We start from the raw sequence: 54,536 nt of genomic DNA on the forward strand, positions 1-54,536 counted from the left end.
GGATCTCGTCGATGTTGGAGAAGTCGATCTGCGGGTCCACGCCGCGCGAGAACAGGTTCAGCCCCAGCGTCACCAGGCAGACGTTGCCGGTGCGTTCGCCGTTGCCGAACAGGCAGCCCTCGATGCGGTCGGCGCCCGCCTGGTAGCCCAATTCCGCTGCCGCAACGGCGGTTCCGCGGTCGTTGTGCGGATGAAGGCTCAGGATGACCGATTCCCGGTTGGCCAGGTTGCGGCTCATCCACTCGATGGAGTCGGCGTAGACGTTGGGGGTGGCCATCTCGACGGTGGCGGGCAGGTTGAAGATGATCGGGTTTTCCGGTGTGGGCCCGATGATCTCGCCGACGGCGTCGCACACCTGCTTGGCGTACTCCAGCTCGGTTCCGGTGTAGGACTCGGGCGAATATTCGAACCGCCAGCGCGTGCCGGGGTGCTTGGCGGCCTCTTCGACGCACTTGCGGGCACCTTCGGTCGCGATGGCCTGCACCGCGGCCTGCTCGGCGCGAAACACGACGCGGCGCTGCAGGATTGACGTCGAGTTGTAGAAGTGCACGATGGCCTGCGGCGCGCCGTGGCACGCCTCGAACGTGCGCTCGATCAGCTCCGGCCGGCACTGGGTCAGCACCTGGATGGTGACGTCGTCGGGGATGGCGCCGTCGGTGATGATCTCGCGGACGAAGTCGAAATCGGTTTGGCTGGCCGACGGGAAGCCGACCTCGATCTCCTTGTAACCCATGCGGACCAGCAGATCGAACATGCGGCGCTTGCGGGTGGGGCTCATGGGGTCGATCAGCGCCTGGTTGCCATCGCGCAGATCCACCGCGCACCACAGCGGCGCGCTGGTGATGACCCGATCGGGCCAACTGCGGTCGGCGAGCCGGATGGCTTCGACCTCGTCGGCGAAGGGCCGGTACCGGTTGACCGGCATCGACGAGCCGCGCTGGGGGTTCCACGCGGGCTGGCCGGGTCTCGGCGGGCCCGCCGGTTTGACGATGCTGCGTGTCGAGCTGAATGCGTCGGGATTGGAAGTCACGGTAATTGCTCCGGGGATATCAGAAGGAACCTCAGACCGGCGCATCGCGAACACCCGCGACGGGAAGCCGGTCTGGATCAGACCCCGTCGCGGCGTCCGAGGAGGAGCACCCGCTGCACGTCCTGCACTTTACCGCTTTTGGCGCCACGGTAAAAATGCCGCCGGGACCGCGGCGCATCCGCGCGCCGGGGCAGCGGGTATCGCGACGTAAATCACCATGCGGTGGCACGTATTCTGTTGTGGACTTATACCCGAAATGAAGTGCCCAGGGCCGGAGAGGCAGGGAAAAACGTGGCGCTCGTCGTGCAGAAGTACGGCGGATCCTCAGTGGCGAACGCCGATCGGATCCGGCGCGTGGCCGAGCGCATCGTCGCTACCAAGAAGCAGGGCAACGACGTCGTCGTCGTCGTCTCCGCCATGGGCGACACCACCGACGACCTGATGGATCTGGCCCAGCAGGTGTGTCCGGCCCCGCCGCCGCGCGAACTCGACATGCTGCTGACCGCCGGTGAGCGCATCTCCAACGCCCTGGTCGCGATGGCCATCGAATCGTTGGGTGCGCAGGCGCGCTCGTTCACCGGTTCGCAGGCCGGCGTGATCACCACCGGCACGCACGGCAACGCCAAGATCATCGACGTCACCCCGGGCCGGCTGCAGACCGCGCTCGACGAGGGACGCGTCGTGCTGGTGGCCGGATTCCAGGGCGTCAGCCAGGACACCCGGGACGTCACCACCCTGGGCCGCGGCGGTTCGGACACCACCGCGGTGGCCCTGGCCGCGGCGCTGCGCGCCGACGTCTGCGAGATCTACACCGACGTCGACGGCATCTTCAGCGCCGACCCGAGGATCGTGCACAACGCCCGCAAGCTGGACACGGTCACCTTCGAAGAAATGCTCGAGATGGCGGCTTGCGGCGCCAAGGTTTTGATGCTGCGCTGCGTGGAATACGCGCGCCGCTACAACATTCCGGTGCACGTCCGATCCTCGTATTCGGAAAACCCAGGCACCGTCGTCGTCGGATCGATCAAGGACATAGCCATGGAAGACCCCATCCTGACCGGAGTCGCGCACGACCGCAGCGAGGCCAAGGTCACCGTCGTCGGCATCCCCGACATTCCCGGATATGCCGCCCGCGTCTTCCGGGCGCTCGCCGATGCCGACGTGAACATCGACATGGTGTTGCAGAACGTCTCGAAGGTCGAGGACGGCAAGACCGACATCACCTTCACCTGCTCGCGCGACAGTGGGCCCACCGCGGTGGCCAAGCTCGACGCGCTCAAGGACGAGATCGGGTTCAGCCAGCTGCTCTACGACGACCACGTCGGCAAGGTGTCGCTGATCGGGGCGGGTATGCGCAGCCACCCCGGGGTCACCGCCACCTTCTGTGAGTCCCTGGCCGAGGTGGGCGTCAACATCGAGCTGATCTCCACCTCCGAGATCCGCATCTCGGTGCTGTGCCGCGACACCGAACTAGATAAGGCCGTCGTGGCGTTGCACGAGGCGTTCGGGCTCGGCGGCGAGGAGTCGGCGACGGTGTATGCGGGGACGGGTAGATAAATGGTCGCCATCGGTGTTGTGGGCGCCACCGGCCAGGTCGGCCAGGTGATGCGCAAGTTGCTCGACGAGCGGGACTTCCCCGCCACGTCGGTGCGGTTCTTCGCGTCGGCCCGCTCGCAGGGCCGCAAGCTGGAATTCCGCGGCCAGGAGATCGAGGTCGAAGACGCCGCGACGGCCGACCCCGCGGGGCTGGACATCGCCTTGTTCTCCGCCGGCAAGACGATGTCGCTGGTGCAGGCGCCGCGATTCGCCGCCGCCGGGGTGACCGTGATCGACAACTCGTCGGCCTGGCGCAAGGACCCCGACGTGCCGCTGGTGGTCTCCGAGGTGAACTTCGCGAGCGACGCCGCCAACCGGCCGAAAGGCATCATCGCCAACCCGAACTGCACGACCATGGCCGCCATGCCGGTGCTCAAGGTCCTGCACGACGAGGCCGGGCTGCAACGCCTGGTGGTGTCCAGCTATCAGGCGGTATCGGGCAGCGGGATCGCCGGGGTGGAGGAGCTGTCCACGCAGGCGCGCGCCGTGATCGACGGCGCCGAGCAGCTGGTGCAGGACGGCAGTGCGGTGCCGTTCCCGGCGCCCAAGACCTACGTGGCGCCCATCGCCTTCAACGTCGTGCCGCTGGCCGGATCGCTGGTGGACGACGGCTCGGGCGAGACCGACGAGGACCAGAAGCTGCGCCACGAGAGCCGCAAGATCCTCGGCATCCCCGACCTGGCGGTCAGCGGCACCTGCGTGCGGGTGCCGGTCTTCACCGGGCACTCGCTGTCGATCAATGCCGAGTTCGCGCGGCCGCTGTCCCCGCAGCGTGCCCGCGAGTTGCTCGACGGCGCGCCCGGCGTCAAGGTGGTCGCCGTGCCGACCCCGTTGGCGGCCGCCGGCGTCGACGAATCGCTCGTCGGGCGGATCCGGCAGGACCCGGGGGTGCCCGACGGCCGGGGTCTGGCCCTGTTCGTCTCGGGAGACAATTTGCGCAAGGGCGCGGCGCTGAACACGATCCAGATCGCCGAGCTGCTGGCCGCCCAGCGGTGATCAGCGGGTGAGCACCGCCCACACTCGCCTGGTCATGCGGTGCTCCCTGTTCGCCGCGTCGGCGGTGTGTTTGGTTGTGCCGCAATGGTTTTGGAGTGTCGCGCGCGCCGATCCCCCCGCTCCCGCCCCGGAGCCGATCCTGCAGCCGTTGGCGCCCGGTCAGGTGATGCGGATCGGACCCACCGCCGGAACCGGCACTCCCACAGGGGATTACGGCATCGGCGCGACCGACCTGTGTGAATTCGTCGAATTCCCCACCGAATTGCTGCAGGTCTGCGGTGACAGCTTCGCCGGCCAGGGCGTCGGGTTCGGCGGCTGGTATGCGCCCGTCGCGCTGCACGTGGACACCACGTCGGTCGACGACCCGGCCGGGGTGCGCTACACCGGCGTCACCGGGATCAGCCACCCGTTGCTGGCCGATCCCGCCCCGCCCGACGCCTCCCAGCTGCCGGCCGGAGTGGTGCAGATCAACCGGCGCAACTACCTGATGGTGACGACGACGAAGGACCTGGAGCCGCAGAGCTCCCGGCTGGTGACCGCCGAACCGGCGCGTGCGGGCTGGCAAACGATCCCGGATTCCCAGCGGCCCGCCTCGTATCAAGGCGGCTCACAGACGCAGATCAGCGGGTATTACGACCCGATCCCGACTCCGGAATCGCCGACCGGGTGGGTGTACATCGTGGCCGACAGCTTCACCCGCCGGGACCCGGTGGTCCTGTATCGCGCGACACCGCAGACGTTCACCGACCGGTCCCGCTGGCAGGGCTGGGCGGCCGGCCCGCACGGCGGCTGGGGCAAGCCGCCGACACCGCTGTGGCCGGACGCGGTGGGCGAGATGTGCATCAGGCAGATCGACGGCAAGGCCGTGTTGTCCTATTTCAATGCCGTCACGGGCAACATGGAGGTCCGCGTGGCCGACGACCCGACGGCGCTGGGCGACGCGCCGGTCACCACCGTCGTGCAGCACGACGAGTGGCCGGAGCCCGCGGAAAGCCTGCCGCCGCCCTACGACAACCGGCTCGCCCAACCGTATGGCGGCTACATCTCACCCGGTTCCACGCTCGATGAGATGCGAATCTTCGTGAGCCAGTGGGACACTCGCGCGCGGGTGGCCGCCCCGTACCGGGTCATCCAGTTCGCGGTCAATCCGTTCAAGCCCGAGTAGGCGACTTTTCGGCGTTTAACGGCGGATCGTCGGCAGTCTTCTTGGCTAGGCACTAGGGCACAAATCGACGATCGCATAGTTGACGACATCGTTAGCCTGTGCGGGGCCGACCCCTTCGGAGCCCTGGCCGGTGTCTGAGTTGTAAAGGACCTGCGCCCTGAGCTGCTCGAGCGAAGCGCCGTCAGAGAGCTGCCTACACAAATCCCAACCCACCTGCAGCAGTGCCGAGTCGCCGCTCGCATCAACGATCCCTGCGTTGTGCAGGTCATTGAGATAGGCGGTCTCGTCGGCGCGGGCAGGTGCCGCGAATCCGGTCCCTGCGATTGCCGCGGCTGCCACAGCGGCTCCGGCGATGAAAACATTGCGAAATAACATGCTTCCCAACCTCGCTGTTCAATGCCTTTGGTGTTTGACGACACCGCGATTGGTTGAGGGGAGCTTATGCGATTGGGCGGTTATTTATAGCGGCATTTGTGAAAATCCCCGTGGCCCGCTGAGCGGCGGCGATGGTTCACAGCTGCTACATAAGTAGCGCATAGCCGCCACTACTGTTAACGGCTTCATCATTTGTCTCATGAGCGAAACATCTGAAACCCCCACTGTGCGGACCTCCACCGCAACTGCACCGGCCGCAGCTGCAGCGGCCTACCGGGCCCCGCGGGTCTTCCAACTCGCCGCGTGGGTCGCCATCGTCGCCGGGATCGTGTTCATCGTCGCGGTCATCTTCTTCACCGGCTTCATCCTCGGCCACCGCGGCGGCCATCACGGCCACCACCACAAGCACCACCACCACCACGCGATGCTGCACCACCGCGGCCCCGGTGGCCCCGGTGGCCCCGGTGGCGTCGCCCCAGGTGGACCGAACGGGCCGGGTGCCACCACCTCGCCCGCGCCGTCGTCCGTGCGGCCCAGTGGCATGGCCCCGGGACAGCTCCCGGCGTCGGTGTTCCACTCGGCGGCCTCGCACGAGGTCCCGAGCGTCATCGTGCTGACCAACTAGAACCCCAACCCACGAGTGGCCCGGCGCTCTCATCGAGCGCCGGGCCACCTGTCATGCGCGGTAACCGCCGCGTCTCGATTCACAGCAATTTTGTCGCTGGGGCCTGTTACGGACCTCGCGTGCGGGGCAATATGGCATGGCATGAGCGAGACACCCGAACCCCAAGCCGAGCCGACCCCTGCCGCCGCAGCCACTGCGCCTCCGCCGCCACCCCCGCAGCGGGTGAAGCCGCCGCGGCTCTACACGGCGGCGGCTTGGGTGGTGATCGTCGCGGGCATCGTGTTCATCATCTCGTCGGTGTTCTTCGTCGGCGCCTTCATTTGGAAGCACCACTACCACTGCCACCACCATCACCACGGCATGTTCCACCCGGGCGGCCCCGGACCGGGCAACGGGCCGTGGCAGTACGGCAACCCTGGGCCGGGTAACGGGCCCTGGCAGAACGGGCCCGGCGGTCCCGGCCCGTGGTACGGCGGCCCCGGTGGTCCCGGACCCGACAACGGGCCGTGGGGACCGGGGCCCGGCGGTCCCGGTTTGATCGTTCCGATGCCCCCTGGCGGCCCGGGTGGTCCCGGCGGCCCGGTCTCCGGTCCCGGCATCAGCGGCCCCGGTCAGCCGACGGTGGTCAGTCCGGCTCCGGGCACGCCCGCGCCGCGCCCTTAACTCGCACCGGGCCGCACGCTGGCGTAAACCGTTGGCGCACAATAGCATTGACCACGGCTGCGCGCCCGTTCGAAGTGCCGCCGCCGCGGGGGCTGACCGAACGTCCGGGCGCCTGGCATGATCGCTGCATGACCATGCGGGCTACGCAGGTTCACCGGGCCGTCCTCGCCGTCGGCTTCGCCTTGGCGGGCACGATCGCGCCTGCGGTCGCCGCCGCGCACCCGTCGGAGCCGGGCGTGGTGAACTACGCCGTCCTCGGCAAGGGGTCGGTCGGCAACATCGTCGGCGGACCGATGGGCTGGGAATCGGTGTTCACCCAGCCGGGACAAGGCCTCTGGGTGGATCTGCCGGAGTGCAACAACTGGGCGGACGTCGGGCTGTCCGAGGTCTACGACGATCCCGATCTGGCGTCGTTCAACGGGGCCGTCACCCAGACGTCGGCGAGCGATCAAACGCATCTGGTCAAGCAGGCGGTCGGGGTGTTCGCCACCACCGACGCCGCGGCTCGGGCATTCCATCGGGTGGTGGATCGAACGGCCGGCTGTTCGGGACAGACGACCGCGATCCACCTGGACAACGGCAGCACCCAGGTGTGGTCCTTCGACGGGGGCCCGGCCGGGCCCGCCGACGAGAACTGGACCAAACAGGAGGCGGGCACCGACCGGCGTTGCTTCGATCAAACCAGGCTGCGCGAAAACGTGTTGCTGCAGGCGAAAGTGTGCCAATCCGGCAACGCCGGACCCGCCGTGAACGTGCTAGCTGGGGCGATGCAGAACGCGCTGGGTCAATAGTCGAGCGATTGGGTATCCGTCCTTGCCGTCTGGCCACTTAGCGCGGGAAGGGAATATGTCGGGGGCGTCTGATAGATGAAGCACTAGACGAAGTAGTGCCGGATATCGTTCGATTAGCTGCGCAGGGAAGTGGTCCGCAGGTGTGTTCAGCCTTCGCCGGGCCCGAAGGGATCGTGATATGACGTTCGCCCCGATCACTGCGGCGGATCCGCGGTCGACCGGCGCCGACCCTGCCCCGGAGCTGAAAGTCGCCGAACTGACCGATTCCGCGGCCGTCGCGCAATACATCGCCGAGGGTTGCCTGGTGGACGCCCCGCTAGGGCGGGTGGGCCTGGAACTCGAGGCCCACTGCCACGACCCGGCCGCCCCGCACCGCAGGCCCGGCTGGGGCGAAATCGCCGCGGTGCTCGACGCGCTGCCGCCCCTGCCGGGCGGCAGCAGGGTCACCGTGGAACCCGGGGGCGCGGTCGAACTTTCCGGACCCCCGGCCGACGGCGTCCTCCCCGCGATCGACGCGATGCAACGCGACCAGGCCGTGCTGCAGCCGGCGTTTGCCGAGGCCGGCCTGGGCCTGGTCTTCCTCGGCGCCGACCCGCTGCGATCGCCCCAGCGCATCAACCCCGGCCCCCGGTACCGCGCCATGGAACAGTTCTTCGCCACCAGCCGCTCCGGGGAGGCGGGCGCGGCGATGATGACGTCCACCGCGTCGATTCAGGTCAACATCGACGCCGGGCCGCGCGAGGGCTGGGCGGCGCGGGTTCGCCTGGCGCATGCCTTGGGGCCCACCATGATTGCGATCACAGCCAACTCGCCGATGCTGGCCGGCGACTTCACCGGGTGGGCCTCCAGCCGGCAGCGGGTGTGGGGACAGATGGATTCGGCGCGCTGCGGCCCCATCCTGGGTACCAGCGGCGACGACCCGGGCATCGACTGGGCGCGCTACGCCCTCAAGGCGCCGGTGATGCTGGTGCACACCCCCGACGCGGAGGCGGTCACGCATTGGGTGCCCTTTGCCGACTGGGTCGACGGCCGGGCGTTGCTCGGCGATCGCCGCCCCAGCGTCGCCGACCTGGAGTACCACCTGACCACCTTGTTCCCCCCGGTCCGCCCCCGCCAGTGGCTCGAGATCCGCTATCTGGACAGCGTCCCGGACGCGTTGTGGCCCGCGGTGGTGTTCACCCTGGTCGCCCTGCTCGATGACCCGGTCGCCGCCGACGCCGCGGCCGCGGCCGTCGAATCGGTGGCCACTGCCTGGGACGTCGCGGCCCGGGCAGGGTTGCGGGACCCGCGGCTCTACGCGGCCGCCAATGCGTGCGTGACCATCGCCGCCGAGAGGGCGCCCGCCGAACTCGGCGACGCGATGCAGCGGCTGATCCGCCTCGTCGAACAGGGCCGGTGTCCCGGCGACGACTTCGCCGACCAGGTGATCAAACACGGCGTCACCGCCGAGGTTTCGCGGCTGGCTCGATCGGCGCAAGGGGGACTGTGACGTCACGCGAGGCCCTTGCCGACCAGTTGGCGCGGACGCGGACGCGGACATTGCGGCTGGTCGACTTCGACGATGCCGAACTGTGCCGCCAATACGACCCGCTGATGAGCCCGCTGGTGTGGGATCTGGCGCACATCGGCCAGCAAGAAGAGCTGTGGCTGTTGCGGGGCGGTGATCCCGCCCGGCCCTCGATGCTGTCGCCGGACGTCGAGGGGCTCTACGACGCCTTCGTGCACTCGCGCGCCAGTCGGGTCGACCTGCCGCTGCTGCCGCCGGACCAGGCGCACGCGTACTGCCGGACGGTGCGGTCCGCCGTGCTCGACGCCCTGGACGCGCTGCCCGACAACCCCGCGGGCGACGAGGCCGCCTTCGCGTACGCGATGGTGGTCAGCCACGAAAACCAGCACGACGAAACCATGTTGCAGGCACTGAATCTGCGCAGCGGCGCGCCGCTGCTGCGCGACACCTCGGTGCTGCCGCCCGCCCGCCCGGGCCTGGCCGGCAGCTCGGTGCTGGTGCCCGGCGGCGAGTTTGTGCTGGGTGTGGACCCCGCCAGGGAGCCCTTCTCGCTGGACAACGAGCGCCCGGGCCATGTCGTCGACCTCCCGGCGTTCCGGATCGGCCGGGTGCCCGTGACCAACGGCGAATGGCGGCACTTCGTCGACGATGGGGGCTACGACCAGCCGCGGTGGTGGTCGGAGCGCGGCTGGCAGCATCGCCACGCCGCCGGCCTGAGGGCGCCACAGTCCTGGAATCCCGACGGCGCCACCCGCATCCGGTTCGGCCACGTCGAAGACATCCCCGCCGACGAACCCGTCCAGCACGTCAGCTATTTCGAGGCCGAGGCGTACGCGGCCTGGGCCGGCGCGCGACTGCCCACCGAGATGGAATGGGAGAAGGCGTGCGCGTGGGACCCGTCGACGGGCGCGCGGCGCCGGTACCCGTGGGGCGCCCAGGAGCCGAGCGACGCGCTGGCCAACCTCGGCGGCGCCGCGCTGCGTCCGGCTCCCGTCGGGGCCTATCCCGCCGGCGCCTCGGCGTACGGAGCCGAGCAGATGCTCGGCGATGTGTGGGAGTGGACGAGCAGTCCGCTGCGGCCCTGGCCCGGGTTCGTCCCGATGCTCTACGAGCGCTATTCGCAGCCGTTCTTCGACGGCGATTATCGGGTGCTGCGCGGCGGATCGTGGGCGGTGGAGCCGGGCATCCTGCGGCCGAGTTTCCGCAACTGGGATCACCCGTACCGGCGCCAGATCTTCTCGGGTGTCCGGTTGGCCTGGGACGTTTCCGACCACGGCGAGATCGCCTGATGTGCCGGCATCTGGGGTGGCTCGGGGCCGACGTCACGGTCTCCTCGCTGCTGCTCGATCCCCCGTTCGGGCTGCGGGTGCAGGCCTACGCGCCACGCCGCCAAAAGCATTGCCTGTTGAACGCGGACGGTTGGGGCGTCGGGTTTTTCGATGCCGCTTCGGATGGCGCCCCGCCCCGGCGCTGGCGTAGCCAGCTGCCGCTGTGGGGCGACGTGTCGTTCGAGTCCGTCGCGCCGGCGCTGCGCAGCCGCTGCGTGGTGGCCGCGGTGCGCTCGGCGACGGTCGGCATGCCGATCGAAACCAGCGCGACGGCGCCGTTCACCGACGGGCAGTGGTTGTTGTCGCACAACGGAATTGTTGACCGGGCCGTGCTGCCGGCGACGTCGCAGGCCGAATCGGTCTGCGACAGCGCGATGCTGGCGGCCGTCATCTTCGAGCGCGGCCTCGACGCGCTCGGCGACACCATCGCCGAGATCGCTGCGGCCGACCCCCAGGCTCGGCTGAACATACTGGCCGCCAACGGTTCTCGCATGCTGGCGACGGCCTGGGGGGACACGCTGTCCATCCTGCGCCGCCCGGACGGCGTGGTCCTGGCCAGCGAACCCTATGACAACGACTCCGACTGGGAGGACGTGCCGGACCACCACCTCGTCGAAGTCACCGAAAACGGTGTCACGATGACTCCGCTGGATCATCCGAAAGGCTCTCGATGACGCTGTCGCTGTCGAACCACCTCGCCGCCGACTCGGCTTACCATGCGTTACGCCGTGACGTGTTCGACGGCCTGCAGCAGACGCCGAAGTCGTTGCCGCCCAAGTGGTTCTACGACGCCGTGGGCAGCGACCTGTTCGACCAGATCACCCGGTTGCCGGAGTACTACCCTACCCGCGCCGAGGCCGAGATCCTGCGCGCGCGGGCGGCCGAAATCGCTTCGGCCAGCGAGGCTGACACCCTGGTGGAACTGGGCAGCGGAACATCGGAGAAGACGAGGCTGCTGCTCGACGCCCTGCGCGCCAGCGGGTCGCTGCGCCGGTTCGTCCCGTTCGACGTCGACGCCAGCATCCTGTCGACGGCCGCGGCGGCCATTCAGCAGGAGTACGAAGGCGTCGAAATCAAGGCCGTCTGTGGCGATTTCGAAGAACACCTGACCGAGATCCCGCGGGGCGGGCGGCGGCTGTTCGTGTTCTTGGGGTCGACGATCGGCAACCTCACGCCCGGACCGCGCTCGGACTTCCTCACCGCGCTGTCGGACCAGATGCGGCCCGGCGACAGCCTGCTGCTGGGCACCGACTTGGTCAAGGATATCGAGCGACTGGTGCGGGCCTACGACGATTCCGCCGGGGTGACGGCGGCGTTCAACCGCAACGTGCTGACGGTCGTAAACCGGGAACTGGACGCCGATTTCGATGTCGATGCCTTCCGGCACGTGGCGCGGTGGAACCCGTCCGAGGAACGCATCGAGATGTGGTTGCGGGCCGAACATCGCCAGCGGGTGCGTGTCGGTGCGCTCGAACTGACCGTGGACTTCGAGGCTGGCGAGGAGATGCTCACCGAGGTGTCGTGCAAGTTCCGCCCCGAAACGGTGAGTGCCGAACTGGCCGCCGTCGGATTGCGTCGCACGCGATGGTGGACCGACGGCGCCGGTGACTTCGGGTTGTCGTTGGCCGTGAAGTGACGGTCGGCGACTCGCTGGCCGACCGATGGCGGGCGGCCCGCCCGCCCATGGCCGGCCTGCACCTGGACAACGCCGCCTGTTCGCGGCAGAGCCTCGCGGTGATCGAGGCCACCGCGCAGCACGCCCGCAACGAGTCCGAAGTCGGCGGGTATGTCGCGGCCGAGGCGGCCGCGCCGGTACTCGACGCCGGACGTGTCGCGTTCGCCGCGCTGACCGGGATGACCGACGCCGAGGTGGTGTTCACCACCGGCTCGCTCAATGCCCTGGATCTGCTGTTGGGCGCCTGGCCGGCAGGAGCGGCGGGCCGAAAACGCCTGGCGTGCCTGCCCGGCGAATACGGGCCCAACCTGGCCGTGATGGCCGCCCACGGGTTCGACCGCCGGCTGCTGCCGGCCCTGGACGACGGTCGCGTCGCGCTCGACGACGCGGCGCTGGCCCTCGACGCCGACCGGCCGGACCTGGTGCATTTGACCACAGTGGCTAGCCATAGCGGTGTGGTGCAACCGGTTTCGATGGTCGCCCAGCTCTGTCGCGAGCTCGAGCTGCCGCTGGTCGTCGACGCGGCGCAGGCGCTGGGGCAGGTGGATTGCGCGGTTGACGCCGACGTGACCTATTCGTCGTCGCGCAAGTGGATCGCCGGGCCGCGCGGTGTCGGGATGCTCGGGGTGCGCCGGGAGCTGATGGAGAGCCTGCGCCCAAGGCTGGCGGCGCCGCAGTGGGCATCGGAGGTCACGGTGGCCCAGCAGCTGGAATTCGGTGAAGCCAATGTGGCCGCGCGCGTGGGGTTTTCGCTCGCGCTGGGGGAGAACCTGGCCTACGGGCCGGCGGCCGTCTGTGCGCGTTTGGCCGAGCTCGGCGGCCTGAGCCGCACGGTGCTTGCCGACGTGGCCGGGTGGGCGGTGGTCGAGGAGGTGGAAGAACCCAGCGCCATCACGACTTTGGCGCCGACCGACGGCGCCGAGCCGGAGTTGGTGCGCGACTGGTTGCTCGCCGAACGACGGATCCTGACCACCTTCGCCGGCGTGCAGCGGGCGCCGCTGGAGCTGGCGGGGCCGCTCCTGCGGATCTCGCCGCACCTGGATACCACGGCCGAGGACCTGGAGACCTTCGCCGAGGCGCTCATCGCAGCGACGGCGGCCACCGCGATCGGCTAGCCGGCCTTGTGCGCCGTCAGCAGGTAGGCCGGCATCTTGATCCGGCCCTTCTCGTCGCGATCGTGCGGCGGGAATTCGAAAGGCGCGTTGGGGATGTTGACGACGTTCGACAGGATGAAGGAGGGGCGAATTTCGTCGACCTCCCAGTACTTGCTGACCGCGGCGCGCAGTTCGTCTTCGTCGACCTCGTTGGGCTTGGTTTCCATCTCGGCGGGGAAGGCGCCCTTGGCGAACACCAGCACGAAGTAGCTGGCGCCCGGTGCCGCGGCGCGGTGGACCGCGCGCAGGTAGGCGTCGCGCCCCTCGACGGGCAGCGAGTGAAACAGCGTGCTGTCGACGACGGTGGCGAACCGTCCGTCGTAACCCTGCAGCGACGTGATGTCGGCCTGCACGAAGGTGGCCGTGGTCAAGCCGCGCTCGCGCGCAGTCTCGGTGGCCGCCGCGACGGCGGTCGGTGTGAGGTCGACACCGACCACGGTGTAGCCCTGCGCGGCCAGACTCAGGGACAGCTCGGCGACTCCGCAGCCCGCGTCCAGCACGTCGCTGCGGAACTTGCCGGCCGCGGCCAGCGCCGCCAGTTCGGGTTGCGGCTCACCGATATTCCACGGCGGCGGACCCTCGAAGTGGGCCTGCTCGCGGTAGGCGCTGTCCCAGTCCATCACTTGATCAGACGACATGGTTGCCAACCTACTCCCAGGTGTGCACTGGCTCGTTGGCGTGCATGTACTCGCAGTAGCGGCGCAGCATTTCGGCCAGCGCGGCGGGCCGGCTCATGCCGCCGTCCTGCAGGACCTGCACGGTGGAAACCTGCCAGGTGGCGCCGTTGCGGCCCGCCCGGGCGCGGCCCTCGATGACCCCCAGGAACCGGTCGCGCACCTCGGCGTCGACGCCCCAGCGCCGCAATCCGTCGTCGGCCAGTGGCAGCAAAGTGTCGAGCACCAGCTCGCGGGCCGCCACCTCCTTCAATCCCGAGCGCCGATCGGGCCAGTGCAGCCGGGCGTCGATGCCGTGGCGCGCCGCCGCCAGAAAATTGGCCTCCGCCACCGCGAAATCCATGCCCGCCCACAACGGCCTGTCCGCCTCGGACAAGCTGCGCAGCATGCCGTAGAAGAAGGACGAATTCGCCAGCATGTCAACGACTGTCGGGCCGGCCGGCAACACCCGGTTCTCCAGACGCAGATGCGGGCGCCCGTCGACCACGTCGTACACCGGACGGTTCCAGCGGTACACGGTGCCGTTGTGCAGCCGCAACTCGGACAGCTGGGGGGTGCGCCCCGCGGCCAGCTCGGCGACCGGGTCCTCCTCGGACACCTCGGGCAGCAGGGATCCAAAGTAGCGGATGTTCTCTTGGTACAGGTCGAGGACCGAGGTGATCCACTGTTCGCCGAACCAGACCCGCGGGCGCACGCCTTGGGTTTTCAGCTCCTCGGGTCTGGTGTCGGTGGACTGGGTGAACAGCTCGATGCGGGTTTCCGCCCAGAGGTGGTGGGAGAAGAAGTACGGCGAGTTGGCGCCCAGCGCCAGCTGCGGGCCGGCCACGATCTGCGCGGCGTTCCAGTTGGCGGCGAACGTCTCTGGGGCCAATTGCAGGTGCAATTGCATGCTGGTGCAAGCGGATTCGGGCGCAATTGTCGCGGCGTGCCAGTTCAGCGGTTCGGGGCCGTCGATGTCGATGGGGAGGTCTTCGCCGCGGGCGGTGAAGATCGAGTCGTTGAGGGCGGCATACCGCGTCGACTCGCTCATCCAGTCGTGATCCAGGTGTTCGGGCATCAGCGTGGGCAGGATGCCGATCATGACGATGTGCGCACCGCCGGCGGCGCCGGCCTTGATCTCGGCCTCGTTCAGGCTGGTCCGCACCTCAGCCTCCAGATCCAGCCCGGTGTGTCCCGGCAGCGCGTGCGGCGGGACGTTGAATTCGATGTTGTAGGCGCCCAATTCGGTCTGGTATGCGGGATCGCCGATGGCGTCCAGGACGTGGCGATTGGACATGGCCGGCTGGTAGTCGGCGTCGACCAGGTTGCACTCGATTTCCATGCCGGTGAGCGGCTGCTCCGAATCGAAGCACGACTGGGCGAGCATCGTCTCGAACACGTTCAGACACAGCTGAACCTTGCGCCGGTATTCGCGGCGGTGTGCGCTGTCGTACGTGGTGCGCTTGACCTCTTCGCCCACACCGCAGATGCAACAGGGTTCCCGCGCGTAACGCAAGCTCTCCGGCGTCGTGGTTCCGGCCGCGCACGCCGGGCGGGTAGACCATGATGGACTTTTGCCGCAAAAGTGTCAGAGCTCACGGGTGGAGGAGAGCAGTTGGCCGAGTTCGCCGAATTCGTGGCCGCGATCGACCAGGGAACGACCAGCACGCGCTGCATGATCTTCGATCACGAGGGTGCCGAGGTGGCCCGCCACCAACTCGAGCACGAACAGATCCTGCCTCAAGCGGGCTGGGTCGAGCACGATCCGGTCGAGATCTGGGAACGCACCTCCTCGGTGCTGACCTCGGTGCTCAACCGCGCCAACCTGACGTCGAAAAACATTGTCGCGCTGGGCATCACGAACCAGCGCGAGACGACGCTGGTCTGGAACCGTAAGACCGGACGGCCCTATTACAACGCGATCGTCTGGCAGGACACCCGCACCGACCGGATCGCGTCGGCACTGGATGGCGACGGCCGGGGGGAGGTGATCCGCCGCAAGGCCGGACTTCCCCCGGCGACCTACTTCTCCGGCGCGAAGCTGCAATGGATCTTGGAGAACGTCGACGGGGTGCGCGAGGCCGCCGAGCGGGGCGACGCGTTGTTCGGCACGGCCGACACCTGGGTGTTGTGGAATCTGACCGGGGGCCCGAGGGGCGGCGTGCACGTCACCGACGTGACCAACGCCAGCCGGACCATGCTGATGGACCTGGAGACCCTGGACTGGGACGACGAGTTGTTGTCGTTGTTCGCCATCCCCCGCGCGATGCTGCCGCGGATCGGGCCGTCGTCGTCGCGGCAGCCCTACGGGGTGACGACCGAGACCGGGCCCGCCGGGGGAGAGATTCCGATCACCGGCGTGCTCGGCGACCAGCACGCGGCGATGGTGGGACAGGTGTGTCTGGCCGAGGGGGAAGCGAAGAACACCTACGGCACCGGCAATTTCCTGCTACTCAACACCGGCGAGACGATAGTGCGGTCCGACAACGGGCTGCTGACCACCGTCTGCTATCAGTTCGGGGACGCCAAACCCGTTTACGCACTTGAGGGTTCGATCGCGGTAACGGGAGCGGCCGTGCAGTGGCTGCGCGATCAGCTGGGCATCATCAGCGGCGCTGCGCAAAGCGAGGCGCTGGCCCGCCAGGTCGACGACAACGGCGGGGTCTACTTCGTTCCGGCGTTTTCCGGTCTGTTTGCGCCCTACTGGCGATCCGACGCCAGGGGCGCGATCGTGGGGCTGTCCCGGTTCAACACCAACGCGCATCTGGCGCGGGCCACCCTGGAGGCGATCTGCTACCAGAGTCGCGACGTGGTGGACGCGATGGCGGCCGATTCCGGTGTGCGCCTTGAGGTTTTGAAGGTCGACGGCGGGATCACCGGCAACGACCTGTGCATGCAGATCCAGGCGGACGTGCTGGGCGTGGACGTGGTGCGTCCGGTCGTCGCCGAGACGACCGCGCTGGGCGCCGCGTACGCGGCCGGGCTGGCCGTGGGGTTCTGGTCCGATCCTGCGGATCTGCGTGCCAACTGGCAGGAAGGCAGGCGTTGGTCGCCGGCCTGGAACGACGAGCAGCGCGCCGAGGGGTATGCGGGCTGGCGCAAGGCCGTGCAGCGGACCCTGGATTGGGTCTCCATCACCTGAGGTGACCCGATCCAGGGTCCGCTGACCGGAGTCAGTCCTCGCCGAGAATGCCGTAGATCTCGCGTCGCGCGTTGTTGAGAATGTCGACGATGCGCTGCTGCTGCTCGGCCGAAGCGGTGTGGGCGGACTGCCCGACCGCGCCGAACAGCTGGCCGATGGCCGCCCTCAGGTTCAGGTGACCGGGGTCCGCGCCTTCGGTGATCTCGTCCCACGGCGGGGTCTCGATCTTCTCGGCCGCGCCGCGGCCCTGTTCGGTCAGTTCGAAGAGCTTCTTGCTGCCCGCGGTTTCGCTCGCGGTGATCAGGCCTTCGTCGTCGAGCAGCTGCAGGGTCGGGTACACCGAGCCAGGGCTCGGCTTCCACAGCCCGTTGCTGCGTTCGGCGATCTGCTGGATCATCTCGTAGCCGTGCATCGGCCGCTCGGCCAGCAGGGTCAGGATGGCGGCTCGCACGTCACCGCGCTTGCCGCGGCCCGGACCGCCACGGCGCCAACCGCCGCGCCGGCCGCCGGGACCGAAGCCGAAGCCGGGGCCAAAGCCCGGGCCGAAACCGGGGCCGAAGCCAAGTGGGCCGTCGTAGCCGCCGGGGTGGCCGCCGGCGTGATCGCGCAGGTGCTCGCGGAAGTCCCGCCGCGCCTGGCGCCGTGCCTCGTGCAGGGCGCGGCGGTCGACCGGGCCTGCGCCAAAGCCGAATCCGAAACCGGGCCGGCCGCCGAATGGACCCTCGGGAGGGGTGAATGGGTTGCTCATTTTCTGTCCTTACGTTCATGGGCTGCGCACCGGACGTGCGCTACGGAATATCACGATATATCGGAAACTAACGTGATGCAACGGGATATGTCCAGAAATACCGCTTCCTAGCGCTGAGCTGCGGAAATCCGCGGCCCGACTGCCCGGCCCGATCCCGTGGGCCGGTTTGCACAGGGCAGGCGGCGGGTAGGAACTGTTGGATGGACGCTGACAACGACGTGACGGTCGATCGCGGGGCCGCCGGGGCGGCGTCGTTGGGGGATGGTGCCCCGCGCCGGAACCCGTGGCCCTGGGTGAACTGGGGATTGGCGCTGTCGACGGTGCCCGCCGCCGCGATCGTGATGCTTTTTGCCCTCGGTGGCGTGATGAGCACCGCCGGTTGCAGCGACCGCAGTTGCCCCAACCTCGGCCACGGCGGCATCGACTTCGGTGTCGCGTTCTACGGCGCGCCCGCGGTCGCGGTCGTCGTCATCGTCATCTCGGTCTTCACCGCCAAACACCGCGGCGGCATCGCGGTCCCGCTGCTCGGGTGGGCACTGCTGATCGCCGACGTCGCCCTCATGGCGGCGAGCGTCGCCGGTTAGCGGCGGCCGTCAATGAGGCGGTGCGAATCCGCCCGGTGAACTTCCGTAGCCCGGCCCCGGGGCCGGCGGTCCTGGCTCCGGCCATGGCGCCGGGTATTGCGGCGCCGCCCCCGGCGGGACGCCCGGCCAGCCCGGCGCGGGCGCGGTCGGGCGCAGCCGCGCCAGTTCGCGGCGATGCCGCTCGGCGAGAACGGCGGCCAGCACCAGTTCCGGCGGTGCCCCGGGTGGCGGTGGCGGCGCAATGCGAGCCACGACGTCACCGGCGATGCGGTAAGCCATCTGCGTGCGTAGCTGGCGGTCGAGCTGCGGTGCCCGGGAAAGGAATTGGCGTGCGACTTCGGCTTGGCCGACGGAGAGCCCCGACAACTGCAGCGACGCCGCCCACCAGGCCAGCGCCGGAGGCATCACCGGCGGCGGCCCCAGCCGGGGTCCGCGCTCGTTGACCACCACCGTGCCGGCGAAGATGTCGCCGATCCGTTTGGCCTTGGGCGACAGGATGCTGCAGATGACGGCGGGGCTCCCGAAGAGCATCCAGATCTCCACCAGGGAGGCCAGGGCGCGAAACAGGGCCTGGCGGAAGCGTTCTGGGCCGCCGTCGTCGGACACCACGCGCAGGCCCAGGGCGATCTTGCCCACCGAGCGTCCCCGTGTGGCGGTCTCGAGGATCAACGGGTAGCCGACAATTACCAGCACCGTAAATATCAGCAGGATGGCGTTGCTCAGCGCGGTGTCGAACTGAGTCAGGGTGGCCGCCCACAGCATCAGCCCGAGCAGGTAGCCGATCACCATGACGGCAATATCGATCAGTGCGCTCACCGTCCGCACCGGCAGCTGGGCGATCTGCACGTCCAGCACCACGGCGTCCCCGGTCACCACCTCCGACATAACTTCGAACGGTACAGGCCGGGCGGGTGTGGCCGGCCGTACTTGGTTGTGCCCGCGGGGCGATTAGGCTGCCCAGGGTGGACGTCGACGCATTCGTGCTGGCCCATCGCGGCACATGGGACCGCCTCGATCGATTGATCGGGAAGCGGCGGTCGCTGTCCGGCGCGGAAATCGACGAACTTGTCGAGCTCTATCAGCGGGCGTCCACGCAACTGTCGATACTGCGTTCGGCGTCGTCGGATTCGATGCTGGTCGGCCGGCTCTCCAGCCTGGTCGCGCGGGCCCGTTCCGCGGTGACCGGCGCCCACGCGCCGCTGAGCAGCACATTCACCCGGTTCTGGACGGTGTCGTTCCCCGTTGTCGCGTACCGGACCTGGCGGTGGTGGCTGGCCACCGGTGCGGCGTTCTTAGCGGTGGTTGTGGTCATCGCGCTGTGGGTCGCCGGCAGTCCCGAGGTGCAGTCAGCGCTCGGAACGCCCAGTGACATCGAGCAATTGGTCAACCACGACGTGGAGTCGTACTACAGCGAGCATCCCGCCGCCGCGTTCGCGCTGCAGATCTGGGTGAACAACTCCTGGGTTTCCGCGCAATGCATCGCGCTGTCCGTGGTGCTGGGGCTGCCCATTCCCTTTGTGCTGTTTGAAAATGCCGCCAATCTGGGCGTGATCGCGGGCCTGATGTTCCCGGCCGGCAAGGGCGGCGTGCTGCTGGGATTGCTTGCCCCGCATGGGTTGTTGGAGCTGTCAGCGGTCTTCCTCTCGGGGGCGGCGGGAATGCGGCTGGGATGGTCGGTGATCTCGCCCGGCGACCGGCCCCGGGGGCAGGTGCTGGCCGAACAGGGCCGTGCCATCGTCTCGGTGGCCGTGGGCCTGGTGGCCGTGCTCGGTGTCTCCGGGTTGATCGAAGCGCTGGTGACACCGGCGCCGCTACCGACCGTCGTACGGGCCGGCATCGGCATCATCGCCGAGGCGGCGTTCTTGTCCTACATCGTCTACTTCGGCCGCCGGGGGGTCAAAGCCGGGGAAAGCGGCGACATCGAAGACGCGCCGGATGTGATCCCCACCGGCTGAGCGCGCCAAAGCTACAGGCGCCCGGTTGCTTTCATCGCCAGGTAGTGGTCGGCGAGGGCGGGCGCCAGTTCGGCGGGCGGAGCGTCGACGACTTCCACCCCGGAGCGGCGCAGCCGCGTGGCCATGGTGCCGCGATCGTTGCGGGATCGTTCGGCGGCGGCGGCGTCGTACACCGCCGCGGCGTCCGAGCGGCCGGCGGCCATCTGGTCGACCCGGGGGTCGGAGACCGCGGCCAGCAGCAGGTGGTGCTTGGCCGACAGCTGCGGCAGCACGGGTAGCAGCCCCTCGTCGAGGGCGGTTGGATTGAGGTCGGTCAGCAGCACCACCAGCGAGCGCCGGCGCGCCCGCAGCGCGATCGCGGAAGCCATTGCCCGCCAATCGGATTCGACGAGCGTGGGCTGCAGGGGCGCCATCGCGTCGACGAGCTGGGCGAGCAGTTCGGTGCGCGAGGCGCCGAAGACGCCGGCCCGGCTCACCCGGTCGTGGGCCAGGAAGTCGACATTGTCGCCCGCCCGCGACGCGAGCGCGGCCAGCAGCAGGGCGGCATCCATCGACCAGTCCAGCCGCGGCCAGCCCGCGGGATCGGAGGCGGTCGGGTCGACGCCCACCCGGCCCGCCGCGGTGCGGCCGGTGTCGAGCACGATCACCACGCGCCGGTCGCGTTCGGGGCGCCAGGTGCGCACCACCACGTCGGCGCGGCGCGCGGTGGCGCGCCAATCGATCGAGCGCACGTCGTCGCCGACGACATACTCTCGCAGCGAATCGAATTCGGTTCCCTGCCCGCGCACCAGGGTGGGCAGCAGGCCGTCGATCTCGCGCAGCCTGGCGAGGCGCGACGGCAGATGCTTGCGCGACAGAAATGGTGGCAGCACCCGTAGCTGGCCGGGCACCGATTGCGAACCTTGCCGTCCCGCCAGGCCCAGGGGCCCGATCGATCGCGCGGTGATCACCGTGGCGCGCTGGTCGCCGCGGCGCACCGGTTCGAGTCGGGTCGCGACGTGCTGATCGTGCCCGGCGGGGATGTCCACCGGGTGGGTGCGCGGGTGCGCTCGCGCGCTGGGCGGCCACGCGTCACGGATCTGGCCGCGGAACCGGCGCCGGCCGTCGTTGTGGATCGACAGCTCACAATCCACCTGCTGCCCCAGTCGGGCGGAGCGATCCGGAGAGCGGACGTAGCGCAGGCTGGTGGTGCGGGCCGCCAATCCGACGTCGACGGCGACGGCGACGGCCAGTGCCACCAGCAAGGCCACGAAAGCCGTTGCCGGCCAAGGTGAGACGGCGATGGGCAGGACGCAGATCAGCGCGACCAGCCCGGTGCGTCCGGTCAGGACCACTAGCGTGGCACCGGAACCGACGCCAGAATCCCGTCGAGCACGCCGTCGGGCGTGGCGCCCTCGAGTTCGGCTTCGGGTCGCAGCATCACCCGGTGCCGCAGCGTCGGGCGGGCCATGGCCTTCACGTCGTCGGGGGTGACGTAGTTGCGGCCCGACAGCCAGGACCAGGAGCGCGCCGTGGCCAACAAAGCCGTCGCCCCGCGGGGGGACGCGCCCAGCTGCAGCGCGGGGGAAGACCGGGTGGCCCCGACGATATCGACGATGTAGCCGAGCACCTCGTCGGCGACCAGCACGTGCCGTACGGCGTCGCGGCCGGCGGCCAGGTCGGAGGGCCCGGCCACCGGCTTGATCGCCGACAGGTCGCGGGGGTCGAAGCCGTGCGCATGCCGGTGCAGGATGGCGATCTCGGCGTCGCGCGGGGGCAGCGTCACATTCAGTTTGAGGAGAAAGCGATCCAGTTGGGCCTCAGGCAGCTGGTAGGTGCCCTCGTACTCGACCGGGTTCTGTGTCGCGGCGACGATGAAGGGGTCCGGCAGCGGCTGGGATTCGCCCTCGACGCTGACCTGACGCTCCTCCATCGCCTCGAGCAGCGCGGCCTGGGTCTTGGGTGGGGTGCGGTTGATCTCGTCGGCGAGCAGCAGGTTGGTGAACACCGGACCGGGCCGGAACACGAACGCGGCGGTGCGCGCGTCGTACACCAGGGAACCCGTCACGTCGCCGGGCATCAGGTCGGGGGTGAACTGCACCCGCTTGAACTCCAGTTGCAACGCCGCGGACAGGGCCCGGACCAGCAGTGTCTTCGCCACTCCCGGAACGCCTTCCAGCAGCACATGCCCGCGGCACAGCAGCGCGATCACCAGTCCGCTAACCACGCCCTCCTGCCCGACGACGGCCTTGGCGAGTTCGGCGCGCAACGCCAGCAGCGCCTCGCGTGCCGATTCGGCGGTGGGGGACTCGGCGGTTGACGGTTGTGTCACGGGCGTGCGACCTGCCTTTCGATGTCGTCGAGCGCACGGGCAAGTTGTAACAGGTCATGGTCGGTCGTCGGGGGCGGACCGAACAGATGGTAGGAGACGAACCCGGGATCGGAACCGGTGCGCTGGGCCACGGTGGACACCACCGCCGCCGGTGCGGCGCCCGCGCCCAGGCCGAGTCGCGGCAGCAGCCGCGCCACCGCGGCCGCGCGCAGCGCCGCGGCGGCGCGATCGCGTGCCCGCCGGGACCGATACAGTCGGCCGCGCCCCTCGACGGTCTCCGACGCGCGCACCACCACCGGCAACTCCTCGGCCACCAACGGGCCGGGCCGGCGACCCTTCCACGCGGCGACCAGCAGCACCACCAGCGCCAGTTGCCACACGATCCAGCTCACGTTGGGTGGAATCAGGTCGAAAAGTGATGCCTTGGCCGAGGATTCACCCTCGACGTGATGGGGTGTGTACCACACGAGCCGCGGCCGGTCCCCGGCCAGGTTCATCGCCAGCGCGGCGTTGCCCGCTTGCAACAGGCTGCCGTTGGTCATGAAGTCTGTGCTGCCGACCGCGGTGACGACCCGCCCGCCGTCCCGGAAGCGGATCAGCGCGCCTTCGTAGCAGCGGGCCATCGCCCGACCGTCCTTGGCCTTATAGGTGTTCGTCGGGCCGAACCGGACCGAACCGGACCGAACCGCTTCGCGCAGAGTGCAATTCGGCTCGCTGTCGAAACCGCTGGCGCCGGACACATCAATGCCCGGCAGCAGCGCCTCGCGGACCCTCGTCGTCGGTTCCACCAGCAGCAGATCCGAATGGATCTTGCCCAGCCGGTCGGCCACCGCGTCGCTCAGATACTGGCTCTGGGCCACCAGGATCAGCGCGTCGGGGCGCGCCGCGCGTTCGACGTCGGCGATGTTGTCGGCCACGACGACGTCGACGCCGGCGTTGCGGAGCAACTCCACCAGTGCATGCGCGCCGTCCGGGCCGGTCGACGCCGGATCCATCCGCGCGCCCGGGCGCGGCGCGGTCAGGTAGGCATCGACCCCGGCGATGACGGCGAGCACCAGCAGGATGACGACCACCCAGCGCCAGGAGCGCCGGCGCCGGGGCGCGGTTTGTTGGTGGGCATCGGTGATCGTGGCCATCACCGCACCTGCGCCCACGAGTCGGGGACGGCGGGGCTGCCGGCCCCCGCCGGGACCCCCTGCCAGCGGGACCGCAAGTGGTCGTCGAGGTCGGCGATCATCTGGTAGGCGTTCTGGGTTCCGGGCTGCTCGCCGTAGGTGACGTCGTTGAAAGCCGTTGCTGCTTGCGACAATTCGCCGGCAAGGTGGGGCAGCGCGGCGCCGGCGTCGCGAGCCAGCTCGTTGGCGGTGCGGCCGGGCGCGGCCGCCAGCACACCGGTCTCCTCGAGCTGGCGGGCGACGGCGCGTAGCCGGTGGCGTATCGCCGCCGCCCAATCGCCCTGGGCCGCATAGCCCTCGGCCGTCGCGCGATGCTGGGCGGCCGTCAGCTGCGCGGCCTCGAACAGCAGATGGTCACCGCCGCGGCGGGCGCGCATGGTGCGCCGCGCGACGTGGACGGCGACCACCACCGCGATCGCCAGCAGGATCAGAAGCACTGTCGCCGTGAACCATCCGCCCGGCACCGTCGACGCCTTGTGCAGCATCCGGTAGATCAGGTCGTTGAGCCAGTCGAGGAACTGGTCGCCGGCCGAACCCTTGGAATAGATCGGCTTGTCGAGTTCGTCCTGCGCGGCGCGGTGCGCGGCATCGCGGTCGATGTCGATGGAAGGCATGCTCAGCTAGTCCTCGCTCGGCCGTTACTGCGGCCGCGTGAGCCAGAGATGGTCGGTGGAAGCGGCCGCGTAGGGTCCCTGGGCGGCTCCGGTCTGCAATACCAGGTCGAACGCCTCGGCGCGCATCCGGCGGTCGGTGTAGAGCAGCACGATGACTCCGGCGTTGAACGGTGCGGTGATGATCTCGCCGATCGCCGCCCCCACGGACAGAATCGCGGTGCTGATCAAGAAAGCCGCGCCGGACGAGGTGATCTGGAAAAACTGGCCGGCGATGCTGAACGGTACCGCGACGGCGTTCGCGACGATGGAGGCCACCAGGAAAGTGAGCGTGCGGATGCCCAGCACCCGCCAGAAGCCGTTGCGGATCAGCTTGAACGATCGCGTGATCGCGTCGAGCACGGGGAGCCGCTCCAGCACGATCAGCACCGGGGCGAACAGCACCACCGTGTACAGGTACACCAGCGCCGCGACGACGGCCAGCACCAGCGGGATGCCGAACACCACGGCCGCCGCCGCGCTGCCGATGGCCGCCAGCACCCCGATGATCACCGCGACCAGTCCGGCGAGGGCGGCCACCACGACGGCCTCGACCAGCGCCAGGCCGAGCAGGGCCGGCAGCCGCCCGCGAATCCTGGCCCAGGTTTCGCCGATGGTGATCGGCGACCCGAACACCGCCCGCCCGACGATGACGGTGAGCATTCCGGACAACAGCATGCCGCCCAGCCAGCCGACGAGGAGGCCGGCACCCACCGACGCTGTCCAGGCGCCCAGGACCCCCGCGGTCAAGGTGTCGGACTCGCCGGTGGTGAACCGGTCGTGGGCGGCCAACGGCCCGAAGAAGGCGACCTTGGTGATGATCTGCATGACCACCACGACGATCGCGGTCAGGCCCAACGTCGCTTTCGGATTGGCGCGGACGTAGCCGACCGCGCCGTTGAAGATGTCGCCGAGGGTGAGCGGCCGCAGCGGGATGATGCCGGGTTTGACCGTGCCGTAGCCCGGCGGCGGCCCGAAGGGGGGCGGCGGCCCGTAGCCCGGCGACCCGTAGCCCGGCGGGGGTGGATAACCCGGCGGGGGCGCGTAGCCCGGCGGGGGACCATAGGTCGGGTAAGGCGGGGGCGGGCCGTATTGAGGTGGTGGGCCATACGCCGGCGGCGGGCCAACCGGATAACCAGGCGGCGGCGCGCTCACCGAACCCCGAGGCCTTGCAAACTCGCTCTGCAGCCGGGCGCGTCGTTCGTCATGGGCTCCATCCTGTCGGCGGTCGTGGCATTTCACAATGTTGAGCGCGTTCACCGCGCGTAGCGTCTCAGGCATGGCGGAACTCAAATCCCGGCTCCGGACGGACCTGACCGCGGCGATGAAGGCCCAGGACAAGCTCCGGACGGCCACCCTGCGCATGCTGCTGGCCGCGATCCAAACCGAGGAAGTGTCCGGTAAGCAGGCCAAAGAGCTGACCGACGACGAGGTCATCAAGGTGCTGGCCAAGGAATCGCGCAAACGCGGCGAATCCGCGGAGATCTACACCCAGAACGGGCGCGGAGACCTCGCCGCCAACGAGCACGCCGAGGCCCGGATCATCGACGAGTACCTGCCGACGCCCCTCACGGAGGCCGAGGTGGCCGACGTCGCCGACACCGCGATCGCGCAGGTGGCCGAGGAAATCGGCGAGCGCCCGAGCATGAAACAGATGGGGATGGTGATGAAGGCCGCCACCGCGATCGCGGCCGGCAAGGCCGACGGTGCCCGCTTGTCGGCCGCCGTCAAAGAGCGCCTTTAGCCGCACCGGTTCGGCGGTGTCGTTTGCCCTCGGGGCAGCCGGGTACCCAACTGCGCATGACCAATTTTGGCTACACTTTGATGACCGAACAGAGTGGACCCAAAGAGCTTGTCCAGTATGCCATTTCGGCCGAACAGCGCGGTTTCGACTTTCACGTCTGCAGTGATCACTTCTCACCGTGGCTCAGCTCGCAGGGACACGCGCCCAACGCCTGGACGGTTCTGGGGGCGGTGGCGCAGGCCACCGAACGGGTGGACCTCTACACCTATGTGACGTGTCCGACGATGCGGTATCACCCCGCCATCGTCGCCCAGCAGGCCGCGACCGTGCAGATCCTGTCCGACGGCCGGTTCACCCTGGGCCTGGGCAGTGGGGAAAACCTCAACGAGCACGTCGTCGGCAAGGGCTGGCCGGCCGTCACCCGTCGCCAGGACATGCTGCGTGAGGCCATCAAGATCATCCGGGAACTGTTCGGCGGGCAGCTGGTGGACTTCACCGGCGACTACTTCCAGGTCGACTCCGCGCGGCTGTGGGACGTGCCCGACGTCCCGGTCGGCATCGGGGTGGCCATCGGCGGCACCAAGGCGATCGACAAGTTCGCCAAGCTGGCCGACCACCTGATCGCCACCGAACCGAAGGCCGAGCTCGTCCACGGCTGGCACGGCGCCCGGCAGGCCGCCAACCTGGCCGGTGGCGGCCGGGTGATCGGCCAGATACCGGTGTGCTGGGACCCCGACCGCGACACGGCCGTCAAACGCGCGCACGATCAGTTCCGCTGGTTTGCCGGCGGCTGGAAGGTGAACGCCGACCTGCCGACCCCGGCCGGCTTTGCGGGCGCGACCCAGTTCGTCCGCCCCGAAGACGTCGCCGACACCATTCCCTGCGGCCCCGACCTCGACGCCATCGTCGAGGGCGTCCGGCCCTACTGGGAAGCCGGGTTCACCGACATCGCGCTCATCCAGATCGGCGGGGACACCCAGGAGCGGTTCCTCAAAGAGGCCGCCGAGCCGTTGCTCGCCGCGCTGCGTGAGGCAGCGAACTGATCGGCGGGAAGGCAACGATGAGCGCCCGATCAGACGGCACCACAGCCACATTGGTCAAGGCGCTCGGCGGTGTCAGCTTCGCCCTGGGCATCAGCGAACTGGTGGCACCGGGGAAAGTCGCGGCGATCGCGGGTGTGGACGACACGGCCCGGACGCGGCGGGTGATCCGCGCGCTCGGAGTGCGCGAATGCGGCCACGGCGCGGCGTTGCTGGGCGGTCCCGACAAGCTGGTGTGGACGCGCGTGGGCGGGGATGTCCTGGACATGGCCCTGTTGGTCGCGGGTGTTGCCGCCCGGGGCCCCGGGCGGCGGCGCCAGGGCATCATCTGTGCGGCCGTCCTTTCCGGGATCGGAGCCCTGGACCTCTATACGGCGTTGCGGACTCTTTGATCCGAGATGAATCGTCGATCGCAGGAAGGAAAACGGCGATGTCAAACGAACTGCAAGGAAAGAAAATAGCGTTTCTCGCGGCCGACGGTGTGGAAAAGGTTGAACTCGAACAACCGCGCGCGGCGCTGCAAGAGGCCGGCGCGCACATCGAAGTGCTGTCGCTCAAGGACGGCGAAATCCAGGCGCGCAACCATGATCTCGAGCCGGCCGGGACCTTCGCCGTCGATCGGAAAGTGTCGGAGGCCTCAGTGGACGAATTCGACGGCCTCGTGCTCCCGGGTGGCACCGTGAACCCGGACAAGCTGCGCATGGACGACGACGCCGTCTCGTTCGTCCGTGATTTCGTCAGGTCGGGGAAACCGGTGGCCGCCATCTGTCACGGACCCTGGACGCTGGTGGAAGCCGGTGTGGCAGTGGGCCGCAAGCTGACGTCCTACGCAAGCATCCGCACGGATCTGCGCAACGCGGGCGCCCACGTCGTCGACGAAGAGGTGGTCGTCGACGGCAATTTGATCACCAGTCGGTCGCCATCGGACCTCCCGGCCTTCTGCGCGGCGATCCTCAAGCAGTTTGCCCATGCGACGGCCGGTTAGCCATGGCCACTTTTCGGCCGGTCGGTTTGAATGCCTTGGTTTGCGGGCATTATCCCGCCAGGCCGTGATCAGCGGCGATCCGTATTGGGTTCTCGAAAGGCCAACAGTGACGACCACATATCCCGAGCCCGCCGTCTTGCCCACGCAGAACGTCTATCAGCCGCAGGAGGATTCCAGACTGCTGGTCGACGTGATGCACGACACCGGTCTGATTCCGGGACGGCGAGTTCTGGACCTGTGCACCGGGAGCGGCTTCGTCGCGATCGCGGCGGCGGCGATGGGCTGCACCGACGCGACGGCCTTCGACATCTGCCCGCAGGCGGTTCGCTGCGCCCGGAGCAACGCCGCGGTTGCCGGCGTCGATGTCGACGTGCGCGAGGGGTCGTGGATAGCAGCAGTCGAGTGTGCGCCGTTCGACGTCGTGGTGTCGAACCCGCCCTACGTGCCGACGCCGCCCGGTGCCGAGCTGCAAGAAATTTGCCCGGCCGCCGGACCGTCGTGGGCCTGGAATGCCGGCCGAGACGGACGGCTGATCCTCGACCCCCTGTGCGAGTCGGCGCCGAAGTTGTTGCGCGACGGCGGATCCCTGCTGCTGGTGCACTCGGCGCTCGCCGGTGTCCAGCAGTCGCTGGATTCCCTCAAGTGGGCCGGTATGGACGCGCAAGTGATTGCGTCGAAATGGATTCCCTTCGGCCCGGTGATGACCTCCCGGGCGCAGTGGCTGGAAGACGTCGGCCTGATCCCGCGCGGACGCCGGGAAGAGGAACTGATCGTGATCCGGGCCGAAAAGCGATGAGCCCCACCCGTGTTCAGGTGGTTCCCAACGGGCCGGTGCTGGTATCGGGCCCGGTGCGCATCGAGATGCCCGGCGGCGAGGTCGTCGAGTCCGACCGTTTCATGGTGGCCATCTGTACCTGCCGACGCAGCGGCAGGTACCCCTTGTGCGACACCAGCCACCGCAGATGCAAGCGCCTGAACAAGACGACCGCTACGGCAGCGGCTGCCGCAACGACGTCTGATCCCGCTTCCACGACGCCATAATCGTTTCCGCCAAGCGGTTTTCGACCGCGGCGTGCGCGCGAATCCCGAAGATGACGTCCTGCTCGAGCTGTGGCTCCCTGGCGACAAGATCGCCGACCACGTCGCCGCGCACCACGTGTTCGTGAACCGCGTCGGCCTCCACGTGCTCGCTGTAGAACGTGACGCAGGCCGCCGGTGCCTGCAAACGCTCCAAGGCCCGCACCATCCGCTGGGATCCCGGCGGCGACGTAATCTCGGTCGACGCGAAATGCCCGATCGCCGCGCCGCGCAACGCGCGGTGCAGTCCGAACAGCGACATCAAATTGACCACCGCCAGCGATTCGGCGGAAACCGCGTCGACGTAACCCCAATACGTCGCGTCCAGCCCGGCCGCCGCCAGCAGATCGGCGAACAGCTGCTGATGCAGGCGCGGGCCCTGCCCGGCGCCGTACTCGTCGAACTCCACCGCCACGAAGGCCGCCTTGGCGGTGCCCATCAGGCGGGGGATGGCCCAGGCGTGCGGATCGCCCTCTTTGAGGTGATACAGCGAGCGGTGCACGAAGTATTCGCGCATCTGCTGCCACGTTCCGGTGTCACGCAGGTAATACGACGGGCCGGTGCCGTCGACGGGTTCGACTGAAATCGCCTCCATTTCGGCCGCCGCCGTCCGATCGGGCTCGATGGGCCCGACGTCGCGGCGCACCCCCGCCAAGAACACGCGCTCCAGTTCGGCGCGCAGCGTCAGCAGCGCCGGATTCCACTCCCACGCGGGGTCGACGCCGGCGAAACCGCGGTAGTGCAGCTCGTAGCACACCGATAGCGCCAGCTGCAGATCCAGACCATAGGGGTCGGAATCGCGTACGGATGCGCCGATGCGTGCGAACTGGTCGACCGACGGCGGGCCCGCCAGCGCGCAACGAACGGCTGTCGACAGGGGCCCGTGCGCCGCCGGCAGGACGGGTTCAGTCATGGTCGATGTGCGGGTCACGCCGGTGACTACCCCTAACCGGGGCCCGGCAAACGGTGCCACAACACTTTTCGATGCCCCCTAGCCGGATTCCGTGGGCAATTGGAAGGTGATGTCGGCGGTGGTGCCGGTGGCCGCGGTGTCGAGTTGCGTCGACTGGCTGAGCGCCCTGATCAGCGGCAAACCGCGCCCGCCGTTGACCGGGTTGGCGGCCGGCGCCTTCCACGAACCGTAATCGGTGATCCGGGTGCGCACTTCGCCGTCGCCAAGGCTGGCCTCGACCACCATGGTGCCCGCGACGAAGCCCCGGTAGGCATGCTCGACGCAATTGGTGCAGGCCTCGTTGACGACCAGCACGATGTCGGCGGCCAGCTCATCTGTGATGTGGGCGGCGCGCAGCCAGTCCGCGAGGCGGTGTCTGATGCGAACCAATTGGTCTGCGGTGGCGTCACTTTCGATGCGCAGCGGCGTCTGGTGGTGGCGGTAGATCACCATCGCCACATCGTCGTCATAACCACCTTCGGGCGCCAGTTCACGAAGCACCTCGTCGGCGACGACGTCCAGCGGCAATGGCATCGTCTGCGCCAGAACGTCTGCCGCGCGCTCGATTCCGTCGTCGATCGACTCGTGTTTGCGTTCCACCAGCCCATCGGTGAACAACATCAAAGTCGAGCCGGGCGGCAGCATCCGGGTGGCCTGGGGGCGCGGTTGGTCTCGGCGGACCGCCAGCGGTACCGAAGCGGCGTCGGTCAGCAGGGTCGTCGTCCCCGGCGCGGGCCCGGTGAGCACGGCGGGCATGTGCCCGGCGTTGCTGTATTGCAGCACCCCGGTTTCGGTGTCCAGGATCGCGAGAAAGACGGTGGTGCAGTAGGCGTTCGGGATCAGCGATGCCGCCGAGTCGAGTTGATCGAGCAGCACCGCGGGCTCGGCGCCGTTGATCAACAGCGCCCGCGCCGAACTGCGTAGCTGTCCCATGATGGCCGCGGCCGGCAGGCCGCGACCCACGCAGTCGCCGACGACGATGCCGATGCGGTGATCGCCGATCGGCAGCACGTCGTACCAGTCACCGCCGATCTCCAACGGCGGCACCGCGGGTTCGTAGCGCACCGTGAAACCCGACGGGGGTTCCACCGGCGGGAGCATGGCGCGCTGCAACGTCAGCGACGTCTCGCGGGCGCTCTCGAACTGACGGACGTGCTGCATGGCCAGGCTGAGATGGCTGATCAGCACGGTGACCAGCAGGCGGTCTTCGCCGCTGACCCAGCGAGGTGTGCGCAGCTCCAGCCACAGCGCCAGGTCCCCGGTGCCGGAGAGCACCGCGACCAATCCCTGCGCCTTACCGGGATGATCGGGCGCCTCAACGGTTTTCGCCGTCAGCGGCAGCTGCTGACGCGCGTCGGTGAACGTGTGACGCAACCATGGATCCAGCTTGCGCCACGACGTTTCCGAGGGTTCGCCCGCGGCGTGGACCGTGGGGTCTCCCTCGCCGCCGGGCCACAAGACCGCGACCACGCGTTGCACATCGATTGCCGCGCGGCACTCGTCGAGCGTGATCGACAGCAACTCGTCCACGCTCTTGGCCACCGCCACGGCCGTGGCCAGGCGCAGCACCGCGCTCTCCCGCGCCGCGAAGGCGCGTTCCGCGGTGATATCTCGCACGGTCCCGACGTAGGCGTCGCGGTCGCTGCCGGATTCCTTGACCGCGTTGATGCTCACCTTCACCCAGGCCAGATGCCCGTCACCGTGGCGTATCGGCGTTTCGTAGTCGGCCCTGCCATGGTTCATCACCAGGCCTATTTGTTCGGCCGCCGTCTTGGTGTCGACCAGCCACGGGTGCGGCCACCGATACGGCAAACCCTCGGTGGGAAAGCCGATGATGTCGATGAAGGCGCTGTTCATTTCGATCACCGAGCCCTCGTGGTCGGCGACGAAGAATCCCTCCTGCAGCGAATTCACCAGCGCGTTGCGGAATTTGTCGCGGTCGGCCAGCCCCTCGGCGCGGGCCCGCTGTTCCGCGTAGCGCTTGTTGCCGTCGATGAACCCGCGCATGGCCACGTCGAGCGGAACCAGCAGCTGCAGCAGGAATTCCAGCGCGATCGGCCCATCGATGCGCACGTCCTTCGCGATCTCGAAAACCAGCCGGACGTGGTTCTCGACGATTTCGAGCAGGCTGACTTGATTCTGTAGGGCGGTGCGGCCCAGCTCGTATCCGATCGCCAGGCTGGCCTCGTCGCGAGCGTCCAGATAGGTCCGCAACGCGGTGGCGTACTGCGCGTGAAAGCCGTCCGTGGAGATGTCGTCGCTCACGTCGAGGCCCCCCTGTGCCGCGCCGTCAGCACCATCGCATCGTCGGTTTCCTTAGCGTCCTTCCCGAGGAGTTCTTCAGCGATGGCCACGGCGGCGGCCGAGAAGTCGATGTGGTCCAAGTAGTCTTCGGCGATTCCGTCGGTCCGCATCACGAGCAGGTCTCCGGGACGAATCGAAACCACCTGTGCGGGCCTGATTTCCGGGATGCGGTAGCCGACGATGCCCGAGGTGATGCGTGCACTGGATCGGACGTGGACACCGGTCGGTGCCTTGGCCACCAGATCCGCGGACACGTTGCCAACACCGGCCCACGTCAGCACATTGGTGCCAAAGTCGACCCGCGCCAACGTCATTGCGACCCCCCTGGTGCCGGCTAACACCCGGTGGCAGAGCTGAATCAAAACTTCTATCCGCTCGGAACTGGCGCGGTCGACCGTATCGATAGCACGCAGCGCGGCTTCGGCGGCAGCAGGCCCATGGCCGAGGCCGTCCACCACGCCGAAAAGCGCTGCCTCACCGTCGATGTCGACCGCGATACCGCGATCACCGGAGGTGTACTCGCTGGGCAGAGGGCGACCCGCCCTCGCCCACTCGATGGGTCCGAAACGGCCGTTTTCATGCACGAGGAGGGACCCATTTCCACATCTCGATAACGGTGCCCTGGCCGACCGTGGACTCGACGACCAACCGGTCCATCAGGCGGCGCGCGCCCGGCAACCCCATTCCCAGTCCGCGGCCGGTCGAATAGCCGTCTTCCATCGCGCGTTCGATGTCGGCGATCCCGGGCCCTTGATCCTCGGCGCGCACCACCAGGGCCTTGCGGCCGTCCCGGTCGGCCACCCCGACCCGGACGGAGCCGCGGCCCGCGTAGCTGGTGATGTTGCGCGCGATTTCGGAGATCGCGGTGGCGATCATCGTGACGTCGGTCAGCGAGAATCCCAGATCGAGGGCGAGCTGGTGTCCCGCCTTGCGGGCTTCGACGATGTCGTCGGGATTGTCGATGGCGACGACGATATCAGCCGCCACCATCGCGCCCGATCGTCGGTTTCCGTTGCGCCAGTTGGCGATTCAGAAGAGATAAGCCCTCTTCCAGGTCCAGCGCGGTGTTCATGTCGTCGAATGCCAGGCCGAGCTGGACCATCGCGAACGCCACTTCCGGCTGCAGGCCGACGATCACCGTGTCCGCGCCGCGCAGCCGGGTCATGTGCGCGATCGTGCGCAGCGACCGGGCCGCGAAGGAATCCATGACGTCGATGGCCGTGACGTCGACGATGATGCCCTGCGCGCGGAACCGGCTGACACGTTCCATGAGGTCATAACGCAGCCGTTCGGCGTCGGAGTCTGACAGCGCGGCCTGCACCGACGCGATGAGGATCGAACCCTGTTTCAGGATCGGTACTGGCATGCGGCGCTCGCGTTCCTAACTGTCAACCGGTCTGCTCGCCGGTACGAGTCACCTCGTAGCCCAGCAGTCGCTCGGCTTCCTCGATACCGCCCTGCAGGTCACCGACCGCGTTCATCTTCGACAGGTCCAGGCCGATCGTCACCAGCGTCAGCGCAATCTCGGAGGACAGGCCGGTGATGATCACGCTGGCGCCCATCAGCCCCGACGCGTCGACGGTCTGCACCAGGTGGTTGGCCACCGTCGAGTCGATGGTCGGCACACCCGTGATGTCGATGACCACCACCTTCGCGCGGTTGGCGCGGATGGCGCGCAGCAGCTGTTCGGTGACCTGGCGGGCGCGCTGGCTGTCCAACACTCCGATGATCGGCAGGATCAGCAACTGCTCACGCACCTGCAGCACCGGCGTCGAGAGCTCCCGGATCGCCTCCTGCTGCTGGCGGATGATGCGCTCACGTTCCTGCACGAAGCTGACCGCCACGGTGTTGGCGATCCGGTTGGCGGCGGGCTCGTAGGCGTCCAGCACCCGGTTGAGCATCTCGAATTCGGTCTGGTACTTCTCGAACAGCGAGCGCGCCAGCACGTCGCGCAACAGCAGCACGATGCCGACGACCTCGTCGGTTTCCACGCCACGCGGGATGATGCGTTCGGACAGGTCGCGGGCGTAGGCCTGCAGCGCCTCGACGCTACCGGTCTCGAGCACCTCGACGTAGTTGTCGTAGACGGCCGTCGCTTCGGAAAAGAGCTCCTCGGGCGTCATCGCGGTGAGCAACTCTGCCTCGGTGATGCGGCGGGCCCATTCCTCCCGCAAAACGGTCCGATTCTGCCGTAGATGCTGAACGAGCTGGGGCAACAACCCCTCGCTGGAAATGCCGACGACTTGCGCTGTGGTGCCGGTACTGTTGAAATCCGACGGCGAATCCGACATCTGGCCTCCCGAGTGCCCCGTCACGCCCTGCGATCTGGCAGTTCCTGTTGCGAGACTAGCCTGGGTTGTCGCGGGGCACGGGTAGAGGGCATATTCTTCTCGCAGTTCGTAACGCAGGCTAGGGTTGAACCACGCTTAAGGCACCCAAGGCCCAGGACAAAGGATTGCCATTGTCAGCTCCTGATTCGATTACCACGTTGGTTGAAGACCACGACGGCGTTTCTGTGGTCAGTGTCAGCGGCGAAATCGATTTGGTCACGGCTCCTGCCCTGGAACAGGCCATCGGCGCGGTCGTTGCGGAGAGTCCCACGGCACTGGTCATCGATCTCTCAGCGGTGGAATTCCTCGGCTCGGTCGGGCTGAAGATCCTGGCCGCGACGTACGAGAAGCTGGGCAAGGACACCGGGTTCGGTGTGGTCGCGCGCGGCCCGGCCACCCGACGGCCGATTCACCTGACCGGTCTGGACAAGACCTTCCCGCTGTACCCGACGCTTGACGACGCGCTGACCGCGGTGCGGGACGGCAAACTCAACGGCTAGTAACCGGGCCTCCGCCAGCCATGGGTGTCGATCATCCGGAAGACGACCAGCGATGGGACCGCAGCCAGCGCGGTGAAACCGAAATCGAACGCCTGGACCGCAATTGGAACAGCCTGTTGCAGGAGCTGCGCGTGGTGCAGACCGGCGTCCAGCTGCTCACCGGGTTCTTGTTGACACTGCCGTTCCAGCAGCGCTTCGACGTTCTCAGCGGACCGATGCGGATCGTGTATCTGGCGACGGTGGGTTGTTCGGTGGGCGCAACGGTGCTGCTGATCGCCCGGTCGCCATTCACAGGCTGCTGTTCAGGCGGCACCGCCTCCAGGCGCTCGTATCGGCCGCGCACCGGTGTGCCTACGCCGGGCTGACGTTGCTGGGAGCGGCGCTGACCGGGGTGACGGTCATCATCTTTGTCGCGGTGGCCGGGGCTACGGCGGGGTTCATCGCCGGAGCGTGCGCAGTGGTGCTGTTTGCGATCTTCTGGTGGGCGTTACCCCTGTCGCTGCGCACGCACGGAATGTAGTCAGCCGCCGGGCACCCATTCCGCGATTCGGGTGGTGTCCAGATGATCGAGCAGGTCTTGCGGGTCGGCGAAGATCGGGGCGGCCCCGGCCTCCTGCAACTCCGCGCGGGCGATGCCGCCGCTGAGCAGTCCGATGCACGGCACGTGCGCGCCCGCCGCGGCGTGCGCGTCCCACACGGCATCCCCGACGAACACGGCGTGCCCGGCGTCCACCCGGGCCCGGTCCAGCGCCACCTGCACGATGCCCGGTTCGGGTTTGGCGGTGTCGACGTCACGGGATGACGTGGTTTCGGAGATGACGTCGTCGCAATCGAGCACCTTTCGCAAGATCTCCAACTCGTCCTCGGGCGCCGAGCTGGCGAGCACGACCTGCAGTCCCAGGTCCGCGACGCGGCGCAGCAATGCGCGGGCCCCGGGCAACGGCTCCAGTAGCGCGGTGATCTCCCGGTAGTACTGGCTGTGCTTGTCGCTGAGGCGCTCCTGCACGTCGTCGGGGGCGTCGTCGGACAGCGCCCGCACCAGCCTCGAGCCGTCCATGCCGATGCAGCGGTGGATCTGCCACGACGCCACCACGATGCCTTCGGCGTCGAACGCGCGCCGCCACGCGTGGACATGCAGGTAGTTGGAATCCACCAGGGTGCCGTCGACGTCGAAGAGGACGGCGGGTGCGCCGCCCGCACCCGATCGCAACGTCATGTGGCGGGCATACCCACGCCGGGGCGGGCTGACACCAGCCGCTGGTGCGGCGTCGTGGTGGCCCGCGCACCGGCGTCGACGTCGATGCCGGTCCTGCGCGCGAATAACGTTGGCACCCAGCGGCTCTCACGAACGGGCGCTTAGGGTCGGCCCGCGGGCCGCCCGGTCGGTGGCACCGGGCCGGCGGGGGAGACCTCCTGGCGCGTAACTGGCGCGGAAGGGGATGCGGGCCGCGGCCGAAATTTCTTTTCCCAGAGTGGTGTAGGGCGTGCGCGAACGGGGTACTGCCTGCGCCACGGGTGAGTACAGGAAAGTGCGTCAGCCCGTTTGAGAGCAGGGAGGAACTCCGATGGCGACCACCACTGACTACGACGCACGCCGTGTATCCGACAACGACACCCAGGACAAGTCCCCGCTGCGCGAGCTGGCACCAACCCTGCACGGGGCCGCCACCACCGTGGCCGACGAGGACCCCAATGATGTCCACTTCTTCGAGCTGCCCGGCGCCGACCTGTCCGGGGAGGAGCTGACGGTGACCGTCATCCCCCAGCGGGCCGACGAGTTCACCTGCTCGAGTTGCTTTTTGGTGCAGCACCGCAGCCGGATGCGTCGCTCCAGCTCCGGCCTGCCGGTCTGTGCCGACTGCGCGTAACGCGCCGATAGCTCCGCTCGGCCGCGGCTAGGGCCACCACGCGCCTGCGCCGAAATGTCACAGGCTTGAACTACGTTCATCGGACAAGTCTGCGTCGGCGCGAACGGCACGTTGAGGAGTCATGGAGAAGATTCTCGGGTCGCTTCTCTTGCTGGGGTTTGCTCTCCCTTGGTATTTCACGCAAAAAGCCACCGGCAGCCCGTCGGCGGGATTCCTGGCCGGCCTGGGCGGGCTCGCGCTCGCGGTCGCCGTCCTGTGGTGGCTCTCAGTGCAGCGGGACCGCCGTCAGGCCGACGCACGCCGCCGGCGCGACCTCAAATGTGCGAAATCCGGGCTGCGCGCCATCGATCGAATGTCGGGCACCGACTTCGAGGAATTCGTTGCCGCGCAGTTGCGCGTCGCCGGCTACAGCGTCATGCCGACGGCGAGCACCGGCGACTACGGAGTAGATCTCATCGCCAAGAAGGACGGCGTCCGCATGGCGGTGCAATGCAAAAGGCTGGCCAAGGCCGTCGGCGTCGCCGCGGTGCAACAGGTCGTGTCCGGGTCGCGCCACCACGGCTGCAACCGGGCGGTCGTGGTGACCAACCAGACGTTCACGAAGGCGGCCCGCGCATTGGCGATCACCCACCACTGCCGCCTGGTGGGTCGCACGCAACTGCAGAACTGGACGCGGGTGGCGTCCCTTCCCGCGCGCGGTAGCTAGAATCCGCGAGATACCCTGAACCGCAGCGCATTCGGTTGGCTCGTCAGCGCCGGGTTGCGTCCTCGATGACCCGGCGCGCGATATCGCGCAACGGGGTGTTCATGCTCTGCGAGAGTTTGATCAGTGTGTTGAACGCCGTGTGGTCATCGAGGTCATAGCGCTCCATCAGGATGCCTTTGGCTTGCCCGATCGTGTCGCGGGTGCTCAGGGCCTCCATGAACTGCTGGGTGCGGACGACGTTGCTCCACGCCAGGGCGCCCAGCGTGGCGAAGACGGCGGCCACTCGGCGAGAGTCGTCGGAAAAGGCCTGCGGGCTTTCGGCATAAAAGTTCAGCGCTCCCATGCTCAGTTCGTCGGCGTACATCGGTAGTGACAGGATGCTGCGAACGGGCGTCTGGGCGAGCGCGTCGGCTTGGTATTTCGGCCAGCGCGAGTCGGTCTCGAGGTCGTTGATGATGACGACCTTGCGGGTCCACGCGGCGTGCACGCACGGCCCTTCGAGGTGGCGTTGCTGGAACTCGTCGAGCAACCTGGCGCAGTCGTCGGTGACCGACGGGCTGCTGACCTCGTTCTGCCGGCTGGTGACGGTGATCCCCGCCTCCTTCGCGCCGGGCACCCACCGCGCCGCCGCCCTGGTCAGCTCGTCCAGCACCTGCGGGAAGTCGGCCGCGTCCGCCGAATAGATGGCGCGCAGAACGTCGGTGAGCAGGGTGAAATCTTCAAAATTGGTCACTGAATGTCGCCTTCGTGCGTCGAGACCGGTTCCAGGCAAAATCCCGCGCCGTTTCAGCAGCCTGCGGTCTCGCGAGGCGATCATTTGTCAGTTATGACGGCGACGAATGTCAATGCTGTCTGCTCAGCATTACGGTGAGATCCACTATATCGGCCGGGTTTTGGGGGATTGCGCCCGACACCGACCCGGCCGGATGATCCCGCCGGCGGTCATCCGCCGAAGAGCGGATGAGCGATACCTGACTGGTCGGGGTGGCGGGATTCGAACCCACGGCCTCTTCGTCCCGAACGAAGCGCGCTACCAAGCTGCGCCACACCCCGCCTGAAGCTCCGACAGCCTATCGCACCGGGCTATCGGCTGGCCAAACCGCGGTGCCCCACGTCACTTCCACGAGCACGAACGCTCGAACTCGACCAGCGCCTCGGCCGGGCCCGTCGGGTCGAGTCCCTGCGCCGCGACCCACTCGTCGCTGAAGTAGGTGTCGCGGTAGCGGTCGCCGCTGTCGGCGAGCAGCGTCACCACCGAGCCGCTGCGGCCTTCGGCGACCATCTCGGCGAGCAGGCCGAACGCGCCCCACACGTTGGTGCCCGTGGACGGCCCCACCCGGCGGCCCAAAACGGCGCTGACGTGGCGCGCGGCCGCGATCGAGGCCGCGTCCGGGACGGCCACCATGCGATCGACCACGCCGGGGAGAAACGACGGCTCCACCCGCGGGCGGCCGATGCCCTCGATGCGCGACGAGCCGGGCATCACTACGTCGTCGCGGCCTTGGGCGTAGGCGGGAAAGAAGGCGGAGTTCTCCGGGTCGACGACGCACAACCGGGTGGCGTGGCGCCGGTAGCGGATGTAGCGGCCGATCGTGGCGCTGGTCCCGCCGGTGCCGGCGCCGACCACGATCCACTCGGGGACGGAAAAGCGCTCCTCGCCCATCTGCTCGAAGATCGACTCGGCGATGTTGTTGTTGCCCCGCCAGTCGGTGGCGCGTTCGGCGTTGGTGAACTGGTCCAGGTAGTGTCCGCCGGTCTCGCGGGCGACGCGCTCGGCTTCGGCATACATCTCGCCGGCGCTCTGCACGAAATGGCAACGGCCGCCGTGGGCTTCGATGAGCACCACCTTCGATGCGCTCGTCGCCGCCGGCATCACCGCGACGAATGGGAGCCCCAGCAGGGCCGCGAAATAGGCCTCCGACACCGCCGTGGAACCCGACGACGCCTCGACGACCGTGGTGCCCTCGTCGATCCAGCCGTTGCACAGCGCGTAGAGGAACAACGAGCGGGCCAGCCGGTGCTTGAGGCTGCCGGTGATGTGGGTGGTCTCGTCCTTGAGGTACAGCGCGATGTCGGCGCCAGCGCTCCACGCCGACGGCAGCGGATAGCGCAGCAGGTGGGTGTCGGCGCTGCGATGGGCGTCGGCGTGGATCAACCGGATCGCGTCGTCGGTCCAGCGACGTGAGCGGCTGCGGACCGCGATCCGGGTCCGCCCGGTCAACGCACGGAAGCTGTTGGCTGCGAACGGCTCAGGTCACTGGCCGCGTCGCGGTCGCCCATCGGGGTGGCGATCAACGTCAGCATGGTCGCCTCCGGCCGGCAGCAGAACCGCACCGGCGCGAACGGCGAGGTCCCCACCCCCGCGGAGACGTGCAGCTGCATGTGCGCGCCCCACCGCGACGGCCCCTTGGCGCGTGAGCGGTCCAGCCCGCAGTTGGTCACCACCGCGCCGTAGAACGGTAGGCAGACCTGTCCGCCGTGGGTGTGTCCGGCCATCACCAGTTGATAGCCGTCGGCGGCGAAGCGGTCCAGCACCCTGGGTTCCGGGGAATGGGTCAGCCCCAGCCGCAGGTTCGCCGCCGGGCTGGCCGGGCCCGCGACGGTGTCGTAGCGGTCCCGGTCGAGGTGCGGGTCGTCCACGCCTGCCGCCGCGACGTGCAGGCCGGCCACCTCGAACTCGCGCCGGGTGTGGGTGAGGTCGAGCCAGCCGCGCTCGGTGAACGCCGCGCGCAGGTCCTGCCAGGGCAGCGGCTCGCCGCGCACCCGGTGCGACGGGTTGGTCACGTAGTTCAGCGGGTTCTTCAGGCGCGGCCCGAAGTAGTCGTTGCTGCCGAAGACGAAGACACCCGGCCGCGACAACAGGTCGCCCAGGGCCTGGACGACGGCCGGGACGGCCTTCGGGTGGGCCAGGTTGTCGCCGGTGTTGACCACCAGGTCCGGCTCCCAGCCGGCCAGCTCGCGCAGCCACGCCTGTTTGCGCCGCTGGCCGGGCGTCATGTGGAGGTCACTGATGTGCAGCACGCGCAACGGTGTGGAGCCCGGGCTCAGCACGGGCATGGTGATCTCGCGCAGGACGAAGGCGTTGCGCTCGACGATCGCGGCGTAGCCGAGGCCGGCGACGCTCGAACCGAGCGCCACGGCACTGGCACGGATCAGGGCGGGCAGAACATCGGCCATGATGGCAGCCTACTGCCGGTCGCGGACCTGCTCCGTATCTCCTGCGTCACGCGCGCCGCACGACGAGCGGGGCGCCGGGGAGTGCGGAGGTCTACGGGGGTGGCGCACCGGGCGGGGCCGGCGGTGGCGGCGCCATCAGGGGGATGGTGATCGGCGGCAGCCCCGGAATCTCGACCACCTGCGAGCCGACCGGCACCGGCGCCCCCTCGGGGGGCGGCGGCGGGGCGGGCGGAATGCCGTTGCTGACCTGAATGGTGACGATCGAGCCCGGAATCGTCGCGCCGCTCGGTGTCGTGCCGACCACCTCGCCCTGCTTGGCGCTGCTGTTGACGAAGTTGTTCTGGTCGGCGACCTGGAAGCCCGCCTCCTTGATGCGTTGCCGCGCCGCGTCGATGTCCAGGCCCGCCACACTCGGCACCCGCGACCCGGGTGAGCCGTCGACGTAGCGCGGGTCGGTGGGTGGCAGTTGCACCGGCCCGAAGTTGGTGGCGATCGGTTTCATCGCGGTGAACCACGTGCGCGCGGGCTCGTTACCGCCGTAGAGGTCGCCCTCGCCGCAGTGCCGCAACGGGGACGAACACAGGTCCGTGGGGTTGGTGGAGTCGTCGTAGATGTAGTTGGCCGCCGCGTAGTGGTTGGTGAATCCGACGAAGCCCGACGAGCGATGCGCCTCGGTGGTGCCGGTCTTACCCGAGACCGGCAGGTCCCAGCCCGCCGCGCCGGCCGAACCGGCCGCCGTGCCACCACCCAGCGCGTCCTTGCTCATCGCGTTGGCCAGGGTGTTGGCCAGACCCTCGGGGACCACCTGATCGCAGGTCTCGGTCGTCACCGCGACCTCGTTGCCCTTGCGGTCGACCAGCTTGTCGATCGGGTTCGGCGGGCACCAGGTGCCACCCGAGGCCAGCGTGGCCGCGACGTTGGACAGCTCCAGCGCGTTCACCTCGATCGGGCCCAGGGTGAACGAGCCGATGTTCTGCCGTTTGACGAAGTCGGCCAGGCTCTCGTTGCTGTCGGGGTTGTAGTCGCGGGCGGTGCCCGGGTCGGCGTAGGACCGCAGGCCGAGCTTGATCGCCATGTCCACCGTGCGCGTCACCCCGACCTGCTGGATCAGCTTGGCGAACGCGGTGTTCGGCGAGGTGGCCAACGCGTCGGTCACGTTCATCGACCCGCGGTAGTTACCGGCGTTGATCACGCACCAGTTGTCCTTCGGGCAGCCCTTGGCCCCGCCGCTACCCATGCCCTTGGCCTGGAACCGGCCCGGCACCTCGAGGGTGGCGTTGATGCCCATCCCCATATCCAGGGCCGCGGCCGTGGTGAAGATCTTGAAGACCGATCCCGCGCCGTCGCCGACCAGGGAGAAGGGTTGCGGCCGCATGGTTTGGCCGGCGTCGACGTCCAGCCCATACGTGCGGTTGCTGGCCATCGCCATCACCTTGTGCGACGTCTTGCCGGGCTGGATCACGCTCATCACGCTCGAGATGCCCGGCAGCGTCGGGCTGGCGAACTTGTCGATCGCCGACTTGACCGGGAGTTGCACGTCGGGGTCCAACGTGGTCTTGATCAGATAGCCGCCCCGGGCCACCTGTTCCTTACTGATCCCGGCGCGGGAGAGGTACTCCTGCACGTAGTCGCAGAAGAACGCCCGATCGCCCGCCGCGATGCAGCCGCGCGGCAGCTCGTTGGGCTGCGGCAGGATGCCCAGCGGCGCGGCCTTGGCGGCCTGGAGCGCCTCGGCCTCCTGTGGGATGTTCTCGATCATGGTGTCCAGCACCAGGTTTCGCCGCGCGAGGGCGCCCTCGGGGTTGGTGTACGGGTTGAGCGCGCTGGTCGATTGCACCATGCCCGCCAGCAGCGCCGCCTGCTGCCAGTTCAGGTCGGCGGCGTTGATGCCGAAGTAGGTCTGGGCGGCGTCCTGCACGCCGAACGAGTTGTTGCCGAACGAGACCAGGTTCAGGTAGCGGGTCAGGATCTCGGGCTTGGTGAACGTCTTGTCCAGGGTCAGCGCCATCCGGATCTCGCGCAGCTTGCGCGCCGGGGTGGTCTCCACCGCCGCCCGCTTCTCCGCGTCGGTCTTCGCGGTGACCAGCAGCTGGTAGTTCTTGATGTACTGCTGCTCGATGGTCGAACCGCCACGCGTGTCCACGTCACCGCGCGCGTAGCCCGCCAGGCCGGTCAGGGTGCCCTTCCAGTCCACCCCGTTGTGGTCGGCGAACCGCTTGTCCTCGATGGAGACGATCGCCAGCTTCATCGTGTTGGCGATCTTGTCGCTGGGCACCTCGAATCGGCGTTGCGAGTACAGCCACGCGATGGTGTTGCCCTTGGTGTCGACCATCGTCGTCACGGCCGGCACCTCGCCCTCGAGCAGCTGCGCGGAGCCGTTGGCGACCACTTCCGAAGCCCGATTGGACACCAGTCCTATGCCACCGGCGACGGGGAACAGGAGTGCGGTGGCGACGACGCTGGCCAACAAACAGAACCCCGCGAGCTTCAAAATCGTGAGCGCGGCCGGGGGGCGGTCTGACATGGCTACTACAGTAGCGGCCCCCAGTCACGCCGCCACGCTGCAACTTCAGGCAAAAATTTCGGCGCCGGCGCGCCCCGGACGCGCACCGAGAATTTGCGATTGCGTCACAGGTCAGACGGGTAGCCCAGTGTGCAAGATCACTTTCGCACCCCATTTTTTGGACGAGACGGCACGCTCGTCCCAAAAAAAGCGTTATCGGACTGTTGCGCAATTGGCACCTGACCACCTAACTTAGACACACGGTGAGATTCAGGTAACACCGATGTACATGGTGAGGCGTAGATCGCAGGGTTGGATCTGCACCCAAGGAGGGCGGCCGTGACGGGCGGCCGGTAGGGAAAGGGAACGATTCGTGTCACCAATACGGCCGGCGGCGCGTAGGACAAACATTGCAGCCGCACAAGGTGTACTCCGCAGCGTCGATGCTGAAGAACGGATCGCTTGGGTCTCGAAAGCGCTCTGCCGCACGACCGACCCCGACGAACTGTTTGTCCGTGGCGCGGCCCAGCGCAAAGCGGCAGTGATCTGCCGGCACTGCCCGGTGATGCAGGAGTGCGCGGCAGACGCGCTGGACAACAAGGTCGAATTCGGGGTCTGGGGCGGCATGACCGAGCGGCAACGCCGCGCGCTGCTCAAGCAACACCCCGAGGTGGTGTCCTGGGCGGACTTCTTCGACAAGAGCAGAAGCCGCACCGCCGGCTGACCCGGTGCCGCACAGTGACGGCCCACCCCGCCCGGTGCGGGGTGGCTCGGTCTAAGCGACCGACGTGATCTGGTCGGCGAGGGCTCGCAGCGCTTCCAGGTCCGAAACGTCAAACGGCAGCGACGGAACGCCGATGACCGGCACGTGCGGATTGGCTCCGGTGAATCGGGACAGCAATCTGACTTCCCGCTTGGCGGTTAGCGCGCGGTCGGCATGGATCCGCAACACGGCCGCGGCCAGCGACGCGGCTTCGGAATCGGTGTCGTGCTCGAGCATTTCGGTGGCATCGATCGCCCGCTCGGCCGGCAGGGCGCACAACGTCGGATGCGTGCGGTTCAAGACCAGCCCGGCGAGCGGCATCCCTTCCTGCGACAAGCGGTCGACGAAGAAGGATGCTTCGCGCAGCGCGTCGGGCTCGGCCGCCGACACCACAACGAATTGCGTGCCGCGCCTTTTCAGCAGGGCGTAGGTGCGATCCGCCTTCTCCCGGAAGCCGCCGAAGGTGGCGTCCAGCGATTGCACGAACGCCGCGGCGTCGCCGAGCATCTGTGAGCCCAGGATCGTGGAGATCGCCTTCATCGCCAAACCCATTGCGCCGGTGACCAATCGGCCGATTCCGCGGCCCGGCGCCAGTAGCAGCCGCCACAACCGGCTGTCCATGAAGCTGCCCAGTCGTTTCGGCGCGTCCAGGAAGTCCAGCGCATTGCGCGACGGCGGGGTGTCGACGACCACCAGGTCCCAGCGATCCTCGGCCAGCAGCTGCCCCAGCTTCTCCATCGCCATGTATTCCTGCGTGCCCGCGAGCGAACTCGCGACGGTCTGGTAGAACTGGTTGTCCAAAATCGCTTGTGCGCGACCGGGTCCGGAGTACTGGACCACCATTTCGTCGAAGGTGCGACGCATGTCGAGCATCATCGCGTGCAACTCGCCGGGGACCTCCGCCGCCAGCGGGACGCGCTGCGGCGTATTGCCGAGGTCGTTGACCCCCAGCGCCTGGGCCAACCGCTTCGCCGGGTCGATCGTCAAGACGCAGACGTTGCGGCCGTATTCGGCGGCGCGCAACGCGATCGCGGCGGCGGTGGTCGTCTTGCCCACACCGCCAGCGCCGCAGCACACCACCACCCGGTTCGATGTGTCGGCCAGGATGGCGGCCATGTCAAGCGGTTTCGGCGTGGTGCTCATCGAACTCCCTGCTGTGCAAGCGATTCCGACAGTTCGTAAAGGCTACCCAAATCGACACCGTCGGAGATCGCCGGCAGTTGGAGCCGCGGCACCTTCAGCGCATCAAGCTGTTGGGCGATCTCGGAGCGCGTGGCGATCACCGTCGCGTGCTCGATGGTCTCGGTCAACAGCCCGGCGAAGTCGTTGTCGTTCAACGTGATTCCGGACTTTTCCAGGCCGGCCCGCACCGAGTCGGCGTCGACGTCCCCCTCGGCGGCCTTCGCCAGATCCGCCGGCTGCAGGTAGGAGGGGATGTTGCGGTTGACGATCACGCTGCCGATCGGCAGCTGCATTTCGGCGAGCTCCTCGATGGCTTCCAGCGTCTCCTGGACGGGCAGCGCCTCCAACAGGGTGACCAGGTGAATGGCGGTCTGCTCGGAGTGCAGCAGCTTCACCACGCCGTCGGCCTGCGAGTGCACCGGGCCGCCCTTGGCCAGGTCGGAGACGGCCTTGGTGACATCCAGAAAGCGCGCGATCCGTCCCGTCGGAGGGGCGTCGACGACGATGGCGTCATAGACGGGGAGCCGGTTCTTGTCGACGCGGATCACCGTCTCCTTGATCTTTCCGGTGAGCAGCACGTCGCGCAGGCCGGGCGCGATGGTCGTCGCGAACTCGATCGCACCGATGCGGCGCATCGCGCGGCCCGCGATGCCCAGGTTGTAGAACATGTCGAGGTATTCCAGGAACGCGGCCTCGATGTCGATCGCCAGGGCGTTGACCTGACCGCCGCGTTCGGCGGTCGCGATCTTCACCTCCTGGTACGGCAGGGGCGGGACGTCGAAGAGTTGCGCAATCCCTTGGCGGCCCTCGACTTCCACGAGCAGGACCTTGCGACCCCCCGCCGCCAGCGTCAGCGCCAGCGCCGCCGCGATCGTCGACTTGCCCGTACCGCCTTTGCCGGTCACAAAATGTAAGCGGGCCTTGGTCAAGCGCGCCGGCCAGCCGACGGCGCTACCGCCGCTCGATGTGGTTGCCACCTTCGCATGCTAGCCCGGCCGGGCAGGCCGGAGCGGTTCACCTCCGACCGATAAGCTCGCCGCATGAGCGAACCGACCGCCTGGGAGTACGTCACCGTCCCGTTGCTGACGCACGCCACCAAACAGATCCTCGACCAGTGGGGGGCCGACGGCTGGGAGCTGGTGTCCGTGCTGAACGGCCCGACCGGCGAACAGCACGTCGCCTACCTCAAGCGCCCCAAGTAAAGATGAGTGCCCAGCCTTCCTGGAAGGCCCGACTGGGCGAGCTCGGTCTAGCGCTACCGGAGGTGGTCGCGCCGCTGGCCTCCTACGTTCCGGCGGTGCGCACGGGCAACCTCGTCTACACCGCGGGCCAGCTGCCGATGGAGGCCGGAAAGCTGGTGGGCACCGGCAAGGTCGGCGCGGACGTCGCCCCGGACGAGGGCAAGGCGCTGGCGCGGATCTGCGCGCTCAACGCGCTGGCGGCGGTCGACTCGCTGGTGGGCATCGACTCGGTGACCCGGGTGGTGAAGGTGGTCGGGTTCGTCGCATCGGCGCCCGGATTCAATGGCCAGCCCAGCGTCATCAACGGGGCCTCCGATCTGCTCGCCGAGGTGTTCGGTGACCGGGGCGCGCACGCGCGGTCGGCGGTCGGCGTCTCGGAGCTGCCACTGGACGCGCCGGTGGAAGTGGAGCTGATCGTCGAGGTCGGCTGACGACCGTGTCCGAGGTTGCCGAGTCGCTGACCCACCCCGCATACGGCAGGCTGCGGGCGGTCACGGACACGGTCTCGGTCCTGTTGGCGGACAATCCCGGCCTGATGACGCTGGAAGGCACCAACACCTGGGTGCTGCGCGGCCCGCGGAGCGACGAGCTGGTCATTGTGGATCCCGGGCCCGACGACGACGAGCACATCGCGCGGATCGCCGCGCTGGGCCGCATCAGTTTGGTGCTGATCAGCCACCGGCACGGCGACCACACCGACGGCATCGACAAGCTGGTCGAGCGCACCGGCGCGACGGTCCGGTCGGCGGGCAGCGGCTTTCTGCGTGGGCTGGGCGGCGAGCTGGTGGACGGCGAGGTGATCGATGCGGCCGGACTCAAAATCAAAGTCATGGCTACCCCCGGCCACACCGCCGATTCGCTGTCCTTCGTGCTCGACGATGCCGTGCTGACCGCCGATACGGTCCTCGGTCGCGGCACCACCGTCATGGATTCCGAAGACGGCAACCTCACCGACTACCTGGAATCGCTGCACCGGCTGCGCGGGCTGGGCCACCGCGCCGTGCTGCCCGGCCACGGGCCGGACCTGCCCGACCTGGACGCTGTCACGCGCGGATACATTGCGCACCGCCATGAGCGACTGGAGCAGGTGCGGTCCGCGCTGCGCGAGCTGGGCGAGGACGCGGGGGCGCGCCAGATCGTCGAGCACGTCTACGTCGACGTCGACGAGAAGCTGTGGGACGCCGCCGAATGGTCGGTGCAGGTGCAGCTGAATCACCTGCGCGGCTAAGGGCGAACTCGCCCTGCGAGCGTTCGCGAGCGTAACGCCATTGCGAAATTGCGCGCCGGAAATCGCAGCCACGTTACGTTCGCAGACCAAAGAGCACGCCCGCGCTTACCTCGCTCGGGGCTGGATTCTCGCTCGCTTGCGCCCGCGCTTCGCGCGCGCTTACCTCGCTCGGGACTGGATTCTCGCTCGGTTGCGCCCGCGCTTCGCGCGCGCTTACCTCGCTCGGCGGGCCAGCCTCTCGGAGTCCGAGATCAGCACGCTCTTGCCCTCGAGGCGGATCCAGCCGCGGTGGGCGAAATCGGCCAGCGCCTTGTTCACCGTCTCCCGGGACGCCCCCACCAGCTGGGCGATCTCTTCCTGCGTCAGGTCGTGGGTGACCCGCATGGCGCCACCTTCTTGAGTGCCGAAACGCTGGGCGAGCTGCAGCAGCTGCTTGGCCACCCGACCGGGCACGTCGGTGAAGATGAGGTCGGCCAGGTTGTTGTTGGTGCGGCGCAGCCGTCGGGCCAGCACTCGCAACAACTGCTCGGCGATCTCGGGGCGATCGGCGATCCATGCCCGCAGCGCGTCACGGTCCATCGACACCGCGCGCACCTCGGTGATGGTGGTGGCGCTGGACGTTCGCGGACCCGGGTCGAAGATCGACAGTTCCCCGAACATGTCCGACGGGCCCATGATCGTCAGCAGGTTCTCGCGTCCATCGGGCGAGCGGCGACCGATCTTCACCTTCCCCGCGACGATGATGTAGAGCCGATCCCCCGGTTCCCCCTCAGCGAAGACTGTGTGTCCGCGGGGGAAGTCGACGGGTTGTAGCTGCTTGGTCAGCGCGGTGACCGCGCCGGGCTCAACCCCTTGGAAGATTCCTGCCCTTGCCAGGATCTCGTCCACGTTGCCTCTTCAACTTTCCCAGAAAATTACTGTGATACGGGCAGGCTGATCCCATGCTCGCGTGACGAGTCTAGAGGAACGCCATTGTGTCTAACGTGCCAACGCTACACACGATTGGCGTGTCGAGGTGCCCTAAATTGCGGATTGACGTGCGAATGGCCGTGGATTCGCGTGGGCAGCGTCATCTCGTCGCGGTCGACGAAGCCGACGGCGAATGACGGGGCCGCGTGGCGCGGGCCGTCGTTGCGCCCCGTCAACACGGGGCCGGGCAGTTGTCGGGCCTCGCGGCGGTGCAGGTATTCGAGCGCCTCGGGCATGCCTTCGGAGGCCAACGTGCGCATGTCGACGCCGCCCGCGAGCTCGAGAAATTCGTTGACGTCGGTCACCACCATGGCGTCTTGGGTGAGCTCGGATTCGAGCCGCCCCAGACCCAGCGCCGCCAGCATCAGCAGCGCCGGAACTCCGGCTACCAGCAACCATGACACACGAAGAGTAAACATGGCCTTGCATCAACACGAGGTCTCGGCGAGATCACGAAATCAGTACTCTGTCGGAGGTGACAGTCGCAAAGTCGTCCGGCCGTTCGAAGTCAACGCCGGCCCAGCCCGGCGGCGGCGAGGCCGGACACCGGTCGCAGGAATCCCGAGTTGGGTTGGTGCGACGGGCGCGGCGGATGAATCGTGCACTGGCACAAGCGTTTCCGGACGCGCACTGCGAACTGGACTTCACCACGCCGCTGGAGCTGGCCGTCGCCACCATCCTGTCCGCGCAGAGCACCGACAAGCGGGTGAATCTGACGACGCCGGCGTTGTTCAAGCGGTATCCGTCGGCGCTGGATTACGCGCAAGCGGACCGCGCCGAACTGGAAAATCTCATCCGCCCGACGGGATTCTTCCGCAATAAGGCGTCCTCGCTGATCGGTCTCGGCCAGGCCCTGGTCGAACGGTTCGAGGGCGAGGTGCCCGCCACCATGACCGAACTGGTCACCCTGCCCGGCGTGGGACGCAAGACGGCCAACGTCATCCTGGGCAACGCCTTCGGCATCCCCGGCATCACCGTCGACACGCATTTCGCACGGCTCGTGCACCGGTGGCGCTGGACCACGGACAAGGACCCGGTCAAGATCGAGCACTCGGTCGGCGAGCTCATCGAGCGCAGTGAATGGACGATGCTGAGCCACCGGGTGATCTTTCACGGCCGCCGGGTGTGCCACGCGCGCAAACCCGCGTGCGGCGTCTGCCTGATCGCCAAGGATTGCCCCTCCTTCGGGCTGGGTCCCACCGAAGCGCCGCTGGCCGCCGCGCTGGTGAAGGGCCCGGAAACCGAGCACCTGCTCGCGCTGGCCGGGCTGTAGCCCGCGCCGGAACCGAACCGCACAGGGACCGCATGTCGACTTGGAGGCCGACACTCACCCGGAAGGCTCGCTGGCACATCGCGATTCTGGCGGTGGTGGTCGCGCTGATCGCGGCGCTGGTGGCGCAGCTGCGCGACCACTCCGCGGCGCCGGGGGCGCCCGCGACCGATCGTGCAACGGCGGACCGGGAACACCGCGACGCCGATACCCCCGCGGCGCTGGCCGGTCCGCGGCAACGGGCCGGCCTGGCGCCGTGTCCCGGCGCCGGAAGCGGTCTCGGCCCCGAGGCGCTGCGCGGCGTGACGGCCGAATGCGCCGCCGACGGGTCGGTGGTCGACGTCGCCCGCGCGGTGGCCGGGCGCCGCGTGGTCCTCAACTTGTGGGCCTATTGGTGCGCGCCGTGCGCCGCCGAACTGCCCGCGATGGCCGAGTATCAACGACGGGCCGGTTCGGACGTGACGGTGGTGACGGTGCATCAAGACGAGAACGAGACCGCCGCCTTGCTGCGGCTCGCCGAGCTCGGCGTTCGGCTGCCGACCCTGCAGGACGGTCGCCGCCGGGTCGCGGCCGCGCTGCGGGTGGTAAATGTGATGCCCGCGACGGTGGTCCTGCGGCCGGACGGTAGCGTTGCGCAGACGCTGCCGCGAGCTTTCACCTCGGCCGACGAGATCGCGGCGGCGATCGGAACCGACCGGGGATAAGCGGAAAAATTGAACCGACTGGAGGGGCCGTGAGTGCTGGGGGTTCGCCCCTGCGGAATGGGGACCCCGCCCCCGCGCGCGGGACCGTTCCGCTGACGCCCGACGCCAGCCCGTCCTGGCTGCGTCCACTGGTCGACCACGTCGATGACATCCCGGATGCCGCCCGCCGCCGGCTGCCGGCCGACGTGTTGGCGATGATCACGAGCAAGGCCGCCTCGGCGGTCACCACGCTGCGCGGAGCCGCCCGCGAAGCCGCGGTGCTGGTGTTGTTCTCCGGCCCGCAAACGGGCCCGCCCGGTGGCGGCCCGCCCGACGACGCCGACCTGTTGGTCACCGTGCGGGCGTCGACCCTGCGCCACCACGCCGGCCAGGCGGCGTTCCCCGGCGGCGCCGCCGATCCCACCGACGACGGCCCGGTCTCCACCGCTTTGCGCGAGGCCCACGAGGAAACCGGAATCGACCTCAGCAGGCTGCATCCCCTGGCCACCATGGAGCGGATGTTCATCGCGCCGTCGCAGTTTCACGTCGTCCCGGTGCTGGCGTACTCGCCGGATCCCGGTTCGGTGGCCGTCGTCAACGAGGCCGAGACGGCGATCGTGGCGCGAGTTCCGGTGCGCGCCTTCATCAATCCGGAAAACCGGTTGATGGTGTACCGCGGCGACCTCGGCCGCCGGTGGGCCGGGCCGGCGTTTCTCCTCAACGAGATGCTGGTCTGGGGCTTCACTGGCCAGGTGATCTCCGCATTGCTCGACGTCGCCGGCTGGGCGCAGCCATGGGACACCGCCGACGAGCGGGAGTTGGACACGGCGATGGCGCTGGTCGGTGAACGGGGTGAGCCCCTCCGATGAACATGAATTCGATGTCCCCGTCGCAGTGGCTGGATATCGCCGTGCTGGCGGTCGCCTTCATCGCGGCGGTCTCGGGCTGGCGATCGGGGGCGCTGGGTTCGCTGCTGTCGTTCGTCGGGGTGTTGCTCGGCGCGATCGCCGGTGTGCTGCTGGCGCCCCACCTCGTCAGCCACATCGCCGCGCCGCGCGCCAAATTGTTTGCGGCACTGTTTTTGATCCTCGCGCTCGTCGTCATCGGTGAGGTCGCGGGCGTGGTGTTGGGGCGAGCCGTCCGGGGCGCGATCCGGAGCCGCTCCATCCGAACCGTCGACTCGGTCATCGGGGTGGGAGTCCAGCTGGTCGTGGTGCTGACCGCCGCCTGGCTGCTGGCGACGCCGCTGACGCAGTCGAAGGACCAGCCGGAACTGGCGGCCGCCGTGCGGGGTTCGCGAGTGTTGGCTCAGGTCAACGATGTGGCGCCGCCGTGGCTCAAGACGGTGCCCAAGCGACTGTCCGCGCTGCTGAACACATCCGGCTTGCCCGCCGTGTTGGATCCGTTCAGCCGCACCCCGGTCATCCCGGTCGCCTCACCCGATCCCGAGCTGGCCACCAACCCGGTCGTGCAGGCCACCGCTCCGAGCGTGGTCAAGGTGCGCAGCCTTGCCCCCAGCTGCCAGAAAGTGTTGGAGGGCAGCGGATTCGTGATCGCGCCCGACCGGGTGATGACCAACGCGCACGTGGTGGCCGGATCCAACAGCGTTCAGATCTACGCCAGTGGTAATCCGCTGGACGCCACCGTGGTGTCCTACGATCCGTCGGTCGACGTCGCGATACTGGCGGTCCCCAACTTGCCGCCGCCACCGTTGCCTTTCGCACAGACCGACGCGAAAACGGGGACCAGTGTCGTCGTGCTGGGTTACCCGGGTGGGGGCAACTTCACTGCGACCCCGGCCAGGATCCGGGAGCTGATCAAGTTGAGCGGGCCGGACATCTACCGGGACCCGGCGCCGGTCACCCGTGACGTCTACACAATCAGAGCCAGTGTGGAGCAAGGTAATTCGGGTGGACCGTTGATCGACCTCGACGGCCACGTTCTCGGTGTGGTGTTCGGCGCGGCCGTCGACGACCCCGACACCGGGTTTGTGCTGACCGCCGACGAGGTAGCCGGTCAGCTCGCCAAAATCGGTGACACGCAGACGGTGGGCACCGGGTCCTGCGTCAGTTGAGCTTGGCCCGCGACCCGTGAACCTGGTCGAGAAATCTCGTCAGGTGCCTGTTGACTTCTTCGGGAGCCTCTTCGTGGCTGAAATGCCCTGCGCCCGCGATGGATACGTAACGCCCCTGCGGCGCATAGCGTTGCGTCCGATCGACCGGGTCGGCCAGCACGTAGGGGTCGGCCTCACCGCGTAGGTGCAACAGCGGCACGCTGAGCTGCTGGCACATCGACCCCATGAACCGCCGGCCTTCGTCGCGCAGTTGGCTGCGCGCCGCCCAGCGCTGGTATTCCAGCGCGCAGTGTGCGGCCCCCGGGATCTGTATCACCGTTCGCAGATGACCGATGGTCTCGGAAAAATCCTCGGATGCAAGCCATTTCGCGCAGCTGCGACTGCGGACCAGGCGTTCGATCTCCGCGGCGTTGTCGCGGGTCAGCAGGCGCTCGGGCCACAACGGCACTTGGTAGGGCAGCAGCGTCTGCAACAGCGCATAACCCTGGTCGCGTCGCGTCAACGTGGATCGCCGCAACGCCGCCGGGTGCGGCGAGCTGATCAGCGCGATTGCCGACACCAGCCGCGAATGCAGCAGCGCGGTGGCCCAGCAGGCCAACCCGCCGTCGGCGTGGCCGACCAGCGTCGCCGAGGAGTGCCCGAGCGCACGGATGAGTCCGGCCGTGTCCCCGGCCAGCGTCCAGCCGTCGTAGCCGCGGGGCGGCTTGTCGCTGCCGCCGTAGCCGCGCAGGTCGACCGCGACCACGCGCGCGCCGGTCAGACCGCGCAGTTGGTGACGCCAGGACCACCAGAACGAGCCGAATCCGTGCAACAGCATCACCAACGGCCGCGCCGTCGGCGGCAGGCCTCCGGCATCGCGGACCCCTACGGCCTCGACGACGTGAAAACGGATGCCGTTGGCGTGCACATCCAGGTGGCGCCATGGCCCGTCGATGCGGGTTACCGACGGATCCGGTGGCGCCATCTACCCACCCGAGGGATCGCCGGTGGCGTCGTCGCCGCGCTTCGCGTGCCTGCCGTGGCTCTCGGTGAGTTGCTTGGCCCTCAATTCCGGGCCGGCGGCCTTGTCATGGCCCGGCGTGAGCGCGGTGCGGGTCTCCTTGACCGATTCGATCGTCTGGCGCGGCCCTCGAATTCGGCGCACCTTGAGGAAGCCCAGCAGGGCCAGCGCGGCGCCGACCACCACCATGATCCCGAAGACGATCAGGTACGCCACCCAACGCCACAGCCAGGTGTCGAGCAGTTCGGCGACGAAGAAGAAGAAAAAGAAGGTGGAGTAAAACAGCACCACCAGTGCGGCGATGAAGAAAACGCTACCGGTGAGGCCCTTTTTGACGTCGCGGGTAATTTCGGCGCGGGCCAGTTCGACTTCGGCGCGCACCAGCGTGGAGACCTGAGTGGTCGCGTCCTTGATCAGGTCGCCGATCGACGACTCGGCGGGCTTGGCGTGCGGGTCGGTCAACGGGATTGTGGTCAGCGTGCTGGGCACACCGTTCTTGCCATCGCCTTTGCTCACAGATCCTCTTTCGTCGTCGCCAGCCTCGCTGTCGTCGCGGTTTATGTTGCCATGTGGCGCCTGGACAGGAGAAGCCAGACGAGGCCAGCCGAACGCCGACGGGTCCGCCGGGTCGCAAGGTTTGGCGTGTTGCCCGTGGCATCGCGAAGTCGCTCGGCGCTCTCATCTACAGGCGACTCGCGGCGAAGTCCGCGCCCTGGCCGACCAAACCGTCGGCATACGCCGAGGCGCTGTGCGCGGCGATTTTTGCCCCCTCGGAGCAAACGGGGTCCACAGGAGCGCACAGCTGGAGGGTTTTGTC

Annotated in this window: 60 protein-coding genes, 1 tRNA gene and 1 pseudogene (2 of these 62 only partly in view); 32 read left to right on the forward strand and 30 right to left on the reverse strand. The window is 68.4% G+C overall.

The annotated features are described in order from the left end of the window. Window positions 1-1,030, reverse strand: the 5' portion of a protein-coding gene (gene leuA / locus G6N26_RS19510; protein WP_083016568.1) for a 2-isopropylmalate synthase. The gene continues 770 nt to the left of window position 1, outside the view; 1,030 of the gene's 1,800 nt are visible here — the first part of the coding sequence; its start codon is at window positions 1,028-1,030; its stop codon lies beyond the left edge, outside the window. A 291-nt stretch (window positions 1,031-1,321) separates the two neighbouring features. On the opposite strand from leuA, the gene G6N26_RS19515 reads away from it, so the two are divergent. From G6N26_RS19515 to G6N26_RS19525, 3 genes are read left to right on the forward strand one after another with little or no spacing between them, the layout of a single operon-like run. Next, window positions 1,322-2,587, forward strand: a complete 1,266-nt coding sequence (locus G6N26_RS19515; RefSeq protein WP_067166496.1) for an aspartate kinase — start codon at window positions 1,322-1,324, stop codon at window positions 2,585-2,587. Further along, entirely contained in the window at window positions 2,588-3,622 is a 1,035-nt protein-coding gene (locus G6N26_RS19520; protein ID WP_067166493.1) for an aspartate-semialdehyde dehydrogenase, read from the forward strand. Window positions 3,623-3,629: 7 nt separating this feature from the next. After that, window positions 3,630-4,787, forward strand: a complete 1,158-nt coding sequence (locus G6N26_RS19525) for a DUF4185 domain-containing protein (RefSeq protein WP_179960234.1) — start codon at window positions 3,630-3,632, stop codon at window positions 4,785-4,787. A gap of 45 nt (window positions 4,788-4,832) precedes the next feature. Here the strand turns inward: G6N26_RS19525 and G6N26_RS19530 are convergent, their stop codons facing one another. Then, window positions 4,833-5,162 carry a DUF732 domain-containing protein gene (locus G6N26_RS19530; protein ID WP_082991293.1) on the reverse strand — a complete coding sequence of 110 codons (330 nt, stop codon included), beginning with the start codon at window positions 5,160-5,162 and terminating at the stop codon, window positions 4,833-4,835. A gap of 226 nt (window positions 5,163-5,388) precedes the next feature. Between G6N26_RS19530 and G6N26_RS19535 the strand changes: the two genes are divergently transcribed. The 8 genes from G6N26_RS19535 to egtE all read left to right on the forward strand — a co-directional run bounded on the left by G6N26_RS19535 (window position 5,389) and on the right by egtE (window position 12,866). Continuing rightward, the gene (locus G6N26_RS19535) at window positions 5,389-5,787 is read left to right on the forward strand and encodes a hypothetical protein (RefSeq protein WP_179960383.1); all 399 of its coding nucleotides are present in this window, start codon (window positions 5,389-5,391) and stop codon (window positions 5,785-5,787) included. Between the two features lie 141 nt (window positions 5,788-5,928). Further along, entirely contained in the window at window positions 5,929-6,450 is a 522-nt protein-coding gene (locus tag G6N26_RS19540; RefSeq protein ID WP_067166482.1) for a hypothetical protein, read from the forward strand. A 128-nt stretch (window positions 6,451-6,578) separates the two neighbouring features. Beyond that, window positions 6,579-7,241 carry a sensor domain-containing protein gene (locus G6N26_RS19545; RefSeq protein WP_067166502.1) on the forward strand — a complete coding sequence of 221 codons (663 nt, stop codon included), beginning with the start codon at window positions 6,579-6,581 and terminating at the stop codon, window positions 7,239-7,241. 178 nt (window positions 7,242-7,419) lie between these two features. Beyond that, window positions 7,420-8,730, forward strand: coding sequence for an ergothioneine biosynthesis glutamate--cysteine ligase EgtA (gene egtA / locus G6N26_RS19550; RefSeq protein WP_083016565.1), 1,311 nt, complete (start codon window positions 7,420-7,422; stop codon window positions 8,728-8,730). After that, on the forward strand, window positions 8,727-10,037 hold the full coding sequence (egtB, locus tag G6N26_RS19555) for an ergothioneine biosynthesis protein EgtB (protein ID WP_083016561.1): 1,311 nt from the start codon (window positions 8,727-8,729) through the stop codon (window positions 10,035-10,037). Before egtA ends, egtB begins: the two co-directional genes overlap by 4 nt. Further along, window positions 10,037-10,750 (forward strand): ergothioneine biosynthesis protein EgtC, encoded by a 714-nt coding sequence (egtC, locus tag G6N26_RS19560; RefSeq protein ID WP_083016558.1) that lies wholly within the window; start codon window positions 10,037-10,039, stop codon window positions 10,748-10,750. Before egtB ends, egtC begins: the two co-directional genes overlap by 1 nt. After that, entirely contained in the window at window positions 10,747-11,712 is a 966-nt protein-coding gene (egtD, locus tag G6N26_RS19565) for an L-histidine N(alpha)-methyltransferase (RefSeq protein ID WP_083016554.1), read from the forward strand. Before egtC ends, egtD begins: the two co-directional genes overlap by 4 nt. 47 nt (window positions 11,713-11,759) lie before the next feature. Then, window positions 11,760-12,866 (forward strand): ergothioneine biosynthesis PLP-dependent enzyme EgtE, encoded by a 1,107-nt coding sequence (egtE, locus tag G6N26_RS19570; RefSeq protein ID WP_232067616.1) that lies wholly within the window; start codon window positions 11,760-11,762, stop codon window positions 12,864-12,866. Here egtE and G6N26_RS19575 read toward each other — a convergent pair. Both G6N26_RS19575 and G6N26_RS19580 read right to left on the reverse strand, forming a co-directional pair. Next, on the reverse strand, window positions 12,863-13,543 hold the full coding sequence (locus G6N26_RS19575; RefSeq protein WP_083016547.1) for a class I SAM-dependent methyltransferase: 681 nt from the start codon (window positions 13,541-13,543) through the stop codon (window positions 12,863-12,865). The two genes, egtE and G6N26_RS19575, sit on opposite strands and share 4 nt — an antisense overlap. A gap of 10 nt (window positions 13,544-13,553) precedes the next feature. Then, window positions 13,554-15,038 carry a glutamate--cysteine ligase gene (locus tag G6N26_RS19580; RefSeq protein WP_083016543.1) on the reverse strand — a complete coding sequence of 495 codons (1,485 nt, stop codon included), beginning with the start codon at window positions 15,036-15,038 and terminating at the stop codon, window positions 13,554-13,556. 135 nt (window positions 15,039-15,173) lie between these two features. On the opposite strand from G6N26_RS19580, the gene glpK reads away from it, so the two are divergent. Beyond that, window positions 15,174-16,700, forward strand: a complete 1,527-nt coding sequence (gene glpK, locus G6N26_RS19585) for a glycerol kinase GlpK (protein WP_067166457.1) — start codon at window positions 15,174-15,176, stop codon at window positions 16,698-16,700. 31 nt (window positions 16,701-16,731) lie between these two features. On the opposite strand, the gene G6N26_RS19590 is transcribed toward glpK, so the two are convergent. After that, complete coding sequence (locus tag G6N26_RS19590; RefSeq protein ID WP_067166452.1) at window positions 16,732-17,448, reverse strand: PadR family transcriptional regulator; 717 nt, start codon at window positions 17,446-17,448, stop codon at window positions 16,732-16,734. Between the two features lie 200 nt (window positions 17,449-17,648). Between G6N26_RS19590 and G6N26_RS19595 the strand changes: the two genes are divergently transcribed. Beyond that, complete coding sequence (locus G6N26_RS19595) at window positions 17,649-18,032, forward strand: hypothetical protein (RefSeq protein WP_067166448.1); 384 nt, start codon at window positions 17,649-17,651, stop codon at window positions 18,030-18,032. A 9-nt stretch (window positions 18,033-18,041) separates the two neighbouring features. On the opposite strand, the gene G6N26_RS19600 is transcribed toward G6N26_RS19595, so the two are convergent. Next, the gene (locus tag G6N26_RS19600; RefSeq protein WP_083016540.1) at window positions 18,042-18,917 is read right to left on the reverse strand and encodes an RDD family protein; all 876 of its coding nucleotides are present in this window, start codon (window positions 18,915-18,917) and stop codon (window positions 18,042-18,044) included. A gap of 77 nt (window positions 18,918-18,994) precedes the next feature. Between G6N26_RS19600 and G6N26_RS19605 the strand changes: the two genes are divergently transcribed. Continuing rightward, entirely contained in the window at window positions 18,995-19,987 is a 993-nt protein-coding gene (locus G6N26_RS19605) for a stage II sporulation protein M (RefSeq protein WP_067166441.1), read from the forward strand. 11 nt (window positions 19,988-19,998) lie between these two features. Here the strand turns inward: G6N26_RS19605 and G6N26_RS19610 are convergent, their stop codons facing one another. Genes G6N26_RS19610 through G6N26_RS19630 form a run of 5 tightly spaced genes read right to left on the reverse strand, consistent with a single transcriptional unit; the run spans window position 19,999 to window position 25,404 of the window. After that, a complete protein-coding gene (locus tag G6N26_RS19610; RefSeq protein WP_083016538.1) occupies window positions 19,999-21,321 on the reverse strand; it encodes a DUF58 domain-containing protein in 1,323 nt (440 codons plus the stop codon). After that, window positions 21,321-22,298 (reverse strand): AAA family ATPase, encoded by a 978-nt coding sequence (locus tag G6N26_RS19615; protein ID WP_083016536.1) that lies wholly within the window; start codon window positions 22,296-22,298, stop codon window positions 21,321-21,323. The genes G6N26_RS19610 and G6N26_RS19615 overlap by 1 nt, the downstream gene beginning before the upstream one ends. After that, window positions 22,295-23,434: a DUF4350 domain-containing protein gene (locus G6N26_RS19620; protein WP_083016534.1), complete on the reverse strand. Its 1,140-nt coding sequence runs from the start codon at window positions 23,432-23,434 to the stop codon at window positions 22,295-22,297. Before G6N26_RS19620 ends, G6N26_RS19615 begins: the two co-directional genes overlap by 4 nt. Next, window positions 23,434-24,087, reverse strand: a complete 654-nt coding sequence (locus tag G6N26_RS19625; RefSeq protein WP_083016532.1) for a DUF4129 domain-containing protein — start codon at window positions 24,085-24,087, stop codon at window positions 23,434-23,436. The genes G6N26_RS19620 and G6N26_RS19625 overlap by 1 nt, the downstream gene beginning before the upstream one ends. Window positions 24,088-24,111: 24 nt before the next feature. Next, window positions 24,112-25,404: a hypothetical protein gene (locus G6N26_RS19630; RefSeq protein WP_179960236.1), complete on the reverse strand. Its 1,293-nt coding sequence runs from the start codon at window positions 25,402-25,404 to the stop codon at window positions 24,112-24,114. Between G6N26_RS19630 and G6N26_RS19635 the strand changes: the two genes are divergently transcribed. The 6 genes from G6N26_RS19635 (at window position 25,403) to G6N26_RS19660 (ending at window position 28,933) form a co-directional block, all read left to right on the forward strand. Beyond that, entirely contained in the window at window positions 25,403-25,867 is a 465-nt protein-coding gene (locus G6N26_RS19635) for a GatB/YqeY domain-containing protein (RefSeq protein ID WP_067170418.1), read from the forward strand. The two genes, G6N26_RS19630 and G6N26_RS19635, sit on opposite strands and share 2 nt — an antisense overlap. Before the next feature lie 56 nt (window positions 25,868-25,923). Beyond that, window positions 25,924-26,910, forward strand: coding sequence for an LLM class F420-dependent oxidoreductase (locus G6N26_RS19640; RefSeq protein ID WP_067170414.1), 987 nt, complete (start codon window positions 25,924-25,926; stop codon window positions 26,908-26,910). 17 nt (window positions 26,911-26,927) lie between these two features. Beyond that, complete coding sequence (locus G6N26_RS19645; protein WP_067170410.1) at window positions 26,928-27,299, forward strand: malate dehydrogenase; 372 nt, start codon at window positions 26,928-26,930, stop codon at window positions 27,297-27,299. A gap of 38 nt (window positions 27,300-27,337) precedes the next feature. Next, window positions 27,338-27,892, forward strand: a complete 555-nt coding sequence (locus G6N26_RS19650) for a type 1 glutamine amidotransferase domain-containing protein (protein ID WP_067170407.1) — start codon at window positions 27,338-27,340, stop codon at window positions 27,890-27,892. 106 nt (window positions 27,893-27,998) lie between these two features. After that, complete coding sequence (locus G6N26_RS19655; protein ID WP_067170404.1) at window positions 27,999-28,688, forward strand: HemK2/MTQ2 family protein methyltransferase; 690 nt, start codon at window positions 27,999-28,001, stop codon at window positions 28,686-28,688. Continuing rightward, window positions 28,685-28,933, forward strand: coding sequence for a CDGSH iron-sulfur domain-containing protein (locus G6N26_RS19660; protein ID WP_072501144.1), 249 nt, complete (start codon window positions 28,685-28,687; stop codon window positions 28,931-28,933). Before G6N26_RS19655 ends, G6N26_RS19660 begins: the two co-directional genes overlap by 4 nt. Here the strand turns inward: G6N26_RS19660 and G6N26_RS19665 are convergent. The 6 genes from G6N26_RS19665 to G6N26_RS19690 all read right to left on the reverse strand — a co-directional run bounded on the left by G6N26_RS19665 (window position 28,881) and on the right by G6N26_RS19690 (window position 34,516). After that, window positions 28,881-29,882, reverse strand: coding sequence for an iron-containing redox enzyme family protein (locus G6N26_RS19665; RefSeq protein ID WP_083019095.1), 1,002 nt, complete (start codon window positions 29,880-29,882; stop codon window positions 28,881-28,883). The two genes, G6N26_RS19660 and G6N26_RS19665, sit on opposite strands and share 53 nt — an antisense overlap. Before the next feature lie 78 nt (window positions 29,883-29,960). After that, window positions 29,961-32,186, reverse strand: coding sequence for a SpoIIE family protein phosphatase (locus G6N26_RS19670; RefSeq protein ID WP_083019093.1), 2,226 nt, complete (start codon window positions 32,184-32,186; stop codon window positions 29,961-29,963). Next, complete coding sequence (locus G6N26_RS19675; protein ID WP_083019091.1) at window positions 32,183-32,809, reverse strand: SpoIIE family protein phosphatase; 627 nt, start codon at window positions 32,807-32,809, stop codon at window positions 32,183-32,185. The genes G6N26_RS19670 and G6N26_RS19675 overlap by 4 nt, the downstream gene beginning before the upstream one ends. Further along, window positions 32,802-33,212, reverse strand: a complete 411-nt coding sequence (locus G6N26_RS19680; protein WP_067172250.1) for an anti-sigma regulatory factor — start codon at window positions 33,210-33,212, stop codon at window positions 32,802-32,804. Before G6N26_RS19680 ends, G6N26_RS19675 begins: the two co-directional genes overlap by 8 nt. Beyond that, window positions 33,202-33,591 carry an STAS domain-containing protein gene (locus G6N26_RS19685; RefSeq protein ID WP_008263312.1) on the reverse strand — a complete coding sequence of 130 codons (390 nt, stop codon included), beginning with the start codon at window positions 33,589-33,591 and terminating at the stop codon, window positions 33,202-33,204. Before G6N26_RS19685 ends, G6N26_RS19680 begins: the two co-directional genes overlap by 11 nt. A 22-nt stretch (window positions 33,592-33,613) precedes the next feature. Continuing rightward, on the reverse strand, window positions 33,614-34,516 hold the full coding sequence (locus G6N26_RS19690) for an STAS domain-containing protein (RefSeq protein WP_067172228.1): 903 nt from the start codon (window positions 34,514-34,516) through the stop codon (window positions 33,614-33,616). A 170-nt stretch (window positions 34,517-34,686) separates the two neighbouring features. Between G6N26_RS19690 and G6N26_RS19695 the strand changes: the two genes are divergently transcribed. After that, entirely contained in the window at window positions 34,687-35,055 is a 369-nt protein-coding gene (locus G6N26_RS19695; protein ID WP_008263316.1) for an STAS domain-containing protein, read from the forward strand. 20 nt (window positions 35,056-35,075) lie between these two features. Further along, window positions 35,076-35,575 (forward strand): annotated as a pseudogene (locus G6N26_RS19700) (DUF6328 family protein). Here the strand turns inward: G6N26_RS19700 and G6N26_RS19705 are convergent. Next, a complete protein-coding gene (locus G6N26_RS19705; protein ID WP_083019089.1) occupies window positions 35,576-36,271 on the reverse strand; it encodes an HAD family hydrolase in 696 nt (231 codons plus the stop codon). 349 nt (window positions 36,272-36,620) lie between these two features. Here G6N26_RS19705 and G6N26_RS19710 point away from each other — a divergent pair, with 349 nt between their 5' ends. Beyond that, window positions 36,621-36,923 carry a DUF4193 domain-containing protein gene (locus G6N26_RS19710; protein ID WP_083019088.1) on the forward strand — a complete coding sequence of 101 codons (303 nt, stop codon included), beginning with the start codon at window positions 36,621-36,623 and terminating at the stop codon, window positions 36,921-36,923. A 121-nt stretch (window positions 36,924-37,044) separates the two neighbouring features. Beyond that, window positions 37,045-37,629, forward strand: a complete 585-nt coding sequence (locus G6N26_RS19715) for a restriction endonuclease (RefSeq protein WP_083019087.1) — start codon at window positions 37,045-37,047, stop codon at window positions 37,627-37,629. A 43-nt stretch (window positions 37,630-37,672) separates the two neighbouring features. Here G6N26_RS19715 and G6N26_RS19720 read toward each other — a convergent pair whose 3' ends face one another. The 5 genes from G6N26_RS19720 to ponA2 form a co-directional block, all read right to left on the reverse strand. Continuing rightward, a complete protein-coding gene (locus G6N26_RS19720) occupies window positions 37,673-38,362 on the reverse strand; it encodes a GAF and ANTAR domain-containing protein (RefSeq protein WP_067172217.1) in 690 nt (229 codons plus the stop codon). A gap of 243 nt (window positions 38,363-38,605) precedes the next feature. Further along, window positions 38,606-38,682 (reverse strand) — tRNA-Pro (locus G6N26_RS19725). Window positions 38,683-38,743: 61 nt separating this feature from the next. Then, window positions 38,744-39,850, reverse strand: coding sequence for an L-cysteine desulfhydrase Cds1 (gene cds1, locus G6N26_RS19730; protein ID WP_083019086.1), 1,107 nt, complete (start codon window positions 39,848-39,850; stop codon window positions 38,744-38,746). Next, the gene (locus G6N26_RS19735) at window positions 39,847-40,806 is read right to left on the reverse strand and encodes a metallophosphoesterase (RefSeq protein WP_067172213.1); all 960 of its coding nucleotides are present in this window, start codon (window positions 40,804-40,806) and stop codon (window positions 39,847-39,849) included. The genes cds1 and G6N26_RS19735 overlap by 4 nt, the downstream gene beginning before the upstream one ends. 91 nt (window positions 40,807-40,897) lie before the next feature. After that, entirely contained in the window at window positions 40,898-43,330 is a 2,433-nt protein-coding gene (gene ponA2, locus G6N26_RS19740) for a transglycosylase/D,D-transpeptidase PonA2 (RefSeq protein WP_067172211.1), read from the reverse strand. A 352-nt stretch (window positions 43,331-43,682) separates the two neighbouring features. On the opposite strand from ponA2, the gene G6N26_RS19745 reads away from it, so the two are divergent. Next, window positions 43,683-44,033, forward strand: coding sequence for a WhiB family transcriptional regulator (locus tag G6N26_RS19745; protein WP_008263340.1), 351 nt, complete (start codon window positions 43,683-43,685; stop codon window positions 44,031-44,033). A 51-nt stretch (window positions 44,034-44,084) separates the two neighbouring features. Here the strand turns inward: G6N26_RS19745 and G6N26_RS19750 are convergent, their stop codons facing one another. Further along, a complete protein-coding gene (locus tag G6N26_RS19750; protein ID WP_067172209.1) occupies window positions 44,085-45,215 on the reverse strand; it encodes an ArsA family ATPase in 1,131 nt (376 codons plus the stop codon). Continuing rightward, on the reverse strand, window positions 45,212-46,231 hold the full coding sequence (locus tag G6N26_RS19755) for an ArsA family ATPase (RefSeq protein ID WP_067172207.1): 1,020 nt from the start codon (window positions 46,229-46,231) through the stop codon (window positions 45,212-45,214). The genes G6N26_RS19750 and G6N26_RS19755 overlap by 4 nt, the downstream gene beginning before the upstream one ends. A gap of 63 nt (window positions 46,232-46,294) precedes the next feature. On the opposite strand from G6N26_RS19755, the gene G6N26_RS19760 reads away from it, so the two are divergent. Genes G6N26_RS19760 through G6N26_RS19770 form a run of 3 tightly spaced genes read left to right on the forward strand, consistent with a single transcriptional unit; the run spans window position 46,295 to window position 47,723 of the window. Then, the gene (locus tag G6N26_RS19760; RefSeq protein WP_095576409.1) at window positions 46,295-46,456 is read left to right on the forward strand and encodes a DUF4177 domain-containing protein; all 162 of its coding nucleotides are present in this window, start codon (window positions 46,295-46,297) and stop codon (window positions 46,454-46,456) included. Window positions 46,457-46,458: 2 nt separating this feature from the next. Next, window positions 46,459-46,926 (forward strand): RidA family protein, encoded by a 468-nt coding sequence (locus tag G6N26_RS19765; protein WP_083019085.1) that lies wholly within the window; start codon window positions 46,459-46,461, stop codon window positions 46,924-46,926. A gap of 5 nt (window positions 46,927-46,931) precedes the next feature. After that, the gene (locus tag G6N26_RS19770; protein ID WP_067172203.1) at window positions 46,932-47,723 is read left to right on the forward strand and encodes an MBL fold metallo-hydrolase; all 792 of its coding nucleotides are present in this window, start codon (window positions 46,932-46,934) and stop codon (window positions 47,721-47,723) included. A gap of 213 nt (window positions 47,724-47,936) precedes the next feature. On the opposite strand, the gene crp is transcribed toward G6N26_RS19770, so the two are convergent. Both crp and G6N26_RS19780 read right to left on the reverse strand, forming a co-directional pair. After that, complete coding sequence (crp, locus tag G6N26_RS19775) at window positions 47,937-48,611, reverse strand: cAMP-activated global transcriptional regulator CRP (RefSeq protein ID WP_007772229.1); 675 nt, start codon at window positions 48,609-48,611, stop codon at window positions 47,937-47,939. Between the two features lie 104 nt (window positions 48,612-48,715). Then, a complete protein-coding gene (locus G6N26_RS19780; RefSeq protein WP_225323304.1) occupies window positions 48,716-49,111 on the reverse strand; it encodes a hypothetical protein in 396 nt (131 codons plus the stop codon). A gap of 173 nt (window positions 49,112-49,284) precedes the next feature. On the opposite strand from G6N26_RS19780, the gene nth reads away from it, so the two are divergent. Genes nth through marP form a run of 4 tightly spaced genes read left to right on the forward strand, consistent with a single transcriptional unit; the run spans window position 49,285 to window position 52,719 of the window. Further along, window positions 49,285-49,965 (forward strand): endonuclease III, encoded by a 681-nt coding sequence (gene nth, locus G6N26_RS19785; protein WP_067172199.1) that lies wholly within the window; start codon window positions 49,285-49,287, stop codon window positions 49,963-49,965. 32 nt (window positions 49,966-49,997) lie between these two features. After that, entirely contained in the window at window positions 49,998-50,666 is a 669-nt protein-coding gene (locus G6N26_RS19790; RefSeq protein WP_067172198.1) for a TlpA family protein disulfide reductase, read from the forward strand. 29 nt (window positions 50,667-50,695) lie between these two features. Next, window positions 50,696-51,514 carry an NUDIX hydrolase gene (locus tag G6N26_RS19795; RefSeq protein WP_067172196.1) on the forward strand — a complete coding sequence of 273 codons (819 nt, stop codon included), beginning with the start codon at window positions 50,696-50,698 and terminating at the stop codon, window positions 51,512-51,514. An 11-nt stretch (window positions 51,515-51,525) separates the two neighbouring features. Next, window positions 51,526-52,719 carry an acid resistance serine protease MarP gene (gene marP, locus G6N26_RS19800; RefSeq protein WP_095578078.1) on the forward strand — a complete coding sequence of 398 codons (1,194 nt, stop codon included), beginning with the start codon at window positions 51,526-51,528 and terminating at the stop codon, window positions 52,717-52,719. Here marP and G6N26_RS19805 read toward each other — a convergent pair. From G6N26_RS19805 to G6N26_RS19815, 3 genes are all read right to left on the reverse strand, one after another. Then, window positions 52,712-53,683 (reverse strand): alpha/beta fold hydrolase, encoded by a 972-nt coding sequence (locus G6N26_RS19805; protein WP_083019084.1) that lies wholly within the window; start codon window positions 53,681-53,683, stop codon window positions 52,712-52,714. The genes marP and G6N26_RS19805 overlap by 8 nt on opposite strands. Beyond that, a complete protein-coding gene (locus tag G6N26_RS19810; protein WP_083019083.1) occupies window positions 53,684-54,235 on the reverse strand; it encodes a phage holin family protein in 552 nt (183 codons plus the stop codon). It abuts the gene before it with no gap. 166 nt (window positions 54,236-54,401) lie between these two features. Next, window positions 54,402-54,536: the 3' end of a cutinase family protein gene (locus G6N26_RS19815; RefSeq protein WP_083019082.1), read on the reverse strand. Its footprint extends 510 nt past the window's final position; the window shows 135 of its 645 coding nt (coding positions 511-645); its start codon lies off the right edge, out of view — the gene reads right to left on this strand; it ends in the stop codon at window positions 54,402-54,404.

The sequence above is a fragment of the Mycobacterium marseillense genome (genome assembly GCF_010731675.1).
Lineage (GTDB): Bacteria > Actinomycetota > Actinomycetes > Mycobacteriales > Mycobacteriaceae > Mycobacterium > Mycobacterium marseillense.

What these genes read in the sequence shown, in the direction of transcription:
- G6N26_RS19520 (WP_067166493.1), top strand. Translation starts at nt 2,588, where the DNA reads ATGGTCGCCATCGGTGTTGTGGGCGCCACCGGCCAGGTCGGCCAGGTG.
- G6N26_RS19530 (WP_082991293.1), bottom strand. Translation starts at nt 5,162, where the DNA reads ATGTTATTTCGCAATGTTTTCATCGCCGGAGCCGCTGTGGCAGCCGCG.
- G6N26_RS19540 (WP_067166482.1), top strand. Translation starts at nt 5,929, where the DNA reads ATGAGCGAGACACCCGAACCCCAAGCCGAGCCGACCCCTGCCGCCGCA.
- G6N26_RS19545 (WP_067166502.1), top strand. Translation starts at nt 6,579, where the DNA reads ATGACCATGCGGGCTACGCAGGTTCACCGGGCCGTCCTCGCCGTCGGC.
- egtA (WP_083016565.1), top strand. Translation starts at nt 7,420, where the DNA reads ATGACGTTCGCCCCGATCACTGCGGCGGATCCGCGGTCGACCGGCGCC.
- egtC (WP_083016558.1), top strand. Translation starts at nt 10,037, where the DNA reads ATGTGCCGGCATCTGGGGTGGCTCGGGGCCGACGTCACGGTCTCCTCG.
- egtD (WP_083016554.1), top strand. Translation starts at nt 10,747, where the DNA reads ATGACGCTGTCGCTGTCGAACCACCTCGCCGCCGACTCGGCTTACCAT.
- egtE (WP_232067616.1), top strand. Translation starts at nt 11,760, where the DNA reads ATGGCCGGCCTGCACCTGGACAACGCCGCCTGTTCGCGGCAGAGCCTC.
- G6N26_RS19575 (WP_083016547.1), bottom strand. Translation starts at nt 13,543, where the DNA reads ATGTCGTCTGATCAAGTGATGGACTGGGACAGCGCCTACCGCGAGCAG.
- G6N26_RS19590 (WP_067166452.1), bottom strand. Translation starts at nt 17,448, where the DNA reads ATGAGCAACCCATTCACCCCTCCCGAGGGTCCATTCGGCGGCCGGCCC.
- G6N26_RS19595 (WP_067166448.1), top strand. Translation starts at nt 17,649, where the DNA reads ATGGACGCTGACAACGACGTGACGGTCGATCGCGGGGCCGCCGGGGCG.
- G6N26_RS19600 (WP_083016540.1), bottom strand. Translation starts at nt 18,917, where the DNA reads ATGTCGGAGGTGGTGACCGGGGACGCCGTGGTGCTGGACGTGCAGATC.
- G6N26_RS19620 (WP_083016534.1), bottom strand. Translation starts at nt 23,434, where the DNA reads ATGGCCACGATCACCGATGCCCACCAACAAACCGCGCCCCGGCGCCGG.
- G6N26_RS19625 (WP_083016532.1), bottom strand. Translation starts at nt 24,087, where the DNA reads ATGCCTTCCATCGACATCGACCGCGATGCCGCGCACCGCGCCGCGCAG.
- G6N26_RS19635 (WP_067170418.1), top strand. Translation starts at nt 25,403, where the DNA reads ATGGCGGAACTCAAATCCCGGCTCCGGACGGACCTGACCGCGGCGATG.
- G6N26_RS19630 (WP_179960236.1), bottom strand. Translation starts at nt 25,404, where the DNA reads ATGCCTGAGACGCTACGCGCGGTGAACGCGCTCAACATTGTGAAATGC.
- G6N26_RS19640 (WP_067170414.1), top strand. Translation starts at nt 25,924, where the DNA reads ATGACCAATTTTGGCTACACTTTGATGACCGAACAGAGTGGACCCAAA.
- G6N26_RS19645 (WP_067170410.1), top strand. Translation starts at nt 26,928, where the DNA reads ATGAGCGCCCGATCAGACGGCACCACAGCCACATTGGTCAAGGCGCTC.
- G6N26_RS19650 (WP_067170407.1), top strand. Translation starts at nt 27,338, where the DNA reads ATGTCAAACGAACTGCAAGGAAAGAAAATAGCGTTTCTCGCGGCCGAC.
- G6N26_RS19660 (WP_072501144.1), top strand. Translation starts at nt 28,685, where the DNA reads ATGAGCCCCACCCGTGTTCAGGTGGTTCCCAACGGGCCGGTGCTGGTA.
- G6N26_RS19665 (WP_083019095.1), bottom strand. Translation starts at nt 29,882, where the DNA reads ATGACTGAACCCGTCCTGCCGGCGGCGCACGGGCCCCTGTCGACAGCC.
- G6N26_RS19685 (WP_008263312.1), bottom strand. Translation starts at nt 33,591, where the DNA reads ATGCCAGTACCGATCCTGAAACAGGGTTCGATCCTCATCGCGTCGGTG.
- G6N26_RS19690 (WP_067172228.1), bottom strand. Translation starts at nt 34,516, where the DNA reads ATGTCGGATTCGCCGTCGGATTTCAACAGTACCGGCACCACAGCGCAA.
- G6N26_RS19705 (WP_083019089.1), bottom strand. Translation starts at nt 36,271, where the DNA reads ATGACGTTGCGATCGGGTGCGGGCGGCGCACCCGCCGTCCTCTTCGAC.
- G6N26_RS19710 (WP_083019088.1), top strand. Translation starts at nt 36,621, where the DNA reads ATGGCGACCACCACTGACTACGACGCACGCCGTGTATCCGACAACGAC.
- G6N26_RS19715 (WP_083019087.1), top strand. Translation starts at nt 37,045, where the DNA reads ATGGAGAAGATTCTCGGGTCGCTTCTCTTGCTGGGGTTTGCTCTCCCT.
- G6N26_RS19735 (WP_067172213.1), bottom strand. Translation starts at nt 40,806, where the DNA reads ATGGCCGATGTTCTGCCCGCCCTGATCCGTGCCAGTGCCGTGGCGCTC.
- ponA2 (WP_067172211.1), bottom strand. Translation starts at nt 43,330, where the DNA reads ATGTCAGACCGCCCCCCGGCCGCGCTCACGATTTTGAAGCTCGCGGGG.
- G6N26_RS19750 (WP_067172209.1), bottom strand. Translation starts at nt 45,215, where the DNA reads ATGAGCACCACGCCGAAACCGCTTGACATGGCCGCCATCCTGGCCGAC.
- G6N26_RS19760 (WP_095576409.1), top strand. Translation starts at nt 46,295, where the DNA reads ATGAGCGAACCGACCGCCTGGGAGTACGTCACCGTCCCGTTGCTGACG.
- G6N26_RS19765 (WP_083019085.1), top strand. Translation starts at nt 46,459, where the DNA reads ATGAGTGCCCAGCCTTCCTGGAAGGCCCGACTGGGCGAGCTCGGTCTA.
- G6N26_RS19780 (WP_225323304.1), bottom strand. Translation starts at nt 49,111, where the DNA reads ATGTTTACTCTTCGTGTGTCATGGTTGCTGGTAGCCGGAGTTCCGGCG.
- nth (WP_067172199.1), top strand. Translation starts at nt 49,285, where the DNA reads ATGAATCGTGCACTGGCACAAGCGTTTCCGGACGCGCACTGCGAACTG.
- G6N26_RS19790 (WP_067172198.1), top strand. Translation starts at nt 49,998, where the DNA reads ATGTCGACTTGGAGGCCGACACTCACCCGGAAGGCTCGCTGGCACATC.
- marP (WP_095578078.1), top strand. Translation starts at nt 51,526, where the DNA reads ATGTCCCCGTCGCAGTGGCTGGATATCGCCGTGCTGGCGGTCGCCTTC.
- G6N26_RS19805 (WP_083019084.1), bottom strand. Translation starts at nt 53,683, where the DNA reads ATGGCGCCACCGGATCCGTCGGTAACCCGCATCGACGGGCCATGGCGC.